Below are 57,671 nucleotides of genomic sequence, written 5' to 3'. Positions count from 1 at the left end.
ACCGTGGAGGTGGGGCAGGAGCTCGGCCTCATCGGCACGAGCGGCAACTCGACCACCCCGCACCTGCACTTCCAGCTGCAGACCGAGCCGACCTTCTTCCCGACCGACAGCCTGCCGTGGGTATTCGACGACTTCACCGTGCTCGGCACGATCACCGAGCGGATCTGGGACGACGACCTCGGCCTCCAGCCCACGGGCCGGCTCCCCTTCGAGACCACCGACCCCAGTGACCGCACGAACGAGATGCCCCTCGACCGCGACGTCGTGCGGCTCGACTAGGAAGACGACGATGAAGCAGACAAGAACCACGGTTTCGCTGGCCACCCTGGTGGTCGGATCACTCCTCCTGGCGGGCTGCTCGGCCGGCGGCGGGAGTTCCTCCCCCGCCCCGGCGACGAGCAACCCGGCACCCGCCGCCCCGAGCGCCACCTCTGCCGCAGCATCCGACTGCGTGACCGACCCGGATGCCGTGATCGCCCGCACCGAAGAGCTGCCCACCTCGCCGATGCCGGAGGCCGCGGCATCCGACATCGACGCGGCCGCCCGCCAGGGTTTCGCCGATGCGGCTGCTCCCGGCACGATCGTCGCCGTGCAGTCGCCCGACGGCCTGTTCCTGCAGGCCTACGGCGTCGCCGACCCGGCGACCGGCGCCCCGATGACCACCGGCATGCACCACCGGGTCGGCTCGATCTCGAAGACGTTCACCGGCACCCTGCTGCTGCAGCTGGTCGACGAGGGCGATGCTGGACTGGACGATCCCGTCTCCGACTACCTCGAGGGCGTTCCGAACGGCGACGAGGTGACGCTCCGCATGCTCGCCGACATGTCGAGCGGGCTCGCCAGCTACACGAAGGACGAGGCCTGGCAGGCGTCGTTCTTCGGCGACCCGCTGAAGGTGTGGGAGCCCGACGAGCTGATCTCGACCGGGTTGGCACTGCCGCCCGTGTTCGCGCCAGGCGAGAGCTTCGACTACTCCAACACCAACACGCTGCTGATCGGCAAGGTGATCGAGAAGATCACGGGCAAGACCTTCGACGAGGTGATCGACGAGCGCATCATCGAGCCGCTCGGCCTCACGAACACGAACTGGCCCGGCGCCTCCGCCGACTTCCCGCAGCCGCACGCGCAGGGCTTCACGCTGCAGGGCGAGACGGCGACACCGGATGCGCCCGCGAACGCCACCGACTGGAACCCGTCGTGGGGCTGGACCGCCGGCGAGCTGATCACCACCGCCGCCGACCTCGCCACCTATGCGCGCCACCAGGCCACCGGATCGGGCCTGCTGTCACCCGAGCTGCAGCGCGAACGCCTCACCGGCTTCGACGACTACTCGGGGTACGGCCTGGCGATCACGTGCGCCGGAGGCTGGATCGGCCACACCGGCGAGCTGCCCGGCTTCAACACCGTGATGCTCTACGACACGGCGAACGACATCACCCTCATCACCATGACGAACAGCGACATCGCCTCGGGCGACTGCCCAGAGGGCGCCACGATCACCGACAACCCGACGGTCGACCTCCCCTGCTCCTCACCCGCCCTGCGAGTGGCGACGTCCATCACGACGGCCCTCGGCAACCCCTACGTAGGCCCGGGCCAGAAGCGGTAGCCCCGGTGGGCCGGCGCCACCGACCCGACCGACCCCGAGAACTGGATGCCCCTCCACCGCGACGTCGTGCGCTTCGACTAGGGCATTGCAGTTAGACCGACGGTCCCGCCACTCCGGCCGATGCCACGACGTGGCCGGAGTTCCCTCGCACAAGATCGACTCTTCGTGCCGCCGGGTCAAGGACGCCCGTGAAGCCGACGACCACTTCTTCCGACAACACCATCCCGCCGGAGGTCGTCGCCTTATGCGGATAGCTCCGACCCGTATCGTCGCGAAGCGACAGGTCATGCTCAAGCATCCGAGCGACGAACCCATCAGAGAGCCCGACCATGCGGACGACTGTCCCCCAGGCCCACAACTCGACGAAAGACACTACGTAGCGGATGCCACCGGATAGCGCCAGGAGCTCGTCAACGACCACCAACCGTGGCGCTGCACCTGAAAGTCGCGTCATCGACGTCCCAGCGCGACCTTGACCTCGCTGTCGCTCTGCACGATCGATCCGTTCACCGACAGATCGGCAATCGCCTCCCACCTCGTACCCTTGACCGGGCAGAAGTCATTGCCTCGAGTGGTGAGATACGTCGAAGTCGTCGACGGCCCCGCCGTGCCACAACTCGACCACGCCTTGGAGGGGCCGGTCACGGGCTGCATCCGATAGATGCAACCGAGAACCTTCGTTTTCTTGTCGCGGGGAATCGAGTTGGCGTATGCACTGATACCCATGTTTCCCGGCCTGGAGCTGATCTGCGCCACAACATTCGCGTAAGACCTGAGCTGCTCGGGACGGTCGATCGACGCGAGGTACTCCTCCATGGTGATCGAGCTGCCGACCCCGACATCGCAGAGGTGCTGAACCTGAGCCATGGCCACCGCTACGACCTCACTGCTGAGCGGTTGCCCCTCGGCATCCGTCGTGACGAGCGAGTTGCCGGCGCACAGCTCGACCGAATTGTCAGGTGGTGACGCTTGATCACTCGCCGCATTGGCTGGTGCGCCTCCAAACCCGAGCGACAGAAGAACGAATGGCACGGTCAGCAAGCGAAACGATGTCCTCATCGGAGCCTCTCCTCAACGTTTGTAGGGTCGAGGGCCATCCTTCTCCGGGACTTCGGCCAGGTGTTCTGAGCAATTTCTACCCATATGTCGAGCTCCCCGGAGTCGCCCGCAGGGGGTCAGTCACACAGTCTCGCTTTCGCCCTGCTGCTCGGAGCCCTCTTCGCAGGCCAGGGCGCGAACCTGATCCCGGGAAGCACCACGGCCGGCGACCCCACCTAGCTCTACATCGGCCTCGCGGTCGTCTGCGATGTGCTGCTCGTCGTCGGTGTAAGGCAACGCAAAGTCGGCCGCTGAACCAGCTATCGCCGAGAGCTCCAGGCGAAGGAGGAGGCGGGATAGCCCCTACGCGAACCGGGCCGCAGCGTAGCGGTCAGCTGGCGAGCGTGAAGCTGCGATCCCCGAAGTCAGCGACCACGCGAACATGGCCACCGAGCGCCTCGACGTAGTTCTTGATGGTGTCCAACTCGAACGACTCGAGCTGTCCTCGCTCGATTGCAGACACCCGACGCTGCGACACACCCATGCTCTTGCTCAGCTCGGATTGCGTCAGAGCAGCCTCCTTGCGAAGCGCTACAAGCTGGTAGGCGAGCGCCTCCGCCTCAGCAGCGCCGCGTGCGGCGGCGACGCGCTCCGGGTCGCGGTCGAGTTTCGCGCGAGTGCGCTTCCAGCTCACAGGCTTCTCAGTCATCGCCTTCACCTCTCCGCCACTCGTGGAATCGTTCTTCTGCGGTCTTGATCGCTGGCGGATACCAGCCCTTCCAATCCCCGCGCTTATCGCCCATCACCAGGAGAATCCCGCGGCTGTCTTCGTCGAAGACAAAGAGGATCCGGATCGAACCCGCTCGCAGTTCCTTCATGTTGTGGATCGCACTGCCCTTGACTCGATCCACGATTGGACGCCCGAGGGATGGGCCGTGCTCTGCGAGCATGTCTATCCGCGCCGTGATCTCGTCGCAGAGATCAGAGTCCGATTCTGTCAAGGCAAGTATCTGAGCCTCCACGTCGGGCCATAAGCGAAGATCCCATTGATCCCCAACATGGTTCACTTTAGAACACCAGGGTTCTGAACACCAGTGGCTTTGCGACACTGTCCGACCGCGGATGCACAGACGGATGCGGGTGGTCGGGAGACCTTGCAGAGTGAGACATTCATGGGACTCCTTCTCGCAATTCGGTACTGCGAGGAGGAGTTTGCTCGGGCTGAGGGGTTGGCCTTCGTGAGCAATTTGTACTCATCGAGTGCCCTCACTCGACGAACGGAGAATGCACGTTGCCGGGTGGGGATGGAGGCTTATCCAGTTGGAGCCGTAGTCCCCCGCCCGCTGCGCGGGCTCCCGCCAGGCCCGATGCCTACGGCTCCAACCGGATAAGCCTCCATCCCCACCCTCTCGTTCGTGGTGCTAATGACCCGCACGTGACGAATGCCCTACGCCGCGGGCGTGCGAGCGGCCGAGCGGATCGCCAGCGCCGGTCCCGGCAGGATCATCAGGTGTAGCCGCGGCGTCCCCGATACTAGGCTCGACTCACGCAGTGACTACGTGCCCGTGCGCTGCGAGTTCGATCGTCGTACAGCGCCGGGAGCAGCTCCATGGAGTCCAGCAAGAACCGTGAAGTCGTCGGCCGCGCACTGGAGATCGCCATCTCCGGTCTGCAGCCTTTCGTGGAGAGTGTTCTGACGCCGCGGCTCAGCGCCGGAGTGCCGTGGACCGCCGTGCTCGAGCTGCGCGACGCGCAGCGCGGCATCGTCGGCAAGGAGTATTCGCCGAACGACCTCTCCGTCATCCTGAGGGTGCTCACCGAGAACCTCGGCGAGCGCCTCCGTCATCCCTTCGCCGAACGGCTGTCGAGGCGGGGCCAGAACTACGCGCAGGAGCTGCGTGAGGTGCGGAACGCCTGGGCCCACCACCGCGAGTTCAGCGACCTCGACACCGTCAGGGCTCTCCAGACAGCCGAGCTGCTGCTCAGCGCGATCGACGATGCGGCCGGCGCCCAGCAGATCCGCGACCTCGGCGCGCAACTGAACGAGACCGAGGCGGGAACGACAACAGCAACGACGTCGACTCCGGCTCCGGCTCCGACGGCGGAGGCCCCGTCGGGCCAGCCGATCGCGGTTCATGACGCCCCGGCCGACCAGCCGCACACAGCCACCGCCCTCACCCTCCACCTCACCACGGCCGGCGTCGTCAGCTACGCCCTGGCCAACGCCCGCCTCTCCGCCCTCGAGTCCGTCACCATCACGAACCCTGGCCAGATGCTGCGGGGCGCCTCGCTCGAGATCGAGGCCACAGACGCCTTCGGCTCGCTCGGCACTCCCAGCACGACCCTCATCGACCTCGCCGAGCAGGCGACGGTCACCCTCTCCGAACTCAGCCTCTTCCTCGATCCGGCGAAGATGCTCGCCGTCGATGAGCAGCGTCCCGGACGCGTCACCGCCCGCCTGCGCGACGCAGCGGGAACCACACTCGCCGAGGCCTCCTCGGAGGTCGACGTCCTGGCCGCCTCCCAGTGGCGCACCAACCCGGTGCAGCTCGGCATGGAACTGCTGCCCGCCTACGTGCAGCCCAACGCGGCAGCCATCCAGCCCCTCCTCCAGGAGGCGGGCGAGCTCCTCGAGAAGCGCACCGGCGACCGCAGCATGACCGGCTACCAGCTCGACGATCCGAACCGAGTGGATGCGACGGTCGAGGCGATCTACGAAGCCATGCGTTCACGGCGCGTCCGTTACGCGGAACCGCCCGCCAGCTGGTCGAGCACCGGCCAGAAGGTGCGCACACCGGCCGAGGTGCTGGAGGGCCAGGTCGGCACGTGCCTCGACACCACGGTCGTGCTCGCCGCGGCACTCGAGCAGGCGGGCATCAACTCGACCCTGTGGATCTTCGATGGCCACGCCTTCCTCGGCTACTGGCGGCAGAACAGCGAGATGGGCTCGGTGGTCGACTTCGAACTGGCCGATCTGCTGAACCGCACCGCGCTGGGCCAGATCGTGCTGATCGAGACCACCGCGGTCACCGACTCCCGAGAGGGTGACTTCGACGCCGCCAGGAGGGCGGCCCTGGCACGTGTCGAGGGAGGGACGAGCACATTCATCGGTGCGATCGACGTAGGGGCTGCCCGCTCGGCGAGCATCTTCCCGCTCCCATCCCGGTCCGTCGCCGCTGACGGCACCGTCGTGGTCACCGAGTACAGGGTTGCTGCGAGAGTCGCCCTGCGGGATGACCGGGAGTCCACCGCGTCCGCGGCCGATGGTTCCACCCGTGTGGCCGCACCGCCGCGGGTGGCGCAGTGGAAGAACTCCCTCCTCGACCTGAGTCTCCGCAACCGCCTGATCAACTTCACCGACCGCGCCGGCTACTCCCTGGCCGTGCCGAGCAGCGCTCTCCCGCACCTCGAAGACAAGATCAGCTCCGGCATCCAGCTCTCGTTACGACCCTCCGACGCGGTGGGCGCCGTCGACCGCGAGCGCAAGATCCAGTACGGCCGCGACCTCCCCGATGACACCCGCGCGCAACTGCTCGCCGACCGCAAGGAGGCGTACATCGACATCACCGAGGACGCCTACGCCACCAAGCTCCGCTACCTCGCCTACAAGGCGAAGACGATCGTGGAGGAGACCGGCGCGAACAACCTCTACCTCGCCTTCGGGATGCTGCACTGGACCTTCAACGACCGCGAGCTCCGATCGCCGCTCATCCTGGTCCCCGTGACACTGACGACCGCCAATCGCGGCTCGCTCTACCGCTTGACCCTCGACGAGTCCGGCGCGTCCACTCCCAACTACTGCCTGCTCGAGAAGCTCTCGCAGGCTTACGACCTGAAGATCCCGGGCCTCGCCGATCCGGCTCAGGATAGCGCGGGCATCGACCTGCAGGCCGCCTTCACCGCCACCCGCCAGGCCATGCTGGATACGCACCTCCCGTTCCGGGTCGAGGACACCGTCAACCTGGGCATCCTGCAGTTCGCCAAGTTCCGGCTCTGGAAGGACCTCGACGAGAACTGGGAGTCCCTCGCCGGCAACCCGCTCGTGAAGCACCTGATCGAGACACCGACCGCGGCGTTCGTCGACCCGGTGCAGGCCGCCACGGCCGAGAACGCCGTCGACCTCGACGCGCTGAGTGCGCAGTGTCCGGTCCCGGCCGACTCCTCGCAGCTGGAGGCGGTGGCCGAGGCCGCGCAGGGCAGGACGTTCGTGCTCGAGGGCCCTCCCGGCACCGGCAAGTCGCAGACCATCACCAACGTCCTGGCGAAGGCCCTCACCGACGGCAAGCGTGTGCTGTTCGTGGCCGAGAAGCGCGCCGCACTCAGCGTGGTGCAGCGCCGTCTGGAGGAGATCGGTCTCGCCCCGTTCTCCCTCGACCTGCACGACAAGGGCGCCCGGCCCGCCGCGGTGCGTGCTCAGATCAAGTCCGCTCTCGAGCACCGGGTCACCACCGACGGCGCCGCACTCAGCACGAACCTCGAGATCGCGAACTCGAACCGCCGCAGCCTGTCGCGCTACGCCGACCGCCTGCATGAGAGCAACCCCGCCGGGCTCTCCCTCTACTCCGCCCGCACGAGCGAGCTCGCGGCGGATGCCTTCGTGCCCGAGCTCCCGGTGCCGGCATCGCTGGTCTCGGGCGGGTCGTCCGACGACTTCGACGCCATCCGCACGGCCCTCCGCGACCTCCCCGAGACAGCCGACTACGTGAGGCCCCAGCGGGTGAACCCGTGGGGATTCGTCGTCGACAGGCCGGAGAACCCCATCGATCCGGCCGCCACCCATACCGCCGCGCAGAATCTCGACACAACGATCGCGGCGGCCCTCGACTCTGGAGCAGCGTGGGAGTTCATTGCGCTCGCGCACTCCCCCGAACAGCTCGCAGACTGGTCGCGCATCGACGGCTACCAGCGCGAACCTCTCGCAGCGGTCGATGCCGCGAGAGACGCCGCATCGCCGAGCGACTGGAATCGAGCGGCCCAACCGGTCGTCGACCAGCTCACCGCCCTCGCGCAGACACCACCGGCCTGGCTGCAGCAGGCCCAGCCGGAAGCGGTCACCCTGGACGTGTCAGGCATCCACGCCGGCGCCCTGGCCGCTGACCAGTCCGGCTTCTTCGGCCGCAAGAAGAAGCGACGCGCAGTGGCCGCAAGGCTGTTCTCGGTGCTGCGGTCCCCCGACGCCGTCGACCTGAAGCAGCTCGCGACCCTCACCGGCCAGATCGCCGAATCGGCCGATCACGTGCACACCCTCCGGGTCGCCGCTCAGCAGCTCGAGGGGGTGCGCATCGCCCCGGACTGGAACCCGCTGCGCCCGGCCGACGCGGAATCCGTAGTCGCGCAGATCGCCTGGCTGCGCTGGGTCGGCTCGACGATCGGCGTGCGGCCCGGGGAGATGCCCGGAGAAGAACCCGACGCCTTCACCGCCGAGATCCGCCGACTCTACGAGACAACAGCGCCCGACGCGAACCGCTCCGCCGCCACGGCCGCCCTCGCCACGGCGTGGGCCGAACTCATTGCCGCAGCGCACACCACGGCGAACGATCTCGACTTGTGGGCACAGACGCCGACGAACCGCGGCTTCTTCGACGCCTGGGCCGCCACCCGGGCCGGTCGGAACCTCGACTCCCCCACCCCCGTCGCCCTCAACCGTTGGCTCGCGTTCTCCCGGGCCCTCGAACCCCTCCGGCGTCGCGGAATGACCGACGCCGTCAAGGCTCTCCTGGTCGGCGAGCTCTCGGCCGACGACGCCCGCCTGTCATTCGAGAAGGGACTGGCCGCCGCCTCCGTCGACGAGCGCGAGCAGAGCACCGGGCTCGCCGACTTCGACCCCACCGCCCACAACCGCTCCATCGAGCGATTCACCACGAGCGCCCTGGCCATCCGGGCCGAACTGCCCAACGCCATCCCCGCCCACGTCCTGAACCTCCGACGCTTCGACTCCTCCGCACCGGCCGGCCAGGTCGGCCTGCTCCGCCGCCAGCTCGAACGCCAGCGCGGCGGCATGAGCGTGCGCACCCTGCTCGACACCTTCGGCGAGCTCATCACCCAGATCCTGCCGATCACCCTGATGTCCCCCGAGTCGGTCGCCCGCTTCTTCCCCGCCAAGCCGGGCCTGTTCGACATCGTGGTGTTCGACGAGGCCTCGCAGATCCGGGTGGCGGATGCGGTGGGCGCGATGGGCCGGGGCACCTCGGTCGTCGTCGTGGGCGACAGCAAGCAGATGCCCCCCACCAGCTTCGGCGAGGCCGCCATCGACGCCGACGACGAGATCGACCTCTCGGCCGAGGCCGTACCCGACGAGGAGTCGATCCTCTCCGAGTGCGTGCAGTCGCAGGTGCCGAGCAAGTGGCTGTCGTGGCACTACCGCAGCCAGGACGAGTCGCTCATCACGTTCAGCAACCACCACTACTACGAGAGCCGCCTCTCCTCCTTCCCGGCCCCCCTCCGGTCCGCCGAGCGCGACTCCCTCGACGGCTACGGGGTGTCGATGGTGCGCGTGAACGGTATCTTCAACCGCTCCGGCAAGGGCAAGGAGCTCCGCACCAACCGCATCGAGGCCGAGGCGATCGTGGCCGACATCCGCCGACGATTCGACACCGCCGCCGAGGCACAGGCGAACGTGCCACTGGCCGAATTCGAGGCACCGTCGCTCGGCGTCGTCACGTTCAACGCCCAGCAGCGCGACTTCATCGAAAACCTGCTCCGCGACACCGGCGACGAGCGGATCCTGAAGGCTCTCGACCACGACAGCGAGGGCCTGTTCGTGAAGAACCTCGAGAACGTGCAGGGTGACGAGCGCGACGCGATCCTCTTCTCGATCGCCTTCAGCGTGAACGATAAGGGCTTCCTCCCCCTCAACTTCGGGCCGCTTCAGCGCGCCGGCGGCGAACGCCGACTCAACGTGGCGGTCACGCGAGCACGACGCCAGGTGCTGCTCTTCGCGAGCTTCGACCCCTCCGAGCTGCGGGCCGAGCAGACGAGCTCGGTGGGAGTGAAGCACCTCAAGTCGTACCTCGAGATGGCCACCCGCGGCTCCGACGCCCTCGAAGCCGACCCTCGCCGCACCGCGATCTTCGACCGCCACCGCGACGAGATCGCAGCAGAACTGCGGATGCGCGGCCTCGCCGTGAAGACCGACGTCGGCCTCTCCGACTTCCGCGTCGACCTGAGCATCGCGCCCGCGGACACCCCCGACCGCCCCGTGCTCGCAGTGCTCCTCGACGGCGACTCCTGGAAGGCGCGCCGCACCGTCGCCGACCGCGACGGCCTCCCCATCGAGGTCCTCCGGAACCTGATGAACTGGCCGGCCGTCGAGCGTGTCTGGCTCCCGGAGTGGCTGCACGGGCGCGAGGCGGTCCTCGACCGCCTCGAACTGGCGATCACCGACGCCGTAGCGGCCGCCGACAACGGCGAGCAGCTGGCGCGCGTCGACTCCATGGTGGAGCAGGCGCTGGAAGACGACGTTGAGATCGACAACGCCACACCGGCCTTCGACACCCCCTCGCCGGCTCCCTTCGAAGAGGCCACGCCCAACCTGTTCCTTAAGTCAGTCGCCACCTCGGCGTCAGCCGGATCTGTCGTGGACGCCCTCATCGACACGTACACCCCGTGGGTGCCGCGGCCAGTGGGTTCGATCTCGGTACTGGATGCGCTCCCCCGCCACGACGCCGGCCGCGCCGTCGAGGCCGTGATCCGCGAGATCGTGGCGACCGAGGGCCCGGTCCACCTGGTGCGACTCGCGAAGCTCGTCGCGGCAGCGTTCGACCTGACCAAGGTCTCGCAAGCCCGCGCCACCGCCATCCTGCAGTTCGTCCCCGCCGAGATGACGGCCCACTCGACCGAGCCGTTCGCGTGGCCCACCGACGTCGACCCCACAACCTGGCGCCGTGCACGATCCTCTCAGCAGGGCGACAGCCGGGCCCTCGACCACGTCTCGCTGATCGAGATCGCGAACGCCATGTCGATCGCGGCCGAGGCCTCCGCGGGCCTCTCCGAGCCCGACCTCAAGCGCGAGGCCCTGGCCATCTTCGGCGGCAGACGAATGACCGAGTCAATCAGCACCCGCCTCGACGCGGCCCTGACCTGGGGCACAGAGAACGGACGCCTCCACCGCACGACCCTCGGCATCATCCAGTCCACGACCCTGACCTGAGGCCAGGCACCCGTGGGCGGATGCCGTCTACTCTCGTTGCCGGGTGGGGATGGAGGCTTATCCGGTTGGAGCCATAGTCCCCCGCCCGCTGCGCGGGCTCCCGCCAGGCCCGATGCCTATGGCTCCAACCGGATAAGCCTCCATCCCCACCCTCTCGTTCGCGGTGCCCACGACCCGCAGGCCACGAACCCCCTACGCCGCGTGCATACGAACAGCCGAGCGGATCGCCTCCGCATGCTCGTAGATGCCGTCCACCGACTCGATCGGGATCTTCGTCTCGATCTTCGCCGCATCGAACACCCACAGGTACTTCTGCTTCTTCCCGTTGAACCACAGCCGCGCAATCGGCTTGCGATTATTGTCGTCGAGAAGAATCGCGAAGTACGACTTCGCGTCCCGGTGCACGACCCGCTGCAGCTTCACCTCGGCACACGCGATCGCCTTCACGATCTGGTAGCCCTCGAGCTCCTCCAACGTCGTCTCGATGCCGTCGTTGTTCTCCTCGATGTCCCGCTCGGCAGCGGCCTCACTGGTGATCGAGGACGCGCCGGCCCCCTCGACGCCAGAAGACACAGGCAGCGCCGTCGCCCCGAGCGCGGTCTTCAGTCGATCGTTGACCTGCTCGTTCAAGAACTGACGAGTCGCCTTGCTCACGAGGGTCGTGAACTGCGTGCGCACCTTCTGCGTGTGCGCCCCGTCATAGACCCGCGAGGTGAAGAACTTGATCCACTCATCCGTCGGCTCGCGGAACTGCGCCGCGATCTCAAGCTTGAGCGCCCCCACGTACTTGAGCTCCTCCGCGGCGCTGATCACGGAGTCCAGGTCGAAGACGTCCTTCGTGAGCTTCTTGAGCTCCGGAATGAGTGTCTCGTCGATGTCCGACAGGTCGAGCACCAGGAACGGCTTCTCGTCCATCCGGTTCGGTGCGTCGAGGTCGGTGTAGAAGTTGTACACCTGCCCGTTCGTAAGAACCGCGATCCGCGCATTCGTGACGGCGAAGTACCGGAACAGCTGCGACGCGTGCTCGATCTTCAGCTGCCCGGTCGCCGTCTTGCACTCGATGAGGGTCTGCACCTCACCCTCACGCATGATGGCGTAGTCGATCTTCTCCCCTTCTTCACCCCTACGTCGGCGGTGAAATCAGGAACGACCTCCAGAGGGTTGAACACGTCATACCCGAGGATCGTCGAGATGAACGGCATGATGAACGCGTTCTACGTGGCCTCTTCGGTCCGAATCGCAGCCCGCCGTTCAGGCTGAGGGGCAGATCCATCATCGAGTTCCTTCCGGATGCAATCCTTCAAGAAATCTACAGGGGTAGCGACTCGGACTCCCAGAACTGCCGCACCTCAATCCCGATCTTGCAGGTTCAGCGGGTCAGAGTCGCAATCAGTAGTTGGCGAAGTCGGGATGCGATGCGGGCTCGTGGTCGCAGGTCTGACCTCGTTCCATCACGAGCGCACGCGCACGGCCCCTGCCTGCTCAGCCTCAACATCTATTTGACGATGGAAGGAAGCCAACAATCTCAGTCAGAAGACGGCACCTTCGCAGTGAAACTGGACGGCGCCGCCTCCCCAATGCCTTTAGTTTGCAGCTAAGCCCAAGTGGCCCGAACGATAACATGAGCTCGAAGGTGGGGTGGGCATGTTCGACTGGGTGGGCGTATGGACGGCTCAGGAGTGGCAAGCAATTTGGGGATGTGCGACCTTCATCGTCGCGGTCCTCGCTGCCGCTCTGGCACTTGTACAACTTCGAGCGCATTACGCACAGCAACGAGAGCAATCGCGTCCTTTCGTTACGGTCGATTTTGCTTTTCGATCGACGGCTATCTTGATGATCGAGATCAAGAACATCGGCGCCACTCCCGCAGCCGATATCTACTTTGAATGGGATCAGCTTCCTCGGGGCTCGGACGAGCTTGCTCAAGATCCGATCCAGCGCCAGCTCATTGACGGTCCAATGCCGTTCCTGGCCCCAGGACGTGTAATTAACTTCTTTGTCGCAACCATGAGCGAGATGGAACAACAGGGTGCACCACCTCGGCGCCTCACAGCGATCGCGAGGTACCGAGACTCAGCAGGGCGTTCTTACGCGGATAAAAATGTGCTTGATCTGGACCAGTGGGCTCTCGCTCTTGCTGACGACGATTTCGAGCAAGACAGTTACAACGAGCTCAAAAGACAGACAGCTGCATTGGAGAAGATCGCAAAGGCGGTTCCAGAGGTCGGAAGCAAGCTCGACAATCTGAACGTTTGGTTCGCTTCACAATCAGAGGTGAAGGCCGCCACTAATCGCGACGATGAGTACAGGTTCTGGCGGCGGCGGAGAGTGGACCAGCTTCTGCGACGCAATCCTGACCATCGGGGCTAACGGTCCACTTGGGATTGGTAGCGCATCCGTACTCCATCGGTGGACTCACTAGCGCAGTTAGTCGGGTGTGCCTGGAGATCAATTTTCGACTCGCTTCACAAGAGTTAGCGGCCCTTGCCGCATTCGAGTGCAACCCAGATTCGTTGGACCAGACAGAGTTTTCTCTGGGCATTGATGACGTCGATGAGGGCAGTGAAGGTCGGTTGCCATGCGTTGTCGCGGTATATGTGTCTGTGGCCAACTTCGTCCATCCCAGGACCCTCAGGTCTACGAGGGCACCCACCTCGTAACTAGACAAGGTGTCGCTATCCGTGGCGAGTTCACCGGAGGCACCACAATCGCAGGATCATAGGAGCTCCGCGTTGGCGGTGTTCGCTCTAACCCAGAGCTCGTCGGCACAATCATCCGAGCACGCTTTCCATGGCATTTTGCGAAGCGCCTTGGGCACGCGAACTCCACAATTCCGGCACCGGCGCAGTTTGTTGCCATACCGGAGACCAGAGACGCGGGAAGCGGGTTCGACTTTGCCGACGCCGGTCGTGCCGTGCGGGGCCTCGGTCGCGTCTGTCCCACCGAGCTTCGGCTCGGGATCGTTCACCCAATTTGAGAGCAAGCGGATGAGAGCTTCCTCTGCGCACAAGTCGTCTTCCCATGCCCTGCTCTCGAATGCCTCTGCAAGTTCCGCGGGGATGAGTACTGAGACGAAAGCGACCGAAGGTGTCATACCACCTATTGTAGGGGGTGGATGTACACCTCGCAAGGACTCGGAGGGGACGAGACTCTGGCACGATGAGTCAATGCCCAACCAGCCAAAGACGCCCCACAAGTCGTTTCGGATTCCACCGGAGCTGTATTCGGCCGCTCAGGCAAAGGCAGCGCGGCAAGGGCGCACGCTTACAGATGTCGTCAAGGAGTTGTTACAGGGGTACGTAGACGCAGCGGACTAGGTTGCGAGTTTGCGCTTCTAACGAGTCACGTATTTGCGCGGATGCGCCCGCAGCGCCGGGACGTGGACGTAGACGTAGGTGCCTCGGATACCTAGCGTGAGCAGCACAGCGTAGACGTTGTGACTGTACCAGAGCAGGTCGTTGTTGGAGTGGATGGGACCGAGGGCCTTGTTAGCCTCCCTGCCTTTTTGTCGAGGTACGAGGCGCGGTCGACGACGATGCGGCCGGTGGTGGTGTCGAAGCGGAGGTCGGGGCCGATGATCACGCCAGCGTAGTTGAGGTCGTAGCCTTGCGCCGTGTGGATCGAACCCACCTCGTCGAGAGAGCCCGGCGACGCGATCCAGTCAGTCTGGGTGCTGTTCCAGCGCATCCGCAGCTCGCCGATCTCGATGTCGTGACCCGACTTCTTGCCCTTCGTCTTCCACTCCCAGGCGTAGCCCGCGACCAGGCATGACAGGCCGACCTCGCAGTCTCGGCGCACGATCTCCGCACGCATCTCGGAAGCGTCGTCGAACATCCGGAAGTCGTAGTCGCCGAAGTAGGGGACAGATGCGGGCGGCTGCGATCCTGACCCCGTTGCGGCACCGAGCATCCGTCTCCCGTGACCGACGTAGTCGGAACCGGCACGCACCCTCATCTGCGAGAGGAGGGGGTGGTGGTGGCGGCTGCCTTGGCATCGGTGACAAGCCGCTCGAGGGCCGCGATCGGGATATCGGCCGGCTTCACGCTCTGCGCGGGGTCGACCAGGAAAATCTGGTGGGTGCTCTTGGCCGCGATCCAGTCGAGCTGGGTCTTCGATGTGTCGTCGTGGCCGAACCGCCTCGTCGTGATGTCGCGGAACTTGATGTTCATTGCTGCGGCCGGCTGGTTCGCGCGGAGGCCAAGGCGATGATTCTCATCGACGATAAGAACCTCGAAGTCCTGCTCCAACTCCCCCACGTCGAACGCCGTCAGAACCATCGACGGGTCGAGGTCGCGGGTCTGCGAAAGACCTTCTGCGTCGATTTGCGGAGCGACTGCTGCGGGATGACGAAGCCAATGCGGAGGTCGTGGAGGAGCATCAGGAGCCTCCAACAAACTCAGGGCGCTTCACTGATTTCGCGAACCGTGCCACATGGCATGTTGGGCGCCATACCCAGGAACGGGCGTTCAGTTTTGAGGCGACGGAATGAGGTGGCAGCGCTCCAGCGATTCAACCAAGGAGCACTAGGCGTTCCCTATCGCCCATTCATCCCATCCGGACGCGACAGCGTGCCCGGCTATGCCGGCGATCGTCTGAGGCGAGTAAACATCGCTCAAAGGCCAATTCTTGGTATCACCGCCCCCGGCACCCCAGAGGCCGGCAAGTCTGAAATAGTCGGCCAGCGGCCGCATTCCAGGATCTTCCCAAGCAAGCGCCTGAAGAAGCAACGCGACGAGCACGGCTACTGGGTTGGAAGGAGATGAATCGTCTCTTCGCGGGAATGTGGTCATAACGCCCCCTTCAGCGGGAAGCCCATAGATGGGCCGGAGATGTTCCCATTGCTCCTTAGCTATCACGACCGGCCCAATGTAAGCGACCCTGAACAGGTTCCAGGACGCAAGGTCAGCCACGCATACGACGTCGATCAAGTCCCGGGGATGTTCCGCAGCGCGATGTAGCGCGTCGATCGTCGAGTCTACGTTCGCGAGGGGCGTGGACTGAGCTGAGTTCCAAGAATGGCTGTGAGCTACAAGTCCGAATATTGGCCCACGCTTAAGCTCCCTCTGGAACGTACCCTCGCCGAGCGCACTCATATTCTTGACTATCTTCGCCGTGCTGAACGCCGACTTGATGTGCGCCGCAGTCAGAGTCGTCTTGCACTCGAATACCGCAGCCACCCCGCTGACCAAGTAGACCTTTTTCGTCAGGAGGCGCTGCGGGTAGGAGGGTTTCAATACGATGACATCAACCTGGGGACTGGCTGCTCCGTCAGTTCCTAAGATCCTTCCCCTGGTTACAACGGTGTAAGTGGCCGGAAGCCACAGCCGCAACAACTCGGCCCAGTTCTCCTCACCCTCGTCCCCCGCCGTTCCGGGATCCTCAGTCGTTCGCGCCCGAATGCGCGCGTACTCAGAACTAATCTCCGCTAAGTCTTGACCAAGAAAAACCGCCAGCTCATGCGGCCGTTCCTTGCTGTCAGCGTCCTGAGGAGATTCTTCCGTCATCGTCATATACAACACCAGGATGCCGCCGGGCGGCGTAGCCAGATCCGCCGCCCGCGCCCCAGCGCTCCTCTCACATTTCACTGGCGTAGTGCCATCCGCAGACCTTGCAAGTAAGGAAGGAGTATTCGTCGTCGCCCTCCCACCTGACTTTGCAGTCGATGTTGTCAACGGTGCGCCCACACCTGGGGCAAGCGACCATGGCGCCGAATCCCGGAAAGTACTCGACGCGGATCTCCATTGAATCGAGATAGCGCTGCATGGCTTTCAATCGATCGCCTGCGCTGAGACCCAGTAGCTCGTTCGCAACCCTGTCGGCGTCCTCGTCCGCGGCGTCAATCCACTTCAGGTCTCTTACGAGTTCCGGAACCTCGGATTCGTCGAGCCGCACAACGACCAAGAGGCGACTGTCATCCTCGATAAACCGCGTTGGGCCAGCTTGGAATTCTCGCCGCACCCACGCCGATGAATCGGCCGCACTAGACCAGAACAGGACCAGTGCCTCAAATGACCGAATGGCTTCAGCAATCGCACCAGGAGTCGATTCCCCAGCACCGATGGATCAAGCGTCGAGAAAACGATCCCGTCCGGCAAAGCGGATGCGGGTAGCGACCTCCTTCACGAATGCTTTGTCAGCGCCCGCATGCGAGAGGACGTAGTTCTCGACAGAAGAAAGATCCGGCATATCCGTCACGATACCGTCGGACGCTCAGGTCACGTTGGGCGTGTGTCGTGACGGTAGGGGTATTAGTGCGCTGACCCCCAATCCGCCGTGTCGGCGAGGGAAAGCATGTCGACGCTGATACAGGCTCAGGTCCGATAGCCTCGGAGCGGCTACCACCGGAGGAACCATTGGCGATAAGCATCCACGACATCCTTTCCGAACTGCGCTCGTACTCGTACGACGAACATGACAAAGGTATGCGCTTCGAGAAGCTGATGGTCGCCTACTTAAAGGCTGATCCGACGTACCAGCAGATTTATAGCGATGTCTGGATGTGGACCGACTACCCGGCGCGTAACGGGCGCATAGACAACGGGATCGACCTCGTAGCCCAGTCCCGTGACACAGGCGAGATGACTGCCATCCAATGCAAGTTCTATGCGCCGAACCACCCGCTGAACAAGCCCGACATCGACAGCTTCCTGTCGGCATCGAGCAAGACCGAGTTCACCGGTCGCATGATCATCTCGACTACGGACAACTGGGGCAAGAATGCCGAGGATGCGGTTGAGGGTCAGAACCCTCCCGTGCTTCGGCTCCGTGTTCAAGACCTCGATGACTCGCCCATCGACTGGTCGCTGTACACGATCGCTAAGCCGTCCGAAATCGTCCTGAAAGCCGCCAAGCAGGCGTTCCCCCATCAAGAGGCAGCCATCACCGAAGTACTCGCTGGCTTCGAGAATGCCGACCGAGGCAAGCTCATCATGGCGTGTGGCACAGGCAAGACCTTCACCTCGTTGAAACTCATGGAGCGCGTGGTGCCGAAGGGCGGAACTGTGTTGTTCCTCGTGCCCTCCATCTCATTGCTTTCCCAGACGCTCAAGGAGTGGACGAGCGAAACCGCTGACGCTGCCGAGAACCTCCGATCTTTCGCGGTGTGCTCCGACGTAAGCGTAGGAAAGCGGAAGAGTGACGAGGACATCCCGCTCACAGACCTTGCATACCCGGCGACCACCAACGCCAAGAAGCTTATGGAGAAGATGTCACAGGTGCCCGTCTCCTTCAATGGACGCACGGTCATCTTCTCGACCTACCAGTCCATCGATGTGCTCTCAAAGGCACAGGATGAAGGTCTGCCGGAATTCGACCTCATCATTTGCGACGAGGCTCATCGGACCACGGGCGTAAAGCTCGCTGGCGACGAAGACGCATCGGTGTTCACCCGCGTTCACAATCAGTCGTACATCAAAGCGAAGAAGCGCCTCTACATGACGGCGACTCCAAGAATCTACGCTGACTCCGCTCGCACGAAAGCTGAAGAGGTCGGCGCGGAAGTTAACGACATGAACAATGTCGCCATGTACGGCGAAGAATTCCACCGTCTGAGCTTTGGGCAGGCGGTGGAGATGGGTCGCCTTTCCGACTATAAGGTACTGATTCTTGCTGTTGATGAGTCGTACATCAGCAGCCGTTTCCAGCGAATGCTTGCCGACGACGACAACAGCATGAAGCTGGAGGACGCGGCGAAAATCGTTGGCTGCTGGAACGGTCTCTCCAAGAGATCGTTGACTCCCGAAGAGTTCGATGAAGACCCGCTTCCGATGAAGCGCGCTGTCGCCTTCGCTCGCAACATCGCCGAGTCGAAGAAGATCGCGGGCATGTTCGCCAGCGTTGTCGAGGCAGAGATTGACGCCCTCGATGAAGACTCCGGTGATCTTCTTCACACCGAGGTGGAGCACGTCGATGGCACGTTCAACGTGCTGAAGCGCAACGCGAAGTTGGACTGGCTTAAGGAAGACGGCGGCGAGAACGTAGCTCGAATCCTCACCAACGCAAAGTGCCTGTCAGAGGGTGTAGACGTTCCGGCTCTCGATGCCGTCATGTTCCTCAACCCGCGAGAGTCTGTTGTTGACGTAGTTCAATCAGTTGGTCGCGTGATGCGAAAGCTCGACGGGAAGAACTATGGGTACGTGATCCTGCCGATTGCCGTTCCCACGGACATGGACCCCGCCACTGCGCTGAATGACAACAAGAAGTACAAGGTGGTCTGGCAGGTACTTCAGGCGCTCCGCGCACACGACGAGCGGTTCGATGCGATGGTCAACAAGATTGACCTGACGGGCAGCACCGAAGGAAAGATCAACGTCATCGGAGTTGGTGGACGAGGCGGTGGTGATGACGAGAAGGACTACGGCAACGTCACCCTCGATTTCCCAAACATCGACAAATGGCGCGACGCGATTCTCTCCAAGATCGTCCAGAAGGTCGGTGAACGTCGGTATTGGGAGAACTGGGCATCTGACGTTGCCGGGATTGCCGAAGCGCATATGACGCGTATCAAGACCCTCGTGGATGACTCAGATGCCGAACTGCACGATGAGTTCACGGATTTCGTCAAGGGTCTCAAGGACAATCTCAATCCCTTCATCACAGAGAAAGACGCAATTGAGATGCTGTCCCAGCACCTCATCACCAAGCCGGTTTTCGACGCGCTCTTTGAAGGCTATTCCTTCTCGGAGCACAACCCTGTCTCCCTGGTGATGCAGAAGATGGCTGATGCTCTCGAAGGACAGAATCTCGAAAAGGAGACTGAGCAACTCAATGCTTTTTACGATTCAGTTCGAAAGCGCGCATCGGGAATTACCGATGCGGCGGCGAAGCAGTCCATCGTCAAGGAGCTGTACGAGAAGTTCTTCAAGACGGCTTTCTCAGGGACGAGCGACCGGCTCGGGATCGTTTACACCCCAAATGAAGTTGTCGATTTCATCATCCATTCGGTGGACGATGCACTCGGGACTGAATTTGGGACCAGTCTGACCGAGAAGGGAGTTCATATCCTCGACCCCTTCACGGGAACGGGAACGTTCATTGTGCGACTTCTCCAGTCCGGGCTTATCCAGCCTGACGATCTCGCATACAAGTACCGACATGAACTGCACGCTAACGAGATTGTTCTACTTGCTTACTACGTCGCAGCAATCAACATCGAAGAGACCTACCACGACCTTACGAGCGGCGAATATACCCCGTTCGAAGGCATCGTCTTAACTGACACCTTCCAGATGCACGAAGACGATGACGAACTCGACAGCAACGGTGTATTCCCCGAGAACAACGAGCGCGTGAAGGCGCAGAAGGCGCAGGATATTCGCGTCATCATCGGGAACCCGCCATATTCAGTCGGGCAGTCAAGCGAGAACGATAACAACAAGAATCTCAGCTACCCGACATTGGACAAGAAGATTGAAGCGACTTACGCGCGTCGCGCCAATGCGGGTCTCAAGAAGAGCCTCTACGACTCATACATCCGAGCCATTCGATGGGCGTCTGACCGTATCGGTGACCACGGAATCGTTGCCTATGTTTCGAACGGCGGCTTTATCGACTCCAACTCTGCGGATGGACTTCGTAAAACGCTCGTCGAAGAGTTCAGCTCGATTTACGCGTTCAACCTTCGCGGCAACGCGCTCGGTTCGGGCGATGAGAGACGCAGAGAGTCCGGCAATGTTTTCGGCGCTGGCACCAGGACTACAGTCGCTATCTACTTGCTGATCAAGAATCCGAATGACCAGAACCCCGGCAAGATCTTTTATCGAGATATCGGCGACAACCTTAGCCGGGAACAAAAGCTGGAGACCATACGAACGGCTGCCACGTACCAGAACGTGGATTGGCAATCCGTAGTTCCAAATGACGCTGGCGACTGGATAAACCAGCGAAACGAGGACTTCGAAACCCTGACTCCTTTCACACTCAAGTCGGGCGAGAGGGGGATCGCTGTGTTGGGTATGTCCTCATTTGGAGTCGTTACTAACCGGGACTCGTGGGTCTACTCATACTCCCGAGCGGGTCTCGACAAGAACGTGAAGAGACTTGTATCAAATTACAACTTGGCGGTGGATCGCCTGCAAGGTTCTCCTGATGATTTCGACGCAATCACTTCTTCGGCAAGAAGTGAGGTCAGTTGGACTCGAGCGTTGAAGAACGACCTTGGCAAGGGAAAGCTTGCAAAATTTGACGCAGCCGAAGTGGTCAGCGGCGCTTACCGCCCCTTCTCGAGGCAGTGGATCTACTTCGACAAGCAGTTCAACGAGATGCAGTACCAGATACCAAAATTGTTCCCATCCGGTCAGGTGGAGAACTACGGGTTCGTCGTTACTTCCCCGTCTACGCATCTCCCCACTTTCGAGGTCTTGATGGTTCGTGGGGTTCCCGATCTGCACCTGCTCGATACCGGACACTTCTATCCTCGATATCGCTTCGAAAAGCGAGACCCTAGCGGCGACCTGCTGGACGCGCTTGACGACGACGGCTCGGAGTTCAGAAAGATCGACAACGTAACCGACGAAATTCTTGCCGACTACAGAAAGACCTTCGGTAACGATGTTTCGAAGGATGACATCTTCTTCTACCTCTACGGCATCCTGCACAGTCCAGACTATCGCAGTCGGTTCGGCTCGGACCTGAAGAAGATGCTGCCACGCCTGCCCAAGGTCAAGGACTTCCAGGTCTTCTCCGATTCGGGGAGAACGTTGTCGGGGCTGCACCTCGACTACGAAAGCGCTAATCGATATCCGCTTGACGAAGCTCGGCGTGCCAATGCGACCGACCGCGTGGAGAAGATGCGCTACGGAAAGGTCGGCAAAAAAGTCGACAAAACTACGATTCTGTACAACAGTGGCGTGACGATCAAAGGCATCCCTGAAGAGGCGCACGGATACATGCTTGGTTCACGTTCGGCGGTGGACTGGATTGTCGAGCGATATCAGGTGAAGACTGACAAGCCAAGCGGAATCGTGAACGATCCGAATGACTGGGGTGAAGAACGAGGCAACCCTCGCTACGTGCTCGACCTTCTCGCCCGCGTCGTGACGGTAAGCGTGAAGACGGTAGAGATCGTGAAGTCTCTTCCTCCCCTTGATGTGATCGAGGCGTAAATGCCGGAGCTCGCGGCCGGCTTTACCGGGTGGATTGTTTTTTTGAAGTCCGACGAGTGGGCGGCGATAGGCACTGTGGGCACGCATATCGTTGCAATCATCGCGGCAGTCTTTGCCTTTATGCAGGTAGGCGAGGCTCGGCAACTGCGCGTTGAGCAAGCTCGTCCCTGCGTTGCCGCGTACCTGGAACTAGGGAGCGAAGTAGATGTCTCCTTCATCCTGTTGATAGTCAAGAACTTTGGAGCCACGACGGCACGCGATACCACTGTGAAGAGTGACAAACCGATGATGCTCGCCTGGGGCAATTCGCAGAATCCCGAAGAACTCCTGCTCTTCGACAAGTTGCCGGTATTGGTGCTGGGCACTATTGGCCTACTTCCTCACCGGCGCTGACACGCAGCTAGTAACGTCCGGCGTGCGAATTGATCCGTCTTCTACTCAGTACGGCTGAGCAAGGGCAAATAGGACAGGTCACCTCGCCGGACATCTCAACCCGATAGTCATCGCAAGCCAGTTCGATCGAAGCCGGTTTGCCCGCGCCCGTTTCGGATCGACGCGGTCACCGTGACCACACGTACGACGATTGACGGGTTGCGCCGAGCTGGAATCACTGGGTCGGCTGCGGGCAGTCATTCCGGTAGTCAACCCTCAAACGGGGTCAGCTCCGCGGGGATGAATGGGATACGGAACTAGTCCCGGGCGGGACAATCACCAAGTTGATCAACGGGATGTGAAACATTAATGATTGGGCACCATACCCAGACCAACTAGAGTCCGGATCTATTCCGTACCTTCCGACCGTTGGGATATTGACCGATCATTCAGTGCAGGCCCGCCCGCGACCGCCTTATGTTTGAGCACGACTGGGAATGGTCGGCGTCGGAAGTCAGAGCCGGTCCAAGGTCGTGACTAGGGCCCCTGCTGCAATAACCATGCCATCTGGTTGCGACACATGGTTGCAAGAATCGTCGCCCGCCACATTTGTAGGCCCGTCGTCTACTCGCCGCGGCCAAGACGAGACACCTCTTATCCGAAGGGTTGCGAGACGCCCCTGTCAACCCCACAAGGTGATTACTTTTTTGAAGCTCGACCGTCCCCGTTGATGACCTCTCCAAACTCATCAACCAACGACCGCAGGTTGTCACGCAGTTTTAGGCGAAATTGATGATCATCCAGGTTCTGCTCCGTGGGGCCAAACTGGTGTTGCGGCAACGACGACATCTGCATGGACATCGCCAGCTTCCTGATCACCCCGGGTGCAATTGCCACCTCTTCCTCAAGAATGTTGGCCAGCACACGAAGAAGTCCGACAGTCGCAAGTAAATCGTCTCTGGCAACGTTCGTTGGCGCGTCTAAGCCAAATTTGGGATCAAGCAGCGGATCTGTATCGTCTGGTTCCATATTTCGACAGTAGGGGACCTTGGCTTCCGATATCGCTGCGTCAAGCATCACGACTCTGGCGCAGCGAACCGCAAACCAAACGGGTGGCTGGCGATCGGCGGCGCGGGCACAATTGAGGCATGCCCTTCTCGCCGTCGTCACTAGCTCACATGGAGCGCCATGGGCATTAGTAGTGAAACAGGAACACTCGCCAGAGAGCTTCTTTGGACCGATGCCGCCTGGTGCTTGGATGTCTTCAAGTCCGCACAAGCCACCGAGGACGGCGTCAGCTTCGCGACTTGGATGATGCTGAGCATCAATGCCCGGGTCGCCTACGAAGGTCGCAAGGTAATCCAATCGGCGAACCCGAACGTGGGCGTCCCGCACCTCGTGCCATTCCTCGCCGAGAACGAGAGCCCGTCTGTCGAGAAGGCACGTCATGCCGCTAAATTGCTCGACAACACGAAGAAGTCCATAGAGGACTTTCAAGCGGAGATGCAGAGCTATCGCTCAGCGCACCGTATTTGGATGAGTGGGCGCACCCCGTGGTTCCTGCAAGGCATAGTCAAGGAGCTCGGTATCGCAACATTTGACGGCCACCTTGTGCTGGCCACAATCCCCACCCAGGTGCGGTTCGTTCTTCCTGCCGGCGACTCGAGCGCCATGCGGGACGCCGTGATAAAGCTAGGCACGGACCTCGGCGAAGACCTTTCTGCATTCCACCTTATGGTCGGCTCAGCCCACCAACCTACGGCGACCCTTGATCTCAGCAGCCTCGAGAAGGTTTCATGGGAAGACCACCACGTGAATAGGTTCCTCCCCAGACAGTACGAGACGGCGCTGGGCGACGAAGCAAAGATGCTGGTGCTTCTCCTCGAATCAGACCTGAACACCCTAGTGTTCCTGCTGTCGCAGACATCGTCGGGGCACGAGGGGGCGTTCTTCCGCAATGCAATGGTCACGCTATGGCACGTGCTTGTGTCACTTCAGACGCTGCTCGACACACATCCCGCAGCGCTAGCCATTCGGGTACGTGAGCTTCTCGCGTCGGAAAACGTAACTACATTCTTAGACTCCCGCAACAAGCGCATACGCAACACATTCGTGCACTACGTCCCGCAAGACCTCCCGCTTGACGCAACCAGGCCACTGCGAGGCTTCGTTGAACTCCTCAACCCGGACCAGGACCTCGCGTCATTAAGCGCCCTCACCTGGCGACTTGCGCATGCAACACGAGAGACGATCGAAATGTGGCGGCTAGGGGTTTGAATCACATGCAAGCCAATCGGCTGGCACGCTTTCCGGCAATTTCATCGGGTGGGCTAAGGGGGCATCTCAGCAACGGCGGCGCCGGCGAAGCGCACCGACCTTCTCGCCGCCCACTGGCCGACCCTCCCGCAGACAAGGATCGGATCCCCGTTACGGGAGGCCTCAGCAAGGTCCGAGGTTGTCAGAAACCCCTCACGGGACTACTTCGAGTGCACGAAAGTGGGGTCAGGGTCAGAATCGCCCGACAGAATCTGGTTACTCAAGTAGCGAGCCGCTTCGCGCGACGGACCGCCGCGTCCCGGGCCGCTAGAAGCCCATGAACATCGGATTGGGGTCGTCGTCATCCTCGTGTTCTCGAAGCTCCGCCACGCTCACGGAACGAGAGACCTGGTGGGACGTGATGTCATCGGCCGCCAAAGTCAATGTCGGCTTCCGCTGAATTGGACGAGCCAGCTCGGGTGCGGTTGGCGGGACGGACTGAAAATGGGCCCCATACCCGAAGAACAGTGCCACGTTCCGACCAAGAGGAACATAAGCGGCATCGTGGGCGCCGCTGGAGGCGTCACCGGAGTCACCAGCGACGGCGCCTTTTTCCTCCGCGAGGTGTGAGGGCCACGCGATGCCGTCGATGCGGTCCTCCGGCACCCATCTCAGCCATTCTGCGACGACCTGCGTTGGCGTGTAATCAACGGCCTCGCGCCCATCGAGGACCACAGGAGCCGTAATCATCTCGGTGAAGTGCTTCTTGAACCGAGCGAAAGTCCACCTCCGACGGCTCTCGTCGTCCGTCGCGAAGATGCTCGGCAACTTCGTCAGGGGGCGCGTAAAGTCGAGGATTCGCAGTGACCGCGTCGTCTTAAACGCACCCATCACCGCCTGGTCGTACTCGGAATGGAGCGCAATCTCCGCCACCGCGACATGGAGGTCATCGGCTGAGTAGAACAAGCTGATTCCAGGCGGCGACAGGCGACCGTTCTTGGCAAGCTGCGGAGGCGCAGACCCTAGCTCTGTACTTGGCTCTTTTCGGACCTTGTCGAGTAGAGCACGAGCATCATCAGTCATGCGTCCGCGATACAACGTCGAACCAGTGGGTAGCTCGACTAGCAGGTCTGACTCGACGTATGCGAGCAGCGCTCCGAGGAACTTGCCAATACGGGCGGGCGGCTCGTCCTCGTATCCTGGCCGGTTTGAAGCTCCAACGACGACGAACCGGCTCTCGGTACGAACTGTCGCGGAGTAGGTGCCCCACCCGAGCGCAGACGGGTCCGTGCTGGCACTCGGAATCCATGCGTCCGTCGAACTGGTGGCCGCAATCAGGCGCTCCACGATGGGCATGGCGTACTCGGGGTCGATAGCGTCCTCAACGGTCTCGTACATCACGTACGTGTTGTCAAACTCCTCGTAGTATCGCCAAGGTGCGCCGCTGTCCTCCGTCCCCTGGTAGAGCCAGTTGAGTACGTCCCACACGCGCACCCCGAGTTCGTCCAGCTCGACGGCGAACGCCTGCTCGCCTGGCTCAGGTTTCCGCCCGCAGAAGGAGCACTCGAACTTATCGGCAACGTCAGAGAGAGCGGTATGTAAGACATGGTCACTGATGTGGTCAAGGCAGACGCTCCCCTGCATGCCGCCGATGCCATAAAAGTCTGAGGGTTCCACGAACCAATGCTATGCACGGCCTGACCGGGGGGTCGGACGCGTCAGCCCGGTGACAGGGTATGAGCCGTTACGGAGACCGGCGGAAGAGCACTCCGATCATTCTGACTTTCAGGTGGCTCCCGAATGGATGAGCTGACGAGGGGCTCGTCCGCGCTCATCAGCTCGGGTGCCGTTGGATGAAGGGGCTCAGTAGTAGTCGTCAACCATGTCGTTCAGCGTGGGGCCTGCAGAGTAGAGACCCTCCACATAGTCCTCTAGTACCGAGAGCATCGTGAACTGATTGTTTAGGAGCGTTGCAAGGTCAGGGAAGTCGGCGTGCTCCTGAACGTCGGGGAGTTGCCCTGCGTACCGGAACGCTGTGCCTGCAACGTCTGCGTCGTGGAGCATGATGATGAGCTTCTCGACATCCTTTGGGAACGCTTCGGGCAGGTCGAGTGCATCGTAGTGCTTTTTGACTTCGTTCAGGAGCTTGTAGAGATTGTGGCCGAAGTCGTGCTTGATGCGCTCCTCTTTGATGGAATCCTGGAGTTTAGAGGTCTTGCCATCGACGTAGACCATTCGTGTCTTGATGAGGAACTTGATCGTGTTCTTTAGCTCCAGCTCAAATGCCTGGCGATACAGCGTGAGGAACGGCAAAGGGAGTAAGTCGTCTTCAGGGTTTCCCGAAAAGGTTTCTGCGAGTCGCTGGGCCGAGAAGTGGTAGGCAGCCGCGTAGTCACGATCCGTTTGGAACGCATAGCGAACAACGAGTCGGTCGTAGACCTTGTTGGGCACGGAAGTGAGGAGCCTAAGCGGCTTCGCTGGGAGATCGGTTGCCATAGCCCATCGTCCCATCAGCGTGTGTCCTCGGCCAATTGGGTCGGGGGACATCAGGCCTGTCGGGTGACGACCGTACTCTTAGAACCATGGCAAGCGCCAACCGATTTGAGCCGCTGCATTCAGAGCTGTGGCGACGAAGGAGGATCCCTATGCGGCAGCTGAGCGGGAGGGACTCTAGCCCTCGTCCTGCTCGTATCTGAAGCAGTGGTGATCCTAATCACCTTTGCCGGGCTGCGAAAGAGCCTGAACTCGTCGAGTCGCGTGCTCGCTGAGGAATCTCCCAGCGGGCACAGATAGCTAATATGTTGGGCGGAACATTGGGCGCTATACCCAGTAACTTCGGCTTCGATACTTCGGGAGACGGCGCCTGACGCCGTCGCTCAGCCCAGACCCATGCGCGTCCCTCTTGTCCGGCCGGGTTGGTCCAGCGCACAGCGCAGGCACGGGCGTCCAGGCGACGACTTCATCCCACAGTCGCAGCGCGATGGTTTCATGGTGGCCCCACGGCCGGGCGGCAATGGGAAGGCGCGTGCGGGTCATTGGCAGCCGGTCTAGCTCGAGCTCGCTCTGCGTCAGAGTGGCCGGCTGCCGATCGCGCCTGATCGTGACATCGGCGTTTGCGGACGCCCTGGACGAACCGGGATTCGAACTCGACGAGTGCATGCGATCCGTCGATGACTAGAGGTACTCGAGCCCTGGATCGTGCGCCATACGACCGGGGTTGGATGGGGAATTCAATGTCGGCCCGTAGGGCGATGATGTCGGCACCGGGCAAGCCATTAAGGTAGAAAGGGTGGGTAAAGGATGATGCGGTCATGAGGGAAACATCAGGCGCTCGCCTTGACTTTGGTGGCCTTCCGATGCGAGTCCGAGGAGTTGCCGCAGACGTGTCGCTGGAGATAGATGTCCGCGAACACGAGTGGCGAGCATCTCTTGGCCTAGGGCCGATACTTCGCTTCGATCTATTGACGGCCCTTCTGCCGATCTCGGCCACCGAATGGACGTCAGCTGCCGGACTGACTGCTTCCGCGATCGAGCTCGTGAACGCTGAGCCTGACTACTTTGACGTCAACTATGAGGATTCAGGCGTGCACGTACGTCGAGCCGTTAGGCCAATCGTGCATCCAATCGGCGTGCGTATAGCTACCAATCATTGGCGACAAGGCTTGGAGTGGGCCGGAAGATTTGCGGGCTACGCGGAGCGGACCCTGATGGTCTCCGAGAACACGTCCGACCTGGAGCAAGCTCGCCTGGAGGCCATGTATTTCGGAGTGGGCCTGGTGGTGCAGCGCCCAAACGAACTTGACGAGATTGTCAGCCACCCGGCGCCGTTCATGCCTGAACGGTTTAGTGCTGCATCCTGGTACTTCTCCGAGCAGCTCTACGGTAAATGGATGGAGCGAAGCTCCTAGGCCGTACGATCAAGCTTTGCCCAGGCTGCAAGGTCGGCTGGAACGCGTACGTTGCGTGAAATTTCCGCACCGAGTGACCGGTGACGGACGATCGCATCCTCGCGAAGCTTCCGCCACGCAAGGGCTCGATCGTTGATCCCTGCGAGCTGGGCAAAGAGCTCCTGCATCGCCGCGACTGAGTGATGATGAGCTTCATCCCGATCGGCGTCTGAATCAGAGAATCGATCAATAGGGCGGCCGTTGCAAACTCGGCAGAGGCAATTTGGAGCGGAACGCGAAACGAACCACTCCCGCTGCAGGGTGCTCGCCTGGACATAACGCAACATGTCGGGAATGAACACGTAAGGCGTTCGATCCTGCGGCCTTCTAGCCTTTCCCTCATTATCGGGACCTGTGCTACGTCGGTTTGACGGGATCAAACCGACGCCCATGCCGAGGGCACCGCGGGCGTACCCATGGAGGCCCGCCTGGTCTGTGCGCCAGGGTACGGCCGCGCGTCCAACTTCATCAAAGAGCCGACTGTGGCCAGCAAGCGCCTTCGCTCCATCAAGGGGATTCTTGTTGCTTGAAAAAGAAAGAAGGAGGGGGTGGACACTCCGGGTCACGATCTTTGTCAGGAGCTGCAGGTCCGATTCAACCGTGAGCCACGTTGGAGCCAGCGCGAGATGTGGAGCAACGTCGTCGCCCTCAAGCTCATCGCACCACCTCAGGGCTGCCCGCAATGAGTCAGAGTCCGCTGCCTGAATATGCCCAAGCCTCGGCATTACGACGGTCGCCCCCGCGTCGCGCTGTGCTTGGATCGCATCTAAAGATGGGAAAAGCTGGTTCTCGTCATCGCTAGCCGGACCAAGCTTGTCGGGCTTGGCGTGATGATGTTCGGGGGTGTCCGGCTCGGCAATGAGCGCGAGTTCGGGGAATTGCGCGCGAAGAGACCGCACTTGGGCCGTCGAGTGGGTGCCTGAAACCGCTAACCCGCCTGAGTCCACGTCGATCACCCTGGCGGCAGTGAAGGCGCCCGCGTTAGCGATGAAGAAGGCGCGGTCCGCCATGACTTCCCGCGCGTCAGGACGAGTCCGTACTGGTGCGACGGCCGTCGAAGTTGGGCTAAGTATGACCTCAGACATTCTTGTCCTCCATGAAGCGCTCTCGGAACTCGACTACATGCATTCCGGCGCTTCGCGCCATCTCCTCGGGAGATCTACCAATCGAAACTTGAGTCTCGACCCAGCGCGCGGCATATTCCGGGCGCTCGGGCAATATCGGAACCGGCTCCTGACGGCGCATCCCGCTCGCGGACATATGAACGTTAAAGTTCCTGTAGTGCGCGTCGGACATCAAGCCAAGATCCCGGGCCCGTCGGGCTAGCGCGGCCATAGAAACTCGCCAACGAAGTTTGAGCCGCACCAAGTTTTCCAACGATGTGTCACGCAACTCCACCCGCATCGCAGAAGCTGGCATCAACAGCTCGCTCGCAAATTCGTCAGCTTCGCGTTCCTGTCCCTCGGCCGGGAAATCATGGAGCACTGCGTGCCCAATTTCATGTGCGAGTGTGAACCGCTGACGATCTCCCGGAGCACCTTGGTTGAGCATGATCACCGGTCGGCCCGCGGCCGGCCAGGTCGCTATCGCATCAAGCTGGGTTGTTCCAAGATCCCGCACCGTGACGATTACGCCCGCCGCCTCCAAGGTCGCAACCAGGTTGTCGATCGGACCATCGCCCAAACCCCAATCCGATCGCACATGACGCGCGACATCCCCGGGCGTAAAAAGACTCTCGTCGTCGAGAACCTCTCTTCGGAGGTTGAGCGGAAGCAGGTTGCTCTCGAACAGACCTGCCACCTGGGACTGCATCATTGACGCTTCAGCCCGGATTCGCTTGTCAACTTTAATTGGCATCGAAGATTGCTTCCGGTGGAAGATGCGCGCGTCCTGGTCGATCGCCGGCAAATTGAAGTAATTGAGCGGCACCTCCAGCACCTCGGCGATGACTGGCAGTCGCTCGTCATCGAAATTCGACAGACCAGACTCGATCTTCGACAGCAATCCCTGCGAGATTCCGGCGCGCGATGCCAATTCCCGCTGGGTCAGTCCGCGGGCAGTGCGAAGCACTTCGATCGCTCCGCCAAACTCCGAGTTGCGCACGTCCTAAGGATATCGGCGGCACAAGGCATCTGTAAACATATCTCCGAAAATATTCCGAAACATATTCTCTGCGACGAGCAACCGGGCATTGCCTCACCACTACGATCTAAGTGTCAGCAACGGATGCTGCGCGTGAGTCGAAATCGCGGGAGGTCAGGTAATGAAGTTCCGCGTACCTGATGATGGGCGAACCGGCACCGAGTTGGATACCGTCTACATCTCCCCTACTGGGTGGGATGACTGGTTTAAGTACTCCACACTCTTTTACGCGGAGTACCGTGACAGGACTGGGAATATTCAACCGATCGGTACAACAAAGATTGGCAAAGTCGGCCTCTTGCCTGCCCGCGCATCAGAGCCCTCAGTTGATGGAAAGCGTATTCCGCGACCGCCCGCGAGGTTCTCCAAACTTGATGCGTCATTCTTTTCGCTGGGCCAAGATCCTGAGTTCTACGAGGCTTTGACGACAATCGGGGATGAGTTCCGCGAGGAATTCCTAAAAGCGATTCGGGACATCGCGTATAACCCGGACATCCTTGCCGCAGTTGAGGGCGAAGACGTCACGCGGGTGTCTCTGCTCAGAGGAGTCCCGCTGCCGACCGTTCGCGATCAGTTCAACCGCCTCGCACATGGCGGGGCGAAGCTGACGGCGTTCAACTTAGGATTCAAGCTTGGCTACACCAGGAGTGAGCCAGTCCCTTCCATCCGATTCGCAGTTACGCCTGGCCTAGTACCTCCGACCAACATTCACGTCATCATCGGTCGCAATGGCGTTGGTAAGAGCACGCTGTTGAACAAGATCGCGTCCCATTTAGTCAAGCAGGGGTCGAAACGGGATCAGGAATCCGACGTGGATTCCTCTACCAGCGCGGACATCACAAACCTTGTATCGATCTCCTTCAGTGCTTTTGACTCGTTCGAACCCCTCTCCGTACCCCAGGATCGTTCGGGGCTCACGTATCACTACGTTGGGCTGAAGAAGCGGCGTACCCGCTCTGATGAGCCGGACGCGATAAAGGGCCCCAGAGCGCTCGCGTCTGAAATGACTTCCTCCAGTCGTCTGTGTTTTGAAGGCGCCAGACGGGCGCGTTGGCTTCAAGGCCTGCGACTTCTCGAGGCTGACCCCATTTTCGCAGCACTTGGCATCGCAGACGTAGTGGAGTCAGCCAAGACAATTGACGAAGCGCTTGAGCACGTTGGCCCTTCATTCAGGCTTCTGAGCTCGGGGCACAAGATCGTGCTGCTCACAATCACCAAACTCGTCGAGACCGTTGAAGAGAAAAGCTTGGTGCTGCTGGATGAGCCTGAGGCTCACCTGCACCCACCACTCCTCTCTGCCTTTATTCGCGCTCTTTCTGACCTTCTGATCAACCGAAATGGTGTTGCGGTCATCGCGACCCACTCGCCGGTGGTGCTGCAGGAAGTGCCGCGCGTCTGCGCCTGGAAAATAGATCGCGTTCTTGGGCAGACCTCAGTTAAGCCGCCCCAGATCGAGACCTTCGGAGAGAACGTCGGAACCCTAACGAACGAGGTGTTTGGTCTTGAAGTGGCCGCCACCGGTTTTCATCGAATCCTTTGGGAAGCCGCTCAGGAGGAACGCGACTACGACCTCGCTCTTGCACGTCTCGGTGGTCAGGTGGGGACTGAGGGCAGAGCGATTCTGAGGGCTATGACGAACGCGCTCGGAACCGTGAATGTGGGCAGCTAGTCCCCCGTCCGATTCGGCTATCGAGGCTGCGCAAGCCTGCGGTTGCGGGATCAACGACCAAGATCTTGTTGCCCGATTAAAATCGGTCGAGAACGAGTTGGACGCGAACTCCCGACTTCTGCAACATGCCGCTGCCACCCACACTCTGAGCTCGGTTTCGCCAGCAAACTACCCCGTGAGCTCTGTCAGCGGGGCCGAACTCAAGACGATCTATCTGTATCAGCTTGGCCGAGCGAACCGACCCGCGCAGAAGGTTAGAGGCCGCCTTCTGTCGGCTGGTCCATTGGGGCTCTGCTGCTACTGCTTCTATGGACAGTCCACGACCCTAGATCATTTTGTAGCGAAGGACGCTGTTCCGACCCTGTCGATAGATCCGTGGAATCTCGTCCCGAGTTGCTCCAGGTGCAATCACAAGTTGCTCGCGTATGCCCCTACCAGCCCGAATCAGCAATTCCTCCATCCCTACGCGATGCCAAATTTGGGCCGCTGGCTGTTTGCCTGCGTAGTCCCTGGCGATCCCGTCTCGGTCCGATTCGAAGCGCGACCAGCGCCGGGACTTCCGAGTGACATCATCGACCGCGCAATGAACGAATTTAGGAAATTGGAACTGGGATTGTTGTTTTCGATCGTGGTCGGCCCGGACATATCTGAGATGAACGCGGAGCTTCGCGGTCGGTTCGCCGTGAATCAGCCTCACCAAGTGAGACTGCATCTAGTCGCTGCCGCCACCACCGCGTTCACCGTCGACCCGAACAGCAGACGAGGGGCCCTGTTTGAGGCGCTCGCGGCGGACGATGCCTACTGCCTCGGCGGATACACGAGCACCGCTCCGATCCGCTTCCCGTCGTGATTGCGACGCGCTTGCCAGCGGAATGTGGTTGTACGTGACTCATCGCGAACTGTCGAGACACTCGTACGCTGGAGCACTTCTACTAGATCACTCAATCCAGGAGGCAACCGACGAGCCTCTCGGATTTGCCGACGTTCGTGAAGAAGATACGGAACGCGCGTAGTCGGACATCGCAACCCTCGCACTCAGCACTTGGGAGCTGGAGATAGCAGGCCGGGACCGCGCCGCATCACTGGACCGGATCGCCAGGAGGCAGGGTTTCGATCAGACATCTTGAGAAGCGAAGTCGAGTGACATCGCAGTTGTTGCAGCCGCAGTCAGACACGTAGTCAAACCACAGGCAAAAGGCCCCGACGCAATGTCGGGCCTTGCACTTACTGGCTGCGGGGACAGGAGTTGAACCTGCGACCTCTGGGTTATGAGCCCAATAGTCGTTAGAGCGAAGCACAAAAGACTTCCGCATTCGGCCCGAACCCGACACCGACACTGACCACCGCAGTTCGCATCATGTGCGCCCGTCGACTGCCTCGCGCTCCGATCGAAGCGATGCGACTCGTCGGCTTTGAAGCGACGAGATATGCAAAATCTCTGCCCTGACCCGATTCTGCTCCGAGGGTCTCATTCCAGCCATTCTTGGCTTTGCTGCCGTGACGGTGAGAAAATCAACGTCGCACCCGGCGCATCCATGCCCACTTCTTAAAAAGCACTCGATCCCGGGTACCGAACGGCCTCCAGTCGTCCCGGAACCGGGCGGCGTGGGGTGGGTGATCCGGTCGAGTCATAGGCATCGGGTCTGGCGGGAGGCCGCGCAGCGGCCGGGGGACTATGACTCGACCGGATCACCCACCCCACGACGACCACCCACCTGAAACACACGAGCTTTGTGGTTTCGTGGCGCGCGGCAGGGACCCCGAGGGATGCACCCCGCCTGTCTTGGTAGCGACTTAGGTCCATTGTTCGGGGCGGCGGCGTCGGGCAACGTGGGTGCTGCACGTCGGGGTGCTCGGTCGAGTTCCGCTGGCGTGCATCGACGTTTCGAACCGAGTCCGATGGGGTGCGACATGAAGCTGTCCGTTGTGAGGAGTGCTGCCGTGGTCGGCGCTGTGGCCCTCTTCAGCGTTCTGATTTTCGCGCCCGTCGGGGCGTCTGCCGATACGGGGGATGTGCCGATACCTTCTGTCGAGGTTCAGGCTCCGGTCGAGGGGTATCCGAGCGTCGCTTCGTTGGCGACGGCGTTCGCTAATGCGGCTCATGAGGCGGTGATCGTGTTGGATCAGGATCTCACCGGGGTGCCCTCTGATCCCGTGGTGTCCGTGCGCGAGTCCGCGGCGATCACGCTCGACCTCAACGGGCACACGTTGAAGCTGACCCGCACCGATCTGCACGCTGCTCTCGGGGTTCCTCCGACCAGCGAGCTCACGATCACCGACTCGACCGTCGATCTCGGCGGGCATCTCATCGTCGACGCCGGTGCCGGTGCCGGCATCGGCGGTTCCGCGATCGGGCACCCGGGCGTGGCTCCCGGATTCGGGACCATCGTGATCGCCGGAGCGAAGGTCGACGCGGCCTCGAGGAACGGGGCGGGAATCGGAGCCGTCGAGAACGGCGGCCCTGGCGGAGACATCACGATCACCAACAGCACCGTGGGCGGCTTCAATTTCGGAAGCCGTGTCACGGCGACATCGCAGAACGCCGCCGGCATCGGTGGCGCGTTCTTCAGTCAGTGGCGGGGATCCCTCGCCATCACGGGCAAGAGTTCGGTCGAGGCGACCGGTGGGTTCGCCGCCCCCGGCATCGGCGGTGGACCGGACGGCATGGTCGGGACGATCACCATCGATGACGCTTTCGTGTACGCGACCGGAAACGGTGGCGCTGCCGGCATCGGCGGCGGTGCCGGTGCCCATGGTCTGCTGCCGCCCATCACCATCACCGACGGCATCGTCGAGGCGACCGGTGGTGTGAGAGGCACCGGCATCGGCGCCGGCGACCGAGGTGATGGCGAGGAGGTCCCCCTCCGCCTGAAGATCACCAACCAATCCGTCGTGACTCCCTCCTCACTCAGTGGCGTCGCGATCGATCTGAGTGTGCAGGGCTCGGAGCTTGCCCTCGACAAGGGCGAACTGTGGCTTCCGCTCGACAACTCGATGACGATTCCCGCCGGCATGACCGTGGTCAACGACGCTGGCTGGATCGTCGCGAAGGGCACGATCGCCAACCATGGCACGATCCAGAACCTCAACGGCGGAAAAGTCGACTACCCCCAGAACGTGTCCGACAACAACACCACGATCAAGTGGGACGGCAATGGGGGCACCGCGCCGGTTGCCGAGACCGGGCCGATCTTCGCGCGCACCCTCGATGAGGCGGGCGACGTCACCTTCCCTCTCCCGGTGCGTGCCGGCTACCTCTATGAGGGCTGGTACACCGAACCCGACGGCGGCACCCGGCTGACCACCACCACCGACCTCGGCGGCGGCGGGCCGAAGACCGTCACGTACTACGCAGCATGGTCCGTGGCGGGCAGCGTGGGAGACCCGCCGCCGACTGCCGGCCCCGGCACCTCCCAAGCCGGCCCCTCCGACTCCGCAGCGGGTGGCGCAATGCTCGCCGCCACGGGCTCTGGCATCGGCCCGTGGGCGCCGATCGGCGTCACGGTTCTGGCCATCGGCATCGCTCTGGCCGCCACCGCTTCGGCCGCTGTGAGGCTTCGCGGCGGAGGGTCACGGCAGGGAAGTCGACGGGCGCGGCCAGGATCCATGTGATGTTCGCGACGAGCATTTCAGACGCCACACGAGCCCCAGGCAAGCTGCACCGGCGGCGCTACACCGTCACCTGCGCCCGCTCGTAGACTTTGCGGCCCTCGAAGTAGGTCTGGTCGACCTTCGTCTCGTGGATCTCTCGGGGTTCGATCTCGAAGATGTTCCGGTCGAGCACGATGAAGTCGGCCGACAGCCCCACCTTCAGCGACCCCGTCACCGAGTCCAGCCCCATGGCCGCCGCGGGGTTGCGCGTGAACGCGGCCACCGCATCCGCCACCGAGAGCTTCTGCGACGGGTTCAGCTCACCCGGAACGGAGGGGTCGATGTTCGCCCGCGTCACCAAGGTCTCGAGCCCGATCCACGGGTCGGGGGAAGGCAGCACGCACGGCCAGTCGGAGCCCGCCGAGAGCAGTGCTCCGGTGTTCACGAAGTCGGCCGTGGGCCAGCTCGCCTCGACGGTCTCCAACGGGATCTGGTTCTTGATGCTCTCCTGGATGATGCCGGGGTACCAGATGTACGGTGACGCATCCGGAACCACGCCGAGTGCCGCGAATCGCGGCACGTCGACCGGGTCGACGAACTCCACGTGGGCGATCTGGAAGATCGGTCCTGGTCCACGACGCTCACGCACGATCTCGACCGCGTCGAGCACGAGTCGAACCGACGCGTCGCCGGTGGCATGCAGTTTGCCGTTGAGGCCGCGGTCGTAGCAGAGCTCGATGGTCTCGATCAGCTCCTCGAGAGTCCAGTAGCTCTCGCCGGTGAACTGCGGGTCGTCGTGGTCGTGGCAGATGTAGGGGCGCAGCATCGCCGTGGTGCGGGTCATCGGCACCCCGTCGAGCACGAACTTCACGAAGTCGGGGCGGATGTGCTCGCTGCGGTGGGCGGCGCCGATCGCGAACAGCTCCTCCCCGACGGTTCCCGACTCGATGAACGGGCGGGCGGGCATCGAGCCCACCACCCAGGCGGTGACGTCACCGTCGGCTTCGATGGCGCTGAGTGCCTTCCAGCTGTACTCCATCGTCGCCGCATCCTGAACGGCGGTGATCCCGTAGGAGTTCACCACCTCGAGCGCCTTCTTCAGTGAGATCTTGTTGTGCGCGTCGGGGTCGGCGATCGACTCGTCGTGGGCCTTCTCGACCACGGCTGAGGCGAGCTCCTGGAGCACGCCGGTGAGGGCGCCGCTCTCGTCGCGCCCGTAGTGACCGCCCTCGGGGTCGGGGCTGTCGGCGGTGACGCCCATCAGCTCGAGCGCACGCGAACTCACCCAGCGGTTGTGCATCGAATCGTCACGCAGGAGCACCGGACGGCCACCGCTGGCGGCGTCGAGGGAGGCGAGGTCGGCGGTGGTGCCGACGACGTCCATCACGATGCTGCCCACGATGCCGCCGACGATCCACTCGTCCGGGCCGAGGTCGGCGGCCCAGGCGGCGACCTTCTCGAAGATCTCCTCTTTGGTGTCGGAGGGGAGGATGGGCAGCTCCCACGCGGCCTGGCCACCACCGAGACCGAGGTGGGTGTGGCCGTCGCTGAGGCCGGGCAGCACGAGGCGGCCGCCCGCGTCGAGCACCTCGGTGGAGGCGGCGGCGAGTGCGGTGATCTCGGCGTCGGTGCCGATGGCCACGATCGATCCACCGGCCACGGCGAATGCTTCGGCCCACTCGTTCGCCGGATCGGAGGTGTAGACCCGGCCGCCGGTGACGATCAGCTCGGGCTGGATGGTGTCGCTCATGTGGTTCTCCTTCGTCGGTGGTGTGGTGCGGGTGGGGAGGTGCGGTTCGGCGGGTCAGGTGTGCAGCAGCATGACAGCCACGCCGGCGGTCATCAGAAGAACTTCAGCGAGACGGGCGACACGGATGCGCGTGAGCGCCACCGCTCCGCCGCCCGCCAGAGCGGCCGTCGGACCGGCCGTGGTCGCCCGGTGCTCGCGGACGGAGCGCACGGCGAAGACCACGCCGATGGCGCCCACCGCGACGGCGAGGCCGAGGAGGGCGACGCCGGGGCCGAAGGTGATCGAGTGGTGGCCGGTGGCAGCGGAGGTGCCTGCGACCGCGGTGGCGGAGGCACCCGTGGACGATGGGGTGGGGACGGCGACGGCCGTGATGCTCAGAGCGGCCATGGCGATCGCCGAGATGCCGCGGTGGATCGACATCAGGCGGTCGTGGCCACGAGCCGCCAGCACCCCGGCGACGAGCAGGGCGACTGCGAGGAGCAACACCGCCCAGCCCGGCACCAGGGAGCCCGCCGCGAGGGCGAGCATCGCTGTGAGCATGGTGACGGCCGGCAACCAGCCCGCCCAGAGCGAGCGCTCGCGACCGACGGCGAGGCACACGAGTGCCCCGGCCGCAAGCGCGATCATCGCCGCTTCCATCGTCGGTCAGTGCCCGTGGTGGTCGTGCCCGGCGTGGTCGTGTCCGGCGTGGCCGGCCTGGCCGGCCTGGTCAGCCGCAGAGTGCTCGGCCGATGCCATGCCCGGCGCGAGCTCCGAGGAGTGGTCGTGCCCCGAGTGCCCGGCGCCGTGCGACCCGCCCGGGGCGCAGTGGTCGGGCGCTCCCGGCACGTTGAGCGTGGGGTTGCGGTCGAAGAAGCCGTAGGGCTTCAGCGTGAACTTGGCGTAGTCGACCGGCATGATCGGCCAGTCCTCCAGCCTGGGCACGTGCGTGGGCCCGAAGGTGTGCCAGAGCACGATGTCCTCGCCGTCGATACTGCGGTCGGCAGCCGTGTAGGCCGGCAGGCCCTGCCCGCCGATGCTCTGGTTCACGAAGTCACCCGCGGCGTAGAGCTCGTCGGGCGCGTAGGCGGTGACCCAGAGGTGCTTGGTCGCGAACGCGGCACGTGACGCGATCACCGACGACGCGTCGGCCATCAGGGTGGGAGCCCCCTCGGCCAGCAGCGCGTAGCCCGCGGGCTCCCCCATCCGGTTGTCCGACGTCGTGCTCACGATGTGCCACGCACGGTTCACCGAACTGTCGGCGAGCCGCCCACCCTCGGCCTCTGTGGACAGCCGGGTGGACTGCTTCGTGAACGCGTTGCCCCAGGGGTTGCGCTCATCGATCGGCAGGCGCACCACGTCGACCTCGTCGACGGCGTTGGCCGTGCCATCCACCATCATGTCGAGCCGCGCGCAGAACAGGTGCTGGTGGTAGGGCGCGCCCAGTCCGGGCGCGATGTTCGTGGCGAAGTCGCTGCCCTCTTCGGGATAGGCCGAGGTGAACAGGAAGCCGGTGAGCTTCGATTCGCACTCGATGGTGCCGTCCAGATAGAGGTACCAGTAGAAGCCGTAGTCGTAGTTGCCCACCGTGGTGAAGAACGAGATGACGAGACGGCGCTGGCGCCGCACCTCCTCCACCCCGGTGTAGAGGTCGGTGTGCTTCCAGAGCGTTCCGTAGTCCTCCTCGTGGATGCAGACGCCGTTGGTGATGGTGCGCGGGTTGCCGAACTCGTCGGCCAGCGTGATGTCGAGGTAGGTGATCTCGCCCACGCAGTCGCAACCGAGCTCGAGTGAGTTCGCGTAGCGGCCGAAGAGGTACTCGCCGGTGTCGAAATAGTTCTGCCAGTAGCGCACGGGAGAAGGGTCGGCGTAGGGCACGACCATCTCCGACACGGAGGCTCGGTAGACGATCGGCCGCACGGTGCCGCGGTCGTCGTATCCGATCTGGTGCAGCACGAGCCCTTCGCGGGCGTCGAAGGAGGCCCGCAGCGACCAGTTGGCCCAGGTGATGAGCCCCTCGTCGTCGATGTCGAACGAGGAGCCCTCGGGCTGGGTGATCGAGATCGGCTTGAGGTCGAGCGGCGGCCCGGCCAGCTCGGGGTCGTTGTAGTTGCCGCCCTCGGCCGGCACCGGGAAGATGCGGTCGTCGACGAGCTTGAACACAGCCCGCTCGGTGAGGTCGACGTACGCGCAGAGGCCGTCGATGGGGTGAGCCCACGGGTGGTCGCCGGGGTGGTCCTGCCTGAAGGCGAGCACCCGCAGCAGGCGCTTTCCGGTCTCGTCGTCGAACGCGTAGTTGCCGGCCGACAGTGGCGCGAGGGCAACCGACTTGGGGTCGACGCCGCGGGTGGCGAGTGCTGCGCACCAGCCCTCGTCGGCGAGCAGGATGTCGTTGATGACCTCGAACTCCTCGTTCAAGATGGCGGCCTGTCCACGCGCGTTGTCGACCGCCACCACGGAGACGATCTCGCCCGCGGTCAGCGAGACCCGCAGATCAGTTGAGGCACCGGTGGAGACATCCAGCATCAGCACGCGGGCCAGGCGCTCGACGGACGCGCCGGAGAGCACTGCGGCCTTGTCGGGTTCGGCCAGCCCGACGTAGGCGAAGCGCATGCTGGTGCCCGCCCATCCGGCGTCGGTGACGATGTCACGGATGCGCAGGAGCTCGTCGCCCGTCAGCGCGCGCAGCGGGTGCGGTGCGAAGGCGTCGCCGGCCGTGGTGGCGGGAACGGTGAGGGGAGGTGTGACGGTCATCGTGATGCCTTTTCTGCCGGCGCCGGTGTGGCGGATTCGGAGGGGGTGTCGCGCAGCAGCGATCGCGCTTCGAGCACGACCAATCGCTGCCGCAGTCTGTCGGTGAGCAGAGCGAGGGCGATCGCGGCGATGAGGGCGAGCCCGCTGGCGACGTTCTGCCAGAAGTTCGGCACGTTCAGCAGCACCAGAGCGTTGTTGAGCAGACCCATGAAGAGCACGCCCACGAGCACCCCGAAGATCGAACCGGAGCCGCCGGTGAGCGCCACGCCGCCGAGCAGCACCGCGGTGATCACCTGCAGCTCGAAGCCCTGGCCGAGCTGCCCGGCCGGGGCGCTGTTCAGCCGCGCCACGGTGATGGCGCCGGCGAGCCCGGCCGCCGCTCCCGAGAAGATGTAGAGGACGAACGGGATGGTCTTGACCTTCACGCCCGAGAGATAAGCGGCCTCGCGGCTCACCCCGATGGCGTAGACGTGCCGACCCGCGGGCACCCGGGTGAGGAAGACGGAGGAGAGCAGCAGCACCACGGCGGCGATCCAGATGGCGATCGGCACGCCGACGAGGGTGCCGACGCCGAGGAATCCGAACTCGGGCCCGAAGTCGCTCACCGGCAGGGGTGCCACCAGCTGGGCCACGCCGCGCACAGCGATCATCATGCCGAGCGTGGCGACGAACGCCGACAGCCCTACCACCGTGGTGAAGATCGCATTCAGCGCACCAACCACGGCGCCGACACCGACCGCGGCGAGCACGGCCAGCAGGGGGGATCCCCCATCCGTCATGATCAGGCCCGCCGTCACGCCCGAGAGCGCGAGCACCGAGCTCACCGAGAAGTCGATGTACCCGGCGATGAAGAGCATCGCTGCGGGGGCGGCGACGATGGCGATGATCGCCGCGTCGAGTCCCACCCCGCGCAGGTTGCCGGGGTTGAGCACGGCTCCGGTCATGGCCTGCACGACCACCACCATCAGGATGAGGAGCACGAGCAGGGGGTTCTCGGCGAGGAAGTAGAGGATCCTGCGCCCGGGGTGTCTGGTCATGGGACGAGCTCGCTTTCGGCGGCGGGGACTACGGCGGATTCGGACACGTGGCGGTCGGTCGGGCCGGCGAGGTGCTCGACCGGGTGGATGGCGTCGAGCAGCTCTTCGGCGGTGGTGTCGGCCACGTCGATCACCCGGTGGATGGTGCCGCCCTCCATCAGCGCCACCCGGTCGGCGAGCGCGATGATCTCCTCGGGTTCGTTCGTGGAGAACAGGATGGCCATGCCCTTCTCCCGGGCGAGCGTGCGCAGCACCTCGTAGATCTCGGCTCGTGCGCCCACGTCGACGCCCTGCGTGGGATCGTCGACCAGCAGCACCCGGGCATCCGACGACGGATTCACCCAGCGTGCGATCAGCAGTTTCTGCTGATTGCCGCCCGAGAAGCGGCCCGCCGGCAGAGCGCCGTTGTGCGGCTTGAGCGACATGAGGGAGGCGGCCTCATCGAACACGCTGCGCTCGGCGCGCGCAGAACGGAACACGCCCTTGGCGAGCAGGCCCATCACGCGGGTGACGGTGTTCTCCTGGGCGGACAGGGTCTCGAACAGCCCCTGCTTGTGGCGGTCACCGGGCACGAGGGCGACGCCGTGCTTCAGGGCGTCGAGCGGTTCGGTGATGCGAACGGATGCGCCGGCCAGCTCGACGGCGATCCGCGAACGGCGCCGCGAGCCGTAGATCGACTCGAGCAGCCGGGTGCGCCCCGAGCCGATGAGTCCGTAGAGCCCCACGATCTCGCCGGGATGCACCGCGAGCTCGAGCCCGGTGTCAGTGCCGCCCATCGGGGTGCCCGCGGGCACCCGCAGGGCCGCAACGCCCGAGCGGTCGATGACGGCTCGCTCGGCCGGGGCATCCTGAGCGTGATCGCTGATCGCCGCCACCAGGTCGCGCTTGCCGATGTCGGCCAGCTGCGCGGCCCACACGGCACGGCCGTTGCGCAGAACGGTCACCTGGTCGGCGAGCGCCATCACCTCGTTCAGCAGGTGGGTGACGTAGAGGATGGCGATGCCCTCGCTGCGCAGCTGCGACACCAGAGCGCCGAGCCCGGCGGCCTCGACGGGCGACAGCGCCGCCGTCGGCTCGTCGAGGATGAGCAGCTTCGCATCGCGCTGCAGCGCCTTGGCGATCGCCACCATCTGGCGCTGACCGCTGGAGAGTTCCACCACGGGAGCCGAGGGATCGACGTCGGCACCGATGCGCCGCAGCGACTCGGCGGCCACCGTGCGCTGGTCGCGGGCCCTGATGAACAGGCCCACCGTGTGCTCCTCGCCGAGAAACAGGTTCTCTGTGACGTTCAGCCGGTCGATGAGGCCGAGGTGCTGGTAGATCACGGAGATGCCGGCGTCGATGGCCGAGCGGGGGGTGAGGCCGATGAGCGGGCGGCCGTCCATCGAGATCGTTCCCGACGTCGGCCGCTCGCTGCCGCCCAGGCACTTGATCAGCGTCGACTTGCCGGCCCCGTTGTGGCCCAGGAGGGCATGCACCTCGCCGGAGGCGATGGTGAGGTCGACCGAGTCGAGGGCCGTCGTGGCGCCGTAGCGCTTGGTGAGGCCGCGCAGTTCGACGGTCATCGGGACTAGCCGCCGAACTCGGTGATGAAGTCCTGGATGTTCGGGGTCTCGGCCGTCACCAACGTGATCGGCACCTGGTAGTCGACATCCGTCTCGCCGGCGCCGAGCTTCAGCGGGATGTCGATCACGGCGTTGCCGATGTCCTTCGCCGACACGGTGACCTGGGCGCGGAAGAAGTCGCCGTCGGCCATGCGCTGCAGGCCGTAGGCGTTGCCGTCAAGACCTCCCACGTAGGTGTTCGGGTCTTTGGCGTCGCGGCCAGCGGTGGTGAGCGCCTGATAGGCGCCCTGCGCGGCGTCGCCGGCGACGGTGAGCACCACGTTGAGGTCGGGGTACTGCGACAGCACCGAGGTGGTGATCGACAGGCCCTGCTCAGGGGTGATGCCCTCCTGCTGGGCGACGATCTCGGCGTCGGGTGCCGTGGCTTCCAGTCCGTCGATGATGCCCTGCGTGCGCTCCTTCGAGAACTGCATCGTGGTGTCGGAGACCAGGAGCACCTGGCCTTCGCCGCCGAGCTGCGTGGTGATGAACTCGCCGGCGTTCTCGCCGAGCATGACGCCCGAGGCGTGGGCGTTCAGGCCCAGCACGCCGTCCTGCTCCTCGAGCTCGTTCGCATAGCTCACCCAGTACTTGTCGGCGCTCATGTACTGCTGGGCGATGCCCTCGATGCTGGCCGGGTCGGCCGGGAAGGAGACCACCGCGTCGATGTCACGGTTGAGGTTGGTGGTGAGGTTGGTGACCTGCTGGCCGAGGTCCATGTTGTCGTTGGTGAGTTCGAGCGTCACGCCCTTCTCGTCGGCGCGGGCCTGCGCGTAGTTGACCACGGCTGTGTAGACCGGCAGGGCGGTGAAGGGGTAATCGAACAGGATGGTCTCGACGGGCGTGGGCTCGCTCGATGCGTCTGACGCAGCGGGCTCGGCCGCATCGCTGATGGTGCCGCAACCGGCTAGGGCCGCGGCTGTGGCGACGGAGAGGAGGGAGAAGCCGATGGTGCGAAGTCTCATGGCGGTACTTTCTGTGAACGTCGGTGAAGCGATCGGGAGGAGCAGAAAGGGTGCGGGATGTTCGTCTGGACCGAGTATTTCGTACCGCCGTACAGAATAGATTTCGTCTCGGTTACGGGTTTATTTCGTACGCTTGTACAATTATTTCGAGCGTGTTTCCCCAGCGGGTGCCTGCCGCCTCCCGCGTAGGATCGGAGCACGGACCGCGGCCCCACGCACGGCCCGGAACGCAGAACGTGAGGACACATGCCGAAGATCGTCGACCACGACAGCCGCCGGCAGGAGATCATCGCCGTGGTCTGGCGTCTCATCGCTACGGAGGGCATCGATTCGGTCACCACCCGCCGCATCGCGGAGGTCACCGGCCAGGCCAACGGCACCCTGCTGTACTACTTCCCGAACAAGAGCGCGGTCCTGGAGGCGGCGTTCCGGTACGCCTTCCAGGCGACGAACGAGCGCACCGATGCCGCTGACCCGCTGCGGCACGGACTCGCCGGCCTGCGCATCCTGTGCCTGGAGATCATGCCCCTCGACGAGACCCGGCTGATGGAGGCTCGGCTCGTCATCACCTTCTGGCAGCGCGCACTCGCCTCGGCCGAGAGCGCTCAGCTGCACTCCGAGTTCATGAACGACTGGCGCTCGGAGATGACCGAACGCATCCTCGAGGCACAGGCTGATGGCGAGGTGCCGGCCGATCTGCCCGTGCAGGGCACCGTCGACGAACTGCTGTCGATGCTGATGGGCGTCCAGGTGATGGCAGTGCTCTCACCCGCCGACACCGGGCCTGAACGACAGCTCGCACAGCTCGACGGTTTCATGGAACGCATTCGCCTCCAGCGTGCGGGCGCCGCAGTCTGACGCCGAGGCAGTGACCGCCTGCAGGTGCCGAATGTCCTCGAGCCGCCCTGCGGAGGAGCTCAACGTCAAGAACGACGCGCGTTATTGCGGGCCAGCACGTGGTCCCGTTCGCGGAAATTATCGTGATATCGGCATAGCCGCTACATACCGCGAAATTGCGATAAACAATCCGAAATCGCTCAGCCCGCCCCGCAACCGGGCGGCGTGGGGTGGGTGATCCGGTCGAGTCATAGGCATCGGGTCTGGCGGGAGGCCGCGCAGCGGCCGGGGGACTATGACTCGACCGGATCACCCACCCCACGACGACCATCCACCCGAAACAAACGAGCTTTGATCAGGTATTCCTGATAGAATCTCAGCATGCTGACAGCCGCTCGACTCCGGGAGATCGCGGGCGATCTTCGGGTCGTCGCGCGGGAGATCGGTGCGGGGATGGCGGGGGTTCGCGACGACGAGTTGCTCGAGGTCATGGGGGCGATCGAAGAGGTCGGGCGGGTTGTTGGCGCGGTGCAGGTTCGAGTTGCTGGGGAGGTCGGGGTGCGGTCGCGCCGGGAGCTCGGCGACGAGGGGCTGAGTCGGGCGCAGAACTTCACGAGCGCGGTCAAGCTCGTCGCGAGCGTCACGGGGGCGTCGGCGCACGAGAGCAAGGCGCGGCTCGAGATCGGGCGGCGGCTTCGCGGGGCTGTGCTTCTGGGTGGCGGGGAGGGACCGGCGCCGTTCCCGCTCGTCGCGCAGGGGCTCGATGAGGGCGCGCTTGGCGTCGAGGCGGCTTCGGTCATCGTTCGGCACTGCGTCGCTCTCGCGGAGCGCGGGTGCTCCCCCTCCGTCGTGGCGCGTGCCGAGCAGACGCTCGTCGATGAGACCGTGGCACTTCGGCTGACTACGGATCAAACGGCGAAGCTCGCCATCCGCCTGCGTGAGGTCGTCGACCCCGACGGTGCTGAGCCTCGGGATGAGGTGCACCAGCAGCACCGCTCGCTCACCATCGCGCAGGCTCACGACGGTATGATCCGCGGGCGGTTCGCACTCACGCCCGAGCAGGGCGGGGTGTGGCTGGCGAGCATCCGTGCGATGCAGAGCCCGCGCGTGACCGGGCCTTCGGCCGGCGGCCCGCGGTTTGTCAGCGACTCCGAGTTCGTGGCGCAGACCGCCACCGCCGACACCCGCACGCAGGCGCAGAAGAACGCCGACACTGTAACCGAACTCATCGCGCGTGCCGCTGGTGCCCCCGACATGTCCCGCATCAACGGATCTGCCACCACGGTCAGCGTGCACATCTCGCTCGACGACCTCGAGGCGGGGCGCGGGGTCGGGTGGATCGACGGTGTCGACGAGCCCGTCCCCGCCTCCACCGTGGCCCAGCTGCGCTGTCACTCCCCCATCGCCACGACCCTCTTCGGTGACCGGGGCGAGGTGCTCTATCACGGCAAGTCGAAGCGGCTCTTCACCGCGGCCCAGAACCGGGCCCTCGCAGCGCGAGACGGCGGATGCGTGTGGCCCGATTGCGATCGGCCGCCATCCTTCTGCGAGACGCACCATGCAGAGGAATGGGTCTCCGACGATCATCCGCCGGGGCGCACCGACATCGACAACGGGGTGCTGCTCTGCCACTTCCACCACAGCCACCTGCACCGCTCGGCGTGGAAGCTCGTGATGCGCGGAGGTGTGCCGCATATTGTCCCGCCCCGCTGGGTGGACATCGAGCAGACCCCCATCCCCAGCACGCGCCGTCGCACAGGCGCGCCTCGGCGCGAGGCTGCCTGAGCGGGGCCTCTCTGCAGCGACCTGATCAACAGGCTCCCGCTCACTCACACGACTGCATACAGGAGACGAATATGACGACGAACGGCCCAACGGAAGTCAAGGCACTCGCTCGACACGATGGCCGTTGGTGGTACATCGAATTCCCCGAGCTCGGCACCTCGGGTCAAGCGCGCACGATCAAGGAGATCGATGAGATCGCCCTCGAGGTCGCTGCACTCTGGCTCGACGTGGACGAATCGACGCTGAACGTCACCGTCGCGACTAACACCGAGAGGAGGGCACCATGAGTACCGCACACGCACAGATCCACCCGGGAGAGATCCTTCTCGAGGAGTTCCTGAAGCCGTTGGAGATCAGTCAGTACCGGCTGGCGCAGGCGATCAACGTGCCCGCTCGGCGGATCAACGAGATCGTTCACGGGAAGCGCGGGATCTCCCCCGATACCGCTGCACGGCTCGCTCGGGCGTTCGGCACCTCTGATCGGTTCTGGACGAATCTGCAGACCCGGTACGACCTGGAGCTCGTCACCGAGGCGAAGGCCGGGGAGCTCGATCGGATCGTGCCGCTGCTGAGTGCTTGACGCGATCCTTTCGGAGGCTAGGCCGACAGTTCGGCTCGGAGAAGGGACGCTTCTGCACCTGGCGTTCCGCAGACGGCCTCCGGTTGGAGATCGTGCTGGCGCGGCTGCAGCGTGCAGACTGGGCGTGAGCGCACCGGACGGGCTGGTGGCCGACTGCTGCGAGGAGCCCCATGATCACGAGCACCGAGATACTCGGCACCGAGGAACTTCTGCTTCAGCGCAACCCGGGCGCCGCAGCCGTGCACCAGGCGATCGTGGCTGCGGGGCAGGCTGAGGTGATCGCACTGAACGATCGCTACGGCGATCCGTCAGACGAATCGGCCGACGAGCGACTCGGCGCCGAGCTCGATGCGATCATCGCGCGACACCTCGATGAGTACGCGCGGAAAGGCAAGGGACTCTTCAAGGACGATGACGTCGCGCTGTGGACCGCGAAGATCAGCCGGGTGACCGGCAGCTACGTCGGTCGGGCCGCCGCCGTGGGTGTGCCCGGGGCCCTCCTGCTGCTCGATGCGCTCGAAGAAGCGGAGGCGGACGAGCCGGGCAGCGCCTTCGTCTCGCTTGACAACACCCTGGCCAACGGGGCCAAGTACTGCCAGTGCGGCTATGCCCGGAATCGTGCCGTGCCCGAGCGGTTGTGTCGCCTCTGTTCAGATGCCGTGCTCAACGAGTGGAAGGCCGAGGAGGATCGCGTGCTCGCGGGCTCCCCGAAGGTCAGTGCCGACCTGCAGGGGGTGTTCGACGAGGTGCTCGACGAACTCGCCGAGGTCCACCTCGCGCCCGGCGGCGGCTCGGCCGCGACGTCCGTGCGCCGCCGGGCGGGCGACGGAGGGGTCACTCGGGTGAACGAGGCTCGGGCCGAAGACATCGCGCTTCTGGATCTCGCGCGCTGGCGGGAGCTCAGCGAGCTCAACCGGCTCAGCACGATCGAGGCAGTGCGTGCTCACGGCAAGTACTGGTCGCGCTGGGGTCTCGGATCGGCGCGGTTGGCGACCCTCGCGCTCGAACTCACTCCCGAGCTCCAGGCACGCATGCGCAAGGTCGCCGGCAGTCGGCCCGCCCCGAAGCCCACCCTCTTCGAACGGCTCTTCTCCCGCAAGTGACCCGCGCCAGGCGCAGCTGCCTCGCTGGGCTCTCGTCGTCCAGGTACTCGATCCAGACGGCCCACGTGGCAGCCTGAATGGCGTCGGCGGCCGGAACGCCGTGTTTCAGAGCGGAAGGATGGACCTTCACGCCGCCGAGGCATCCAGAGCTTCTCGAATCACTTCGGAGCGCGTCTTGCCCTCACGCTCGGCACGCAGATCCAGTGCGGCGAGCTCGCTCGACGTCAGACGGAGCGCCACGACCTGTGACGGCTCGGCACCACGACCTGGACGCCCGCGACCGCGCTTCTTGAGCGCATCCACGTCGTATCCCGCCTCGGCTTCCGCGGCCCACGCGGCGATCTGCTCCTCGGTGACCGGCACGCCATCGATCGTCTCTCTGTCCGCCATGCCAATATCGTAAAACGAAATTACCCGAGCGTCGAGGCTTTAAGTCCCTTCAGTGCGTTGGGGCTACGCCGAGAGCTCTGCTCGGAGGAGGGCTGCTCCTGCGCCCAGGGCGGCGAGCTTGCCGCGGGCTACGGAGCGGGGCAGGGGGGCCATGCCGCAGTTGGTGGAGGGGTAGAGGTTCTCGGCGTCGACGAACTGCAGGGCCTGGCGCAGGGTGTCGGCGACCTCGTCGGGGGTCTCGACGGTGGTGGTGGCCACGTCGATGGCTCCGACCATGACCTTCTTGCCGCGGATGAGCTCGATCAGGTCGATCGGCACGTGCGAGTGCTGGCTCTCGAGCGAGACGATGTCGATGTCGGAGGCCTGGAGCTTGGGGAAGATCTCCTCGTACTGGCGCCACTCCGCCCCCAGGCTCTCCTTCCAGTCGGTGTTGGCCTTGATGCCGTAGCCGTAGCAGACGTGCACCGCCGTCTCGCACGTGAGCCCCTCGATCGCCTTCTCCAGGGCGGCCACACCCCAGTCGTTCACCTCGTCGAAGAACACGTTGAAGGCGGGCTCGTCGAACTGGATGATGTCGACGCCCGCATCCTGCAGTTCGCGGGCCTCCTGGTTGAGGATGGTCGCGAACTCCCAGGCCAGCTTCTCGCGGCTGCCGTAGTGGGCGTCGTAGAGGGTGTCGACCATGGTCATGGGGCCGGGGAGGGCCCACTTGATGGGCTGGTCGGTCTGCTCACGGAGGAAGCGGGCGTCGTCGACGAAGACCGGCTTCTCGCGGGTCACGGCACCCACGACCGTGGGCACGGAGGCGTCGTAACGGTCACGGATCCGCACCGTCTCGCGCTTCTCGAAATCCACTCCGCTGAGGTGCTCGATGAAGGTCGTCACGAAATGCTGACGGGTCTGCTCGCCGTCGCTCACGATGTCGATGCCCGCCTGCTGCTGATCAGCGAGTGAGAGGCGGAGGGCGTCGTGGCGGCCCTCGGCCAGCTCGTCGCCCTCGAGCTTCCAGGGCGACCAGAGCTTCTCGGGCTCGGCGAGCCACGCGGGCTTGGGCAGGCTGCCGGCAGTGGAGGTGGGAAGCAGCTTGGTCATGAACGTTCTCCCTGCAGCTCTCGGTGGGTCTCCGCGAAGTCTCTCGACCACTCCTCGAGGGCGGCCTTGTGCGGCGTGATGAAGTGCTCCTCGGCGAACGCGCCCTGCTCGCGCGCCAGGCGGCTGCGCTCCTCGCGGTCGTAGACGATCGACGTGGGCGTGAAGTCCGGATTCGTGAGGCTCGCCTGGTAGGTCTCCCCCGCCGGCTCGTTGGCGTTGTAGATCTCCGGGCGGTAGATCTTCTGGAAGGTCTCCATCGTGCTGATCGTGGCGGCCAGCTCGAGGTCGCTGTAGTCGGCGAGCAGATCGCCGAGGTGGTAGAAGGCCAGAGGGGCCACGCTGCCCGGGGGCATGAAGAAGCGCACCTGCAGGCCCATCTTGGCGAAGTAGGCATCCGTGGCCGAGTACTCGCTCTGGCGGTACTCGACGCCGAGCACCGGATGCGTGGTCTCGGTGCGCTGGTAGGTCTTGCTCGTCGAGACGCTCAGGCAGATGACGGGAGGCTTGTCGAAGTGCTGGGCGTAGGCATCCGAGGTGAGGAAGGCCTTGAAGAGGTTGCCGTGCAGTTCTCCGAAGTCGGCGGGTTGGCCGGCGGGGAGCACGATGCTGAAGTCGTAGTCGCGCACGTAGGAGGAGAAGTTGTTGCCCACGATGCCCGGGGTGCGCCGGCCGGAGTTCTTGTCGACGATGGTTGTCTGCAGGACCTCGATCAGCGGGACGGCGTCGCGGAGGCCCTCGCCGTCGATGTCGACGCTCACCGACATGATGTCGAGTTCGACCGCGTATCTCGTGCCGTCGTCGTTGTCGGTGCGAGCCAGGTCGTTGAGACGGCCGTCGATCATCGTGAACGTGTTGCGCAGGTTCTCCTGGCGCTTGTCGCCCCGGGCGAGGTTGGCGAAGTTCGTGGTGATGCGGGAGTTGGGGAGGGGGCGGTAGTCCTCGTCGAAGCGAGTGCTGTCGATCTCGAAGGCGATGGTCGTCATCGACAGGACTCCGCCCGGGAGAGAGCGGCGGATGCGGCGGGTGCGGCGGGTGCGGCGTGTGGGCCGGCGAGGTGGGGGTTCGTGGTGGTGACCATGGCGTGTGCTCCTCGAGTCTGGGGGCCGCTACTGCGCGACTCCACGGATGGGGATGTCGCAGGCGTGTCCTGGTGGGGACGCGAGGCCTCGTTGTGCGCACTGCCCTCACAGGCTAGGCCAGTCCCGCACGATCCCCCGCCTCATGACCTCCCGTTACGGCAGCGTGTCCCTGGCGACCACGGTCTTCGGCCCACCGCACTCAGCCCTCGGGAGACGCCCACGGGAATCCACAGGCCGGGCTCGGTGTCACCGCTCAGTTGTACTATTTGTGCACTCCCTACAGTGCACACGTTCGGTCGACCGCGAAAGTAGGAGAGAGATGCGACGCCACGCTGTGGAGCTTGCCGTACCTGTTGATCGAGAGGTCGACCGGATATCCTCAAGGCACCATCTGCGACCGGGCGAAGGGGATGACATGACGCTCTCGATCGATCTGAACGACGACGAGCAGCGCCGTCTGGAATCCGCCGTGGTTCGCACGGGCAAAGCCACCGAAGACCTCGTTCACGAGGCGATCGCCCTGCACCTCGCCGAGATCGAGGAGATCGCGTGGGCCGAGAAGGCTGCTGAGAAGTGGCGGGCCTCAGACAAGGCGACGCGTCCGTTCAGCGAGATCCGCCGCGAGCTCGGACTGTGAGCCGCTGGTCCATCGAGACCAGCACGGAGTTCGACAAGGCCCTTCGCAAGCTCGACCGCACCATCGCGGTGCGTCTGGCCGCCTACCTCGACGAACTCGCCGGCCTTGATGATCCGCGATCACGAGGGAGGGGGTTGACCGGTGCCTACGCCGGCGTGTGGCGCTACAGGCTGGGCGATTACCGCCTTCTGGCTGAGATCGTCGAGGACCGGCTGGTCATCTACGCCATCGAATTCGTTCACCGATCCGAGGCGTATTGATCGGCTGAGATCCTGAGCTGGTTCGGACTACGGAGTTCTGGACGGGTGGATGCCGCCGGCTGGGCCCGGGTGGGGCGGCCGGCGGCATCTGCGCTAGTTAGGGGCGGGGGGTGAGGGAGTCGGCGTAGAAGGCGGACGGGTCGTTCGCTAGGGCGGACTTGACGAGGCGGGACCAGTCGTCGGCTAGGACTTCGATGGCGCCTGACTCCAGGCCGTCGAGGGAGGCCGTTGCTACCGCTCGGGGGGTGATCATCGGGCCGTCGTAGCCCGCCATCATGTCGGTGTCGGCGGCTCCGAGGTGCACGCCCTGCACGAGGGTGCCCTGGGCGGCGAGCTCGAGGCGCACGCCGTTCGTCATCGCCCACTCCGCCGCCTTCGCCACCGCGTAGGCGTTGGCCCCGGTGGTGGAGAACCACGAGAGCGCCGAGTGGATGTCGACGATCGCTCCCCCGCCGTTGGCCGCGAGCACCGGCGCGAACGCGCGGATGACGCCGAGAGTTCCGAAGAGGTGCGTGTCGAGCTCCCGGCGGAGGCCCTCGAGGTCGTTCTCGCCCAGGAGGTTGGCGCCGGTGGTGATGCCCGCGTTGTTGACGAGGAGGGTGAGGTCGGTGGCGTGCGCCGCCGCATCCGTGATCGACGCCTGGTCGAGCAGGTCGAGGCGCAGCACCTCGACCCGCGGGTCGGTGAAGTCGCCCACATTCACGCTCTCGGGGCGACGCACGGCGGCGTAGACCTTCGCCGCGCCGCGCTCGAGCAGCTCGTCGACGAAGCTGCGGCCGATGCCGCGGTTCGCTCCGGTGACTAGAGCGACGGATCCTGCGATGTTCATGGGTGTCCTTTCGACGTGGGGCGGCCGCGGTGCGGCGCCATCCATCGAGTAGGCTAAGACTTCACGTTGACGTCAAGGGCAAGTCGGATGCTCACGCTCAGGGCGAACACGCCAAACGCACACGATCATGACCACGAGGGATGCACGATGCAGGAGATGCGGATCGGCGATCTCGCCGCGCGAGCCGGAGTCAGCACGCGCGCGCTGCGCTACTACGAGGAGCAGGGCATCCTGCACTCCGAGCGCACCCCGAGCGGCCAGCGCATCTACGGCGAGGTGGCCGTCGATCGCGTGCGCCTCATCCAGCACCTGTTCTCGGCGGGGCTGGCGAGCCGCACGATCGCGCTCATCCTGCCGTGCGTCGACACGGGCCACGCCCCGCCCGAGATGCTCAGCAGCCTCTACACCGAGCGCGACCGCATCACGACCGTCATGGCCGACCTCGAACAGGCCCGCCGACGCCTCGACGAAGTGATCGAGCTCACCGAGAACCCGGATGCCGCGCACTGCGAGGTCATCCGCGATGCAGCGGGCCGCACCTCCACGATCCTCGAATCCGTCGCGTAGGTCTCGCCTGCTCCGCGCCCGCCTAGTGGAGTTCGGCGGCCGCAGCCCTGAGCTCGGCGAGGGCCGTGCGGGTGTGGGTCGCCAGCTCGCCCGGCACATCGTCTCCCGGCTCGGACCAGCGGCGGTAGCCGAGGCCGAACGCGAGCACGCCGAGCTCGGCCGCCACCTGCGCCACCGACTCGGTCACCCCGCGCGCCTGCAGCGCCTCTGACATCGCGGCCGCGAGGCCGATGGTCTTCAGGGCGTTGCGGGTGCGGAGCTCCTCGTTGGCCTCGATCGCAGCGTGCAGACGCGGGCCGAGACCGCGGTTGAACTCGGTCATGGCTCCGGATGCCCGGTCGAGACCGGCGGCGACCGCCTCGAGGGGCGTCGCGTCATCCGGTGCCCCGGCGATCCCTTCGGCCAGCAGGCCGCTGAGCATCTCCTGGCCGGCTGAGAGCAGCTCGCGCTTGTCGCTGAAGTGCCGGAAGAAGGTGCTCTTGGTGAGGTCGGCGCGCTCGGCGATCTGCGCCACGGTCGTCTCGTCGTAGCCCTGCTCGGTGAAGAGGTCGAGAGCGGCCTCGATGAGCCGCTCGCGCGCATCCGGTTTCCATCTGGGCATCTGCACAGTCTACGCGATGGGACACTTGTCTCATCAGCGTGCTACGGTGATGGGACATCAGTCGCATCACCTGGAGGTTCTCATGCGCGTCTTCCTCACCGGAGCCACCGGCCTGATCGGATCGGCCGTCGTGGCCGAGCTGCTCTCGGCCGGGCACTCCGTCACCGCCCTCACCCGCTCCGATGCCTCGGCCGCCAAGGCCACCGCAGCGGGCGCCGACACCGTTCGCGGCGAGCTCGCCGACCTCGACGTGCTGCGGGCCGCGGCTCAGGACGCCGACGGCGTCATCCACCTCGCATTCGGCAACGACTTCAGTTCGGCCGAGGCGCTCACCCGCAGCATCGGCGAGGAGACAGCCGCCCTCGCGACCCTCGGCGAGGCCCTTGTCGGCACCGACAAGCCGCTCGTCACCGTCTCGGGTACGCCGTGGATCCCTGGCCGTGCCTCCACCGAAGACGACCCGCTGCCGACCGACGGCCCGGTCGGCGGGCGCGGCATCACGGTGAACCGCACCCTCGCCCTCGCCTCGCAGGGCGTGCGCGCCTCGGCCATCCGACTCCCCCGCACCGTGCACAACAACGGCGAGGGCGGATTCGCCGGACTGCTCACCCAGTTCGCCAGGCAGGGCGGCATCGCCGGCTACCCGGGCGACGGCACGCAGCGCTGGCCCGCCGTGCACGCACTCGACGCGGCCGTGCTGTTCCGGCTCGCGCTGGAGAAGGCCCCCGCCGGGAGTGCCTGGCACGCGGTGGCGGATGAAGGCGACACCGTGCACGACATCGTCTCGGTCACCGGTCGCCGGCTCGGGCTGCCGGTCGCATCCCTGCCGGTGGAGGACTTCGGGCCGATCGGCCCGGTCTTCGCCACCGACCAGCCGGCCTCGAGCGCCCGCACCCGCGCCGCACTCGGCTGGGAGCCCACGCACTCGAGCCTCCTCGCCGACCTCGAGAACCTCGAGCCCTGATCCTCAACCCGGAAGCCGACCTGGATTTGGGGACGAGCCACGAGTCCGACTAACTCAGGCAGTGGCGGGGCGGGGGTTGAGGGTGACGAGGAGGAGGGCGCCTGCTACGGCTGAGGCGCCGCCCACCAGGAGGGCCGTCTGCACTCCGATGCCGTCGACGAGGAGGCCGCCGACGATGGCGCCGAGGGCGATGGCGAGCTGGAAGGTGGCCGACTGGAGGCCGCCGACGCTCTCGAGGCGGCCCGGCTCTGCTCGCGCCATCCACGTGGTGAGCGTGGTGGGCACGGCTCCGAAGCCGAAGCCCCAGACGGCGACCGCCGTGACGATGCCCGCCGTGGTGGTGCCGGCCAGCGCGAAGGTGATCATGGCGGCGCCGAGCGCGACCGGGAAGAGGAGCACGGCGAGGCGCATCCGCTTGTCTGCCAGCGGGCCCGCCACGAGGTTGCCCGCGAAGACCGCGACGCCGTAGACCACGAGCAGCACCGCGAGCTGCGACGGGTCGAGGCCGCCGATGTCGGTGGCGGCGGGGCGGATGTAGGTGAAGCCCGTGAAGTGCCCGGCCGCGACGAGGGCGGTGGCCAGGAGGCCGAGGAGGATGAGGCGGGAGCTCAGGGTGTCGAGGAGCGGGCGGAATCCGGTCGCCGTGATCGAGCGCACCGAGGGGAGCACGAGCGCCTGCGCGATCACCGCGACCACACCGACACCGGCTGCCAGCACGAAGACGGCACGCCACCCCCAGACCTCGCCGAGCCATGTGCCGAGCGGGATCGCCGCGACCGTAGCCAGGGAGACACCGACGTTCACGACCGTGAGACCCCGACCGAGACGATTGGCCGGCACCAGGCGGGCCGTGATCGAGATGGCGAGCGCCCAGAAACCACCGAGCGCGATGCCGAGGAGCACACGCGCCAGGAGCAGCACGGGGTAGGTGGGGGCGAGCGCGACCAGCAGGTCGGAGACGACGGCGAGCGCCGAGAGCCCGAGCATGAGGTGCCGGCGGTCCACCCGGGGCAGGAGCACGGGGATGGTGAGGCCGGCGATGGCGGCGACGATGGCCGTGACGCTCACCGACTGGCCGGCCACGCCCTCGGTGACCCCCACGTCGGCCGCGATCCGGGTGAGGAGGCTCGCGGGGAGGAACTCGGCCATCACGATGGAGAAGACACCGAGCGAGAGGGAGACGACGCCGAGCCAGGAGGTGCGGTCGTTCGGGTTCGTCGACGTCGACGACGGGTCTCGCTTGCCGGCACCCGCCTTCGCTCCGGCGGCGGCCGGGGGGAGGACGGTGGGGGTCGCGCCGGTCGCGGCGAACTCGTTCGAGGTCATGACGGAGTACAACCACCGAAGGCCCACATCCTTCCCGCCCGCCGGCCAGGTATTCGATGAACTTCTCGTGCGGCGGCCCCATTCAGGCGGGGGCCCCGAACGAGGGACAGCGCCGGAGTAGTCGACAGTCGTAGAGTTCGGGTGGGGCTGCGGGGCGCGATGGCTGGCCCGGCCGCGTGCCGACGTCCCCGCGTACCCTCGCGGGCCCCCCGACCCGATTGCGACGACGATGCCGAACTCCGCTCTGCCCGAAGGCTGGTATGCCAACCCCAAGAACCCCGGACAGCAGCGGTGGTGGGACGGCACGAAGTGGACCGGCTTCACGACGGCCTGGGCGACGGAGCCGAGCGCCGCCGGTGCCGATGCAGGCGGTGCCGCATCGAGCGCTGCCGCACCTGCCGCTGCCTCTACGACCGCTGCCGCGGCTGGCGGTGCCGCTACGAGCGCTGCCGTGTCTACCGGCGCCGCATCGAGCGCTGGCTCGCGCGCCTCGACCGCGCCCGGGGCGGCCTCCTCGCCGGGAGCGCCCGCTGGGGCGGGCCGACGCGGGTGGCGGCCCTCGGTGAAGACGGGGGTCGTGGCCGGGGCGGCTCTGGTGGCGGCGATCCTCGTCGGGTCGGTCGCCGCGGTCGCCTCGCAGGGTGGATCGTCGAGCGAGGCCGCAACCGAGCTCGCGAGCACCGAGACCGCCGCACCGACATCCGCCCCCTCGAGCGCACCGCGCACCACGCCCTCGCCGAAGACCACGCCGACGCCGGTGACGACGACGCAGATCGTCGAGACCACCGACCCGATCGCCTTCGGGCAGTCGAGCTACGAGGATCCCACCATCGACGTCGGCACCTCCGTCGTCGCGACGGCCGGCGTGGCGGGCACGAAGGTGTCGCGCTGGGAGGTGACGCTCGTCGATGGCGTCGAGACCGGCCGCGTGCTCGTCTCCGAATCCGTCACCGCGGCCCCCATCGACGAGGTCACCGCCATCGGCACCCGCCAGCCCGCGCCCCCGGCCCCCGAGCCCGCACCCGAACCCGCCCCGGAGGCAGCCCCGGGCGGAGGGTGCAGCCCCAACTACGCCGGCCCCTGCGTCCCCATCGACTCCGACGTCGACTGCGCAGGCGGCAGCGGCAACGGCCCCTCTTACGTGACAGGCCCCGTGCAGGTAGTAGGCCCCGACATCTACGACCTGGACCGAGACGGCGACGGCATCGCCTGCGACTGACCGCCCACCCCCACGCCGCCCGCGCCCGTGAGTCGCGCCCAACTGTCGCCATTCCCCCGCTTTCACACCCCGAAGCAACACCTAGCCGCGACTCACGAGCACGATAGGTGACGCCGGCAAGGCGGCAGCCAAGCGCGAACCCGCGAAGCGGCAGCCCGCCTGCCACTAGGCGCGAACCCGCAACGCGGCAGCCCGCCTGCGATCAAGCGCGAACCCGCAAAGCGGCAGCCCGCGTGCGACCAAGCGCGAACCCGCAAAGCGGCAGCGCACGTGCGACCAAGCGCGAACCCACGAAGCGGCAGCATGCGTGCGACGAGCCCGCGCTCGCCCGCAGGGGGGGGGGGGGGGGGGGGGGGGGGGGGGGGGGGGGGGGGGGGGGGGGGGGGGGGGGGGGGGGGGGGGGGGGGGGGGGGGGGGGGGGGGGGGGGGGGGAGGGGG

General features: G+C 64.6%; 45 protein-coding genes, 1 tRNA gene and 1 pseudogene (1 of these 47 running past the window's edge). 21 read left to right on the top strand and 26 right to left on the bottom strand.

The window, feature by feature from the left end; all coding sequences use genetic code 11:
- On the top strand, positions 1-279 hold the 3' end of the coding sequence (locus ACEXQC_RS00790) for a M23 family metallopeptidase (protein ID WP_374817354.1). The gene continues 1,023 nt to the left of window position 1, outside the view; only the last 279 of its 1,302 coding nucleotides appear in the window; its start codon lies off the left edge, out of view; it ends in the stop codon at positions 277-279.
- A 10-nt stretch (positions 280-289) separates the two neighbouring features.
- Positions 290-1,609, top strand: a complete 1,320-nt coding sequence (locus ACEXQC_RS00785; protein WP_374817352.1) for a serine hydrolase domain-containing protein — start codon at positions 290-292, stop codon at positions 1,607-1,609.
- Between the two features lie 450 nt (positions 1,610-2,059).
- On the opposite strand, the gene ACEXQC_RS00780 is transcribed toward ACEXQC_RS00785, so the two are convergent.
- The 3 genes from ACEXQC_RS00780 to ACEXQC_RS00770 form a co-directional block, all read right to left on the bottom strand.
- On the bottom strand, positions 2,060-2,668 hold the full coding sequence (locus tag ACEXQC_RS00780; RefSeq protein ID WP_374817350.1) for a hypothetical protein: 609 nt from the start codon (positions 2,666-2,668) through the stop codon (positions 2,060-2,062).
- A 370-nt stretch (positions 2,669-3,038) separates the two neighbouring features.
- Positions 3,039-3,356 (bottom strand): XRE family transcriptional regulator, encoded by a 318-nt coding sequence (locus ACEXQC_RS00775; RefSeq protein WP_374817349.1) that lies wholly within the window; start codon positions 3,354-3,356, stop codon positions 3,039-3,041.
- Entirely contained in the window at positions 3,349-3,648 is a 300-nt protein-coding gene (locus ACEXQC_RS00770; RefSeq protein ID WP_374817347.1) for a type II toxin-antitoxin system RelE/ParE family toxin, read from the bottom strand. Before ACEXQC_RS00770 ends, ACEXQC_RS00775 begins: the two co-directional genes overlap by 8 nt.
- A 608-nt stretch (positions 3,649-4,256) precedes the next feature.
- On the opposite strand from ACEXQC_RS00770, the gene proA reads away from it, so the two are divergent.
- Positions 4,257-10,796, top strand: a complete 6,540-nt coding sequence (gene proA / locus ACEXQC_RS00765) for an anti-phage protein ProA (RefSeq protein WP_374817345.1) — start codon at positions 4,257-4,259, stop codon at positions 10,794-10,796.
- Between the two features lie 192 nt (positions 10,797-10,988).
- Here proA and ACEXQC_RS00760 read toward each other — a convergent pair.
- Positions 10,989-12,088: pseudogene (locus ACEXQC_RS00760) on the bottom strand (type I restriction endonuclease).
- 352 nt (positions 12,089-12,440) lie between these two features.
- Between ACEXQC_RS00760 and ACEXQC_RS00755 the strand changes: the two are divergent.
- The gene (locus ACEXQC_RS00755; RefSeq protein ID WP_374817343.1) at positions 12,441-13,166 is read left to right on the top strand and encodes a DUF8453 domain-containing protein; all 726 of its coding nucleotides are present in this window, start codon (positions 12,441-12,443) and stop codon (positions 13,164-13,166) included.
- A gap of 1,038 nt (positions 13,167-14,204) precedes the next feature.
- Here ACEXQC_RS00755 and ACEXQC_RS00750 read toward each other — a convergent pair.
- From ACEXQC_RS00750 to ACEXQC_RS00735, 4 genes are all read right to left on the bottom strand, one after another.
- Positions 14,205-14,750, bottom strand: coding sequence for a DNA/RNA helicase domain-containing protein (locus ACEXQC_RS00750; protein ID WP_374817341.1), 546 nt, complete (start codon positions 14,748-14,750; stop codon positions 14,205-14,207).
- Complete coding sequence (locus tag ACEXQC_RS00745; protein ID WP_374817339.1) at positions 14,747-15,073, bottom strand: hypothetical protein; 327 nt, start codon at positions 15,071-15,073, stop codon at positions 14,747-14,749. Before ACEXQC_RS00745 ends, ACEXQC_RS00750 begins: the two co-directional genes overlap by 4 nt.
- A gap of 246 nt (positions 15,074-15,319) precedes the next feature.
- Positions 15,320-16,300 carry a DUF6602 domain-containing protein gene (locus ACEXQC_RS00740; RefSeq protein WP_374817338.1) on the bottom strand — a complete coding sequence of 327 codons (981 nt, stop codon included), beginning with the start codon at positions 16,298-16,300 and terminating at the stop codon, positions 15,320-15,322.
- A 70-nt stretch (positions 16,301-16,370) separates the two neighbouring features.
- Positions 16,371-16,856 carry a TIR domain-containing protein gene (locus ACEXQC_RS00735; protein ID WP_374818815.1) on the bottom strand — a complete coding sequence of 162 codons (486 nt, stop codon included), beginning with the start codon at positions 16,854-16,856 and terminating at the stop codon, positions 16,371-16,373.
- A gap of 362 nt (positions 16,857-17,218) precedes the next feature.
- On the opposite strand from ACEXQC_RS00735, the gene ACEXQC_RS00730 reads away from it, so the two are divergent.
- A complete protein-coding gene (locus tag ACEXQC_RS00730; protein WP_374817337.1) occupies positions 17,219-21,898 on the top strand; it encodes a DEAD/DEAH box helicase in 4,680 nt (1,559 codons plus the stop codon).
- Positions 21,899-22,291, top strand: a complete 393-nt coding sequence (locus ACEXQC_RS00725; protein WP_374817335.1) for a DUF8453 domain-containing protein — start codon at positions 21,899-21,901, stop codon at positions 22,289-22,291. It abuts the gene before it with no gap.
- 678 nt (positions 22,292-22,969) lie between these two features.
- Here the strand turns inward: ACEXQC_RS00725 and ACEXQC_RS00720 are convergent.
- Positions 22,970-23,299 (bottom strand): hypothetical protein, encoded by a 330-nt coding sequence (locus ACEXQC_RS00720; RefSeq protein WP_374817333.1) that lies wholly within the window; start codon positions 23,297-23,299, stop codon positions 22,970-22,972.
- A gap of 159 nt (positions 23,300-23,458) precedes the next feature.
- Here ACEXQC_RS00720 and ACEXQC_RS00715 point away from each other — a divergent pair, with 159 nt between their 5' ends.
- Positions 23,459-24,547: a hypothetical protein gene (locus tag ACEXQC_RS00715; protein WP_374817331.1), complete on the top strand. Its 1,089-nt coding sequence runs from the start codon at positions 23,459-23,461 to the stop codon at positions 24,545-24,547.
- A gap of 306 nt (positions 24,548-24,853) precedes the next feature.
- On the opposite strand, the gene ACEXQC_RS00710 is transcribed toward ACEXQC_RS00715, so the two are convergent.
- Positions 24,854-26,203, bottom strand: coding sequence for an RES family NAD+ phosphorylase (locus ACEXQC_RS00710; RefSeq protein WP_374817329.1), 1,350 nt, complete (start codon positions 26,201-26,203; stop codon positions 24,854-24,856).
- Positions 26,204-26,389: 186 nt separating this feature from the next.
- The gene (locus ACEXQC_RS00705; protein WP_374817328.1) at positions 26,390-27,022 is read right to left on the bottom strand and encodes a hypothetical protein; all 633 of its coding nucleotides are present in this window, start codon (positions 27,020-27,022) and stop codon (positions 26,390-26,392) included.
- 887 nt (positions 27,023-27,909) lie between these two features.
- On the opposite strand from ACEXQC_RS00705, the gene ACEXQC_RS00700 reads away from it, so the two are divergent.
- Entirely contained in the window at positions 27,910-28,434 is a 525-nt protein-coding gene (locus ACEXQC_RS00700) for a hypothetical protein (protein WP_374817326.1), read from the top strand.
- Here ACEXQC_RS00700 and ACEXQC_RS00695 read toward each other — a convergent pair.
- Both ACEXQC_RS00695 and ACEXQC_RS00690 read right to left on the bottom strand, forming a co-directional pair.
- Positions 28,431-29,483: a hypothetical protein gene (locus ACEXQC_RS00695; RefSeq protein ID WP_374817324.1), complete on the bottom strand. Its 1,053-nt coding sequence runs from the start codon at positions 29,481-29,483 to the stop codon at positions 28,431-28,433. The genes ACEXQC_RS00700 and ACEXQC_RS00695 overlap by 4 nt on opposite strands.
- Positions 29,484-29,550: 67 nt before the next feature.
- Positions 29,551-30,576 (bottom strand): helix-turn-helix domain-containing protein, encoded by a 1,026-nt coding sequence (locus tag ACEXQC_RS00690; RefSeq protein WP_374817322.1) that lies wholly within the window; start codon positions 30,574-30,576, stop codon positions 29,551-29,553.
- Positions 30,577-30,736: 160 nt separating this feature from the next.
- Between ACEXQC_RS00690 and ACEXQC_RS00685 the strand changes: the two genes are divergently transcribed.
- Positions 30,737-32,284, top strand: a complete 1,548-nt coding sequence (locus ACEXQC_RS00685; protein ID WP_374817320.1) for an AAA family ATPase — start codon at positions 30,737-30,739, stop codon at positions 32,282-32,284.
- Between the two features lie 583 nt (positions 32,285-32,867).
- Positions 32,868-33,134, top strand: a complete 267-nt coding sequence (locus tag ACEXQC_RS00680; RefSeq protein ID WP_374817319.1) for a hypothetical protein — start codon at positions 32,868-32,870, stop codon at positions 33,132-33,134.
- 378 nt (positions 33,135-33,512) lie between these two features.
- On the opposite strand, the gene ACEXQC_RS00675 is transcribed toward ACEXQC_RS00680, so the two are convergent.
- A tRNA-Met gene (locus ACEXQC_RS00675) sits at positions 33,513-33,632 on the bottom strand.
- 482 nt (positions 33,633-34,114) lie between these two features.
- Here ACEXQC_RS00675 and ACEXQC_RS00670 point away from each other — a divergent pair.
- Entirely contained in the window at positions 34,115-35,896 is a 1,782-nt protein-coding gene (locus tag ACEXQC_RS00670; protein WP_374817317.1) for an InlB B-repeat-containing protein, read from the top strand.
- Between the two features lie 58 nt (positions 35,897-35,954).
- On the opposite strand, the gene ACEXQC_RS00665 is transcribed toward ACEXQC_RS00670, so the two are convergent.
- From ACEXQC_RS00665 to ACEXQC_RS00640, 6 genes are read right to left on the bottom strand one after another with little or no spacing between them, the layout of a single operon-like run.
- On the bottom strand, positions 35,955-37,625 hold the full coding sequence (locus tag ACEXQC_RS00665; protein WP_374817315.1) for an amidohydrolase: 1,671 nt from the start codon (positions 37,623-37,625) through the stop codon (positions 35,955-35,957).
- A gap of 54 nt (positions 37,626-37,679) precedes the next feature.
- Positions 37,680-38,252: a hypothetical protein gene (locus ACEXQC_RS00660; protein ID WP_374817313.1), complete on the bottom strand. Its 573-nt coding sequence runs from the start codon at positions 38,250-38,252 to the stop codon at positions 37,680-37,682.
- 18 nt (positions 38,253-38,270) lie between these two features.
- Positions 38,271-40,358: a primary-amine oxidase gene (locus tag ACEXQC_RS00655; protein ID WP_374817311.1), complete on the bottom strand. Its 2,088-nt coding sequence runs from the start codon at positions 40,356-40,358 to the stop codon at positions 38,271-38,273.
- On the bottom strand, positions 40,355-41,395 hold the full coding sequence (locus ACEXQC_RS00650; RefSeq protein WP_374817309.1) for an ABC transporter permease: 1,041 nt from the start codon (positions 41,393-41,395) through the stop codon (positions 40,355-40,357). The genes ACEXQC_RS00655 and ACEXQC_RS00650 overlap by 4 nt, the downstream gene beginning before the upstream one ends.
- On the bottom strand, positions 41,392-42,960 hold the full coding sequence (locus ACEXQC_RS00645; RefSeq protein WP_374817307.1) for a sugar ABC transporter ATP-binding protein: 1,569 nt from the start codon (positions 42,958-42,960) through the stop codon (positions 41,392-41,394). Before ACEXQC_RS00645 ends, ACEXQC_RS00650 begins: the two co-directional genes overlap by 4 nt.
- A gap of 5 nt (positions 42,961-42,965) precedes the next feature.
- Positions 42,966-43,964 carry a sugar ABC transporter substrate-binding protein gene (locus tag ACEXQC_RS00640; protein WP_374817305.1) on the bottom strand — a complete coding sequence of 333 codons (999 nt, stop codon included), beginning with the start codon at positions 43,962-43,964 and terminating at the stop codon, positions 42,966-42,968.
- Between the two features lie 246 nt (positions 43,965-44,210).
- Between ACEXQC_RS00640 and ACEXQC_RS00635 the strand changes: the two genes are divergently transcribed.
- The 5 genes from ACEXQC_RS00635 (at position 44,211) to ACEXQC_RS00615 (ending at position 48,269) form a co-directional block, all read left to right on the top strand.
- Complete coding sequence (locus tag ACEXQC_RS00635; protein ID WP_374817304.1) at positions 44,211-44,822, top strand: TetR/AcrR family transcriptional regulator; 612 nt, start codon at positions 44,211-44,213, stop codon at positions 44,820-44,822.
- 360 nt (positions 44,823-45,182) lie between these two features.
- Entirely contained in the window at positions 45,183-46,586 is a 1,404-nt protein-coding gene (locus ACEXQC_RS00630; protein ID WP_374817302.1) for an HNH endonuclease signature motif containing protein, read from the top strand.
- 71 nt (positions 46,587-46,657) lie between these two features.
- Positions 46,658-46,873 carry a hypothetical protein gene (locus ACEXQC_RS00625; RefSeq protein WP_374817300.1) on the top strand — a complete coding sequence of 72 codons (216 nt, stop codon included), beginning with the start codon at positions 46,658-46,660 and terminating at the stop codon, positions 46,871-46,873.
- A complete protein-coding gene (locus tag ACEXQC_RS00620; RefSeq protein WP_374817298.1) occupies positions 46,870-47,166 on the top strand; it encodes a HigA family addiction module antitoxin in 297 nt (98 codons plus the stop codon). The genes ACEXQC_RS00625 and ACEXQC_RS00620 overlap by 4 nt, the downstream gene beginning before the upstream one ends.
- Positions 47,167-47,336: 170 nt before the next feature.
- Positions 47,337-48,269 (top strand): hypothetical protein, encoded by a 933-nt coding sequence (locus ACEXQC_RS00615; protein WP_374817296.1) that lies wholly within the window; start codon positions 47,337-47,339, stop codon positions 48,267-48,269.
- Between the two features lie 126 nt (positions 48,270-48,395).
- On the opposite strand, the gene ACEXQC_RS00610 is transcribed toward ACEXQC_RS00615, so the two are convergent.
- The 3 genes from ACEXQC_RS00610 to ACEXQC_RS00600 form a co-directional block, all read right to left on the bottom strand.
- Entirely contained in the window at positions 48,396-48,659 is a 264-nt protein-coding gene (locus ACEXQC_RS00610) for a ribbon-helix-helix protein, CopG family (RefSeq protein WP_374817294.1), read from the bottom strand.
- A 63-nt stretch (positions 48,660-48,722) separates the two neighbouring features.
- Positions 48,723-49,751, bottom strand: a complete 1,029-nt coding sequence (locus ACEXQC_RS00605) for a methionine synthase (protein WP_374817292.1) — start codon at positions 49,749-49,751, stop codon at positions 48,723-48,725.
- Positions 49,748-50,734, bottom strand: coding sequence for a putative oxygenase MesX (locus tag ACEXQC_RS00600; protein WP_374817290.1), 987 nt, complete (start codon positions 50,732-50,734; stop codon positions 49,748-49,750). The genes ACEXQC_RS00605 and ACEXQC_RS00600 overlap by 4 nt, the downstream gene beginning before the upstream one ends.
- Positions 50,735-51,245: 511 nt before the next feature.
- On the opposite strand from ACEXQC_RS00600, the gene relB reads away from it, so the two are divergent.
- Together relB and ACEXQC_RS00590 are read left to right on the top strand one after the other, a co-directional pair.
- On the top strand, positions 51,246-51,467 hold the full coding sequence (gene relB, locus ACEXQC_RS00595) for a type II toxin-antitoxin system RelB family antitoxin (protein ID WP_374817288.1): 222 nt from the start codon (positions 51,246-51,248) through the stop codon (positions 51,465-51,467).
- Positions 51,464-51,727, top strand: a complete 264-nt coding sequence (locus ACEXQC_RS00590) for a type II toxin-antitoxin system RelE family toxin (RefSeq protein ID WP_374817285.1) — start codon at positions 51,464-51,466, stop codon at positions 51,725-51,727. The genes relB and ACEXQC_RS00590 overlap by 4 nt, the downstream gene beginning before the upstream one ends.
- A gap of 97 nt (positions 51,728-51,824) precedes the next feature.
- Here ACEXQC_RS00590 and ACEXQC_RS00585 read toward each other — a convergent pair whose 3' ends face one another.
- Positions 51,825-52,556 (bottom strand): SDR family oxidoreductase, encoded by a 732-nt coding sequence (locus ACEXQC_RS00585; RefSeq protein WP_374817282.1) that lies wholly within the window; start codon positions 52,554-52,556, stop codon positions 51,825-51,827.
- Between the two features lie 147 nt (positions 52,557-52,703).
- On the opposite strand from ACEXQC_RS00585, the gene ACEXQC_RS00580 reads away from it, so the two are divergent.
- Positions 52,704-53,123, top strand: coding sequence for a MerR family transcriptional regulator (locus ACEXQC_RS00580; protein ID WP_374817280.1), 420 nt, complete (start codon positions 52,704-52,706; stop codon positions 53,121-53,123).
- 22 nt (positions 53,124-53,145) lie between these two features.
- On the opposite strand, the gene ACEXQC_RS00575 is transcribed toward ACEXQC_RS00580, so the two are convergent.
- Positions 53,146-53,724 carry a TetR/AcrR family transcriptional regulator gene (locus ACEXQC_RS00575; RefSeq protein WP_374817278.1) on the bottom strand — a complete coding sequence of 193 codons (579 nt, stop codon included), beginning with the start codon at positions 53,722-53,724 and terminating at the stop codon, positions 53,146-53,148.
- 82 nt (positions 53,725-53,806) lie between these two features.
- On the opposite strand from ACEXQC_RS00575, the gene ACEXQC_RS00570 reads away from it, so the two are divergent.
- Entirely contained in the window at positions 53,807-54,688 is an 882-nt protein-coding gene (locus ACEXQC_RS00570) for an SDR family oxidoreductase (RefSeq protein WP_374817276.1), read from the top strand.
- Positions 54,689-54,742: 54 nt separating this feature from the next.
- Here ACEXQC_RS00570 and ACEXQC_RS00565 read toward each other — a convergent pair whose 3' ends face one another.
- Complete coding sequence (locus tag ACEXQC_RS00565) at positions 54,743-56,014, bottom strand: MFS transporter (RefSeq protein WP_374817274.1); 1,272 nt, start codon at positions 56,012-56,014, stop codon at positions 54,743-54,745.
- Between the two features lie 229 nt (positions 56,015-56,243).
- Between ACEXQC_RS00565 and ACEXQC_RS00560 the strand changes: the two genes are divergently transcribed.
- A complete protein-coding gene (locus tag ACEXQC_RS00560; RefSeq protein ID WP_374817272.1) occupies positions 56,244-57,233 on the top strand; it encodes a G5 domain-containing protein in 990 nt (329 codons plus the stop codon).
- The last annotated feature ends 438 nt before the right edge of the window (positions 57,234-57,671 follow it).

The sequence above is a fragment of the Herbiconiux liukaitaii genome (assembly GCF_041927495.1).
Classification (GTDB): domain Bacteria; phylum Actinomycetota; class Actinomycetes; order Actinomycetales; family Microbacteriaceae; genus Herbiconiux; species Herbiconiux liukaitaii.
Note: the sequence above shows the minus strand (reverse complement) of the source record. Positions and strands in the feature narration are given on the sequence as shown.

Coding starts and splice junctions, on each gene's coding strand:
- ACEXQC_RS00785 (WP_374817352.1), top strand. CDS start 290: ATGAAGCAGACAAGAACCACGGTTTCGCTGGCCACCCTGGTGGTCGGA.
- ACEXQC_RS00780 (WP_374817350.1), bottom strand. CDS start 2,668: ATGAGGACATCGTTTCGCTTGCTGACCGTGCCATTCGTTCTTCTGTCG.
- ACEXQC_RS00775 (WP_374817349.1), bottom strand. CDS start 3,356: ATGACTGAGAAGCCTGTGAGCTGGAAGCGCACTCGCGCGAAACTCGAC.
- proA (WP_374817345.1), top strand. CDS start 4,257: ATGGAGTCCAGCAAGAACCGTGAAGTCGTCGGCCGCGCACTGGAGATC.
- ACEXQC_RS00755 (WP_374817343.1), top strand. CDS start 12,441: ATGTTCGACTGGGTGGGCGTATGGACGGCTCAGGAGTGGCAAGCAATT.
- ACEXQC_RS00750 (WP_374817341.1), bottom strand. CDS start 14,750: ATGAGGGTGCGTGCCGGTTCCGACTACGTCGGTCACGGGAGACGGATG.
- ACEXQC_RS00745 (WP_374817339.1), bottom strand. CDS start 15,073: ATGGTTCTGACGGCGTTCGACGTGGGGGAGTTGGAGCAGGACTTCGAG.
- ACEXQC_RS00740 (WP_374817338.1), bottom strand. CDS start 16,300: ATGACGGAAGAATCTCCTCAGGACGCTGACAGCAAGGAACGGCCGCAT.
- ACEXQC_RS00730 (WP_374817337.1), top strand. CDS start 17,219: ATGCGCTTCGAGAAGCTGATGGTCGCCTACTTAAAGGCTGATCCGACG.
- ACEXQC_RS00725 (WP_374817335.1), top strand. CDS start 21,899: ATGCCGGAGCTCGCGGCCGGCTTTACCGGGTGGATTGTTTTTTTGAAG.
- ACEXQC_RS00720 (WP_374817333.1), bottom strand. CDS start 23,299: ATGGAACCAGACGATACAGATCCGCTGCTTGATCCCAAATTTGGCTTA.
- ACEXQC_RS00715 (WP_374817331.1), top strand. CDS start 23,459: ATGGGCATTAGTAGTGAAACAGGAACACTCGCCAGAGAGCTTCTTTGG.
- ACEXQC_RS00705 (WP_374817328.1), bottom strand. CDS start 27,022: ATGGCAACCGATCTCCCAGCGAAGCCGCTTAGGCTCCTCACTTCCGTG.
- ACEXQC_RS00695 (WP_374817324.1), bottom strand. CDS start 29,483: ATGGCGGACCGCGCCTTCTTCATCGCTAACGCGGGCGCCTTCACTGCC.
- ACEXQC_RS00685 (WP_374817320.1), top strand. CDS start 30,737: ATGAAGTTCCGCGTACCTGATGATGGGCGAACCGGCACCGAGTTGGAT.
- ACEXQC_RS00680 (WP_374817319.1), top strand. CDS start 32,868: ATGAACGAATTTAGGAAATTGGAACTGGGATTGTTGTTTTCGATCGTG.
- ACEXQC_RS00665 (WP_374817315.1), bottom strand. CDS start 37,625: ATGAGCGACACCATCCAGCCCGAGCTGATCGTCACCGGCGGCCGGGTC.
- ACEXQC_RS00660 (WP_374817313.1), bottom strand. CDS start 38,252: ATGATCGCGCTTGCGGCCGGGGCACTCGTGTGCCTCGCCGTCGGTCGC.
- ACEXQC_RS00655 (WP_374817311.1), bottom strand. CDS start 40,358: ATGACCGTCACACCTCCCCTCACCGTTCCCGCCACCACGGCCGGCGAC.
- ACEXQC_RS00650 (WP_374817309.1), bottom strand. CDS start 41,395: ATGACCAGACACCCCGGGCGCAGGATCCTCTACTTCCTCGCCGAGAAC.
- ACEXQC_RS00645 (WP_374817307.1), bottom strand. CDS start 42,960: ATGACCGTCGAACTGCGCGGCCTCACCAAGCGCTACGGCGCCACGACG.
- ACEXQC_RS00640 (WP_374817305.1), bottom strand. CDS start 43,964: ATGAGACTTCGCACCATCGGCTTCTCCCTCCTCTCCGTCGCCACAGCC.
- ACEXQC_RS00635 (WP_374817304.1), top strand. CDS start 44,211: ATGCCGAAGATCGTCGACCACGACAGCCGCCGGCAGGAGATCATCGCC.
- ACEXQC_RS00630 (WP_374817302.1), top strand. CDS start 45,183: ATGCTGACAGCCGCTCGACTCCGGGAGATCGCGGGCGATCTTCGGGTC.
- ACEXQC_RS00625 (WP_374817300.1), top strand. CDS start 46,658: ATGACGACGAACGGCCCAACGGAAGTCAAGGCACTCGCTCGACACGAT.
- ACEXQC_RS00620 (WP_374817298.1), top strand. CDS start 46,870: ATGAGTACCGCACACGCACAGATCCACCCGGGAGAGATCCTTCTCGAG.
- ACEXQC_RS00615 (WP_374817296.1), top strand. CDS start 47,337: ATGATCACGAGCACCGAGATACTCGGCACCGAGGAACTTCTGCTTCAG.
- ACEXQC_RS00610 (WP_374817294.1), bottom strand. CDS start 48,659: ATGGCGGACAGAGAGACGATCGATGGCGTGCCGGTCACCGAGGAGCAG.
- ACEXQC_RS00605 (WP_374817292.1), bottom strand. CDS start 49,751: ATGACCAAGCTGCTTCCCACCTCCACTGCCGGCAGCCTGCCCAAGCCC.
- ACEXQC_RS00600 (WP_374817290.1), bottom strand. CDS start 50,734: ATGACGACCATCGCCTTCGAGATCGACAGCACTCGCTTCGACGAGGAC.
- relB (WP_374817288.1), top strand. CDS start 51,246: ATGACGCTCTCGATCGATCTGAACGACGACGAGCAGCGCCGTCTGGAA.
- ACEXQC_RS00585 (WP_374817282.1), bottom strand. CDS start 52,556: ATGAACATCGCAGGATCCGTCGCTCTAGTCACCGGAGCGAACCGCGGC.
- ACEXQC_RS00580 (WP_374817280.1), top strand. CDS start 52,704: ATGCAGGAGATGCGGATCGGCGATCTCGCCGCGCGAGCCGGAGTCAGC.
- ACEXQC_RS00575 (WP_374817278.1), bottom strand. CDS start 53,724: ATGCCCAGATGGAAACCGGATGCGCGCGAGCGGCTCATCGAGGCCGCT.
- ACEXQC_RS00570 (WP_374817276.1), top strand. CDS start 53,807: ATGCGCGTCTTCCTCACCGGAGCCACCGGCCTGATCGGATCGGCCGTC.
- ACEXQC_RS00565 (WP_374817274.1), bottom strand. CDS start 56,014: ATGACCTCGAACGAGTTCGCCGCGACCGGCGCGACCCCCACCGTCCTC.
- ACEXQC_RS00560 (WP_374817272.1), top strand. CDS start 56,244: ATGCCGAACTCCGCTCTGCCCGAAGGCTGGTATGCCAACCCCAAGAAC.